This window comes from Pseudomonas sp. UBA7530 (assembly GCF_002479365.1).
GTDB lineage: Bacteria > Pseudomonadota > Gammaproteobacteria > Pseudomonadales > Pseudomonadaceae > Aquipseudomonas.
The window spans coordinates 804,669-861,290 of the sequence record NZ_DLMS01000001.1; the positions used below are offsets into that span (position 1 = coordinate 804,669).

The following is a 56,622-nucleotide window of genomic DNA, read 5'->3' on the forward strand; positions in this document are numbered from 1 at the left end:
GATTGCGTCCGGGGCAAGGGGCAGGGAACCCCCGGTTTGATCCGAGCGACGAAACTGTGGGAGCGGCCTTGGCCGCGATGTTTCTTCTCCACCCCATTCGCGGACAAGTCCGCTCCCACACGAGCCCCGTCGTTACTCGGCCGGCAGGAAAAATCGGCCACGGATTACATCCGGGCTACGCCAGGCCGGCACCGTCGGCGGGGACGATCAGGATGGCGGCGCGCAGGCCGTTCTTGACCTTGGGGTTGGGAAAGATGATACGCGCGCCCTGCTCTTCGACGATCCAGCGGGTATCGGCGATATCCTCGGCGAGCAGATAGCCAGGCTCCAGCTCAGTGAAGTTTTCGATATCCGTCGGCAGGTGCAGCTGAAAACTGTCGCTGTGCTTGATGACCTCGCGCGATACCGCGAACAGTTGCATACCATCGAGCGTCGGCTCGCCGCTGATCACCTCGCGACCTTCGATCAGCGCATGCAGGGCGTTCTCCAGCAGGTCGAGGTTGACCAGCTCGTTCTGTCCGAAGGCACGGGCCTTGCCCAGCTCCAGGGTAAAGGCTTCGGCACCGAGCTGCGCGTAGGTGTAGGCACTGAATGTGGTCGACGCCTTGTTCTGCAGCAACACCGCCTCAATACCGGCAGCGCGCAGGCGCTCCAGTTCACGACGAGAATGCGCGCGTGCCTCTTGCCACGGATAGAGAGCGAACTGCTCGATCCTGGAGGCGCGGATTGCGGTATGCAGGTCGTAGTGCAGACGCGTGCGGCCGGTGTCCTTGCCGAAGAAATTGACGGCTAGGTGCTCCAGATCGCAGGCGCGGATGGCCTCGAAGCCGCTGGACTGCTCGTGACGCCCGCTGAACAGGCGATTGAGGTCCTGCTCGAGGTAACGCTCGCCACGGCGCATGGCCTCGGGGTTGCCAAACAGAAAGAGGATGCGCGCCGCAGGATGCAGCTCGCCCCGCGCGATGCCGCGCAGCAGACGGTCGAGCAATTCGATCGGCGCGGTTTCGTTGCCGTGGATGCCGGCCGACAGCAGCAGGTCAAGGCCATTGTCGCGCGCCGCAGGCGGGGTCACCTCCAGCGCGCCTTCGTCCAGCCAGCGCAGACGCGTACCATCGGGCGTCAGTTGAATCTTCGCCGACGGCTCATGGCCGGCCAGGGTCAGTTCAAGCAGTTTGCCGAGGGCAAGCATCGGATACTCCTCAGGGCTTAATGATTGCAGTCCGGGCCATGGACATGATCATCGTCGTCATCGGCGAGCGCCGATTCCATCTCCAGTTGCAGGCTGACCAGGTTGGTGGCCTGCGGACGCAGCAGCAGGTTGGCGTACTCGGTATCGCCCTCCTCCACGTCGACACCGATCAGCAACTGATCGCCAACGGCCTGGACCCACAACTCCTTGCCCTGCCATACCACGGCGAAGCGGCTGCAGGAGGTTTCCAGTTGGGTGCCGTCGTTATCTTCAAGAATCAGTTGCAGCGCATCGCTCATAAAATCTCCGGGAGAGTTCTGAGGTGGATGTAACAAGCGACATCCACCCTGTGGGTCAGTTCAGTTGGAAAGGATAGACCGAGCCCAGTATAAGGATCTGCGTCAGTTCATCCAATGCCGTGCGCGATTCGATCAGCAATTGCGGATCGGCCAGGTCGGCTTCGCTCAGGCGGTCGCGGTAGTGCTTGTCGACCCAGGCCACCAGGGTATCGTGCAACGCATCGCTCATCACCACGCCCGGATTGACCGCCGCCAGTTCCTGTTCGTTGAGCGCCACGCGCAGGCGCAGACAGGCCGGGCCGCCACCGTTCTGCATGCTCTGCTTGAGGTCGAATACACGCACCTCGCGGATCGGCCCGCCGCTGGCAGTCAGTTGCTGCAGGTAGCGCCAGACGCTGGCGTTGTTGCGGCACTCTTCCGGCACGATCAGCAGCATGCTGCCGTCGGCTCGGGTCAGCAGCTGGCTGTTGAACAGGTAGGAACGCACCGCATCCTGCACGCTGACGGCAGCACTGGGCACGCACACGGCCTGGAAGTTGCCGCCACGCCGCGCCAGCTTGTCGCCCAGCTCCGCCAGGACCTTGCCGGTATCGAGGAAGGCGTCCTGGTGATAGAACAGCACCTCGCCGTTGCCCACGGCGATCACGTCGTTGTGGAACACACCCTGATCGATCACCGCCGGATTCTGCTGGGCATAGACCACGCCGGCCTCGCTCAGCCCATGCAGGCGCGCCACGGCCTGGCTGGCCTCCAGAGTCTGCCGCGCGGGATAGCGTGCCGGCGCCGGGTAACGGGTATCGAAGGCGCTGCGCCCATAGACGAAGAACTCGACCCCCGCATCGCCATAACCCTTGCAGAAGCGCGTGTGATTGGCCGCGCCCTCGTCGCCGAACTGCGCCACGGCCGGTAGCGCCGGGTGATGGGCAAAATGTGCCTGGTTGGCGAACATCGCCTGCAATACGCGGCTGGTGGTCGGGTGCTCGATGCTGCGGTGGAATTTGCAGTTGAGGTTGGCGGCGGTGAAGTGCACGCGCCCGTCCGCCGTGTCGGCACTGGGGCTGACAGTGCAGGAATTGGCCGTCCACATGCTCGATGCCGAGCAGCTCGCCACCAAAAGGGGCATGGCCTCATGCGCAGCGCGCTGGATCACCTCGACATCGCAGCCGGTGAAGCCCAAACGGCGCAACGCAGCGACATCCGGGCGCTCCTGCGGGGCCAGTACGCCCTGCTTGAAGCCCATGTCCATCAGCGCCTTCATCTTCGCCAGGCCCTGCTTGGCTGCTTCTTGAGGGCTGGACACGACCTGGCTGTTGCTCTGCGAGGCGACGTTGCCGTAGGACAACCCACCGTAGTTGTGCGTCGGCCCGACCAGGCCGTCAAAGTTCATTTCATAGGCGGCCATCACAGGGTCACTCCCGGGGTCAGGGTCGCGGGGAGGGCCAGGCTTTCGCTCTCCAGCCCGGCCACCGGGTAGGCACAATAATCCGCCGCGTAGTAGGCACTGGCGCGATGGTTGCCCGAGGCGCCGATACCGCCGAAGGGTGCAGTGCTGGCGGCCCCGGTGAGCTGCTTGTTCCAGTTGACGATGCCGGCGCGGCTATGCAGCCAGAATTGCTCGAAGCGCGCGCGTGAGTCGGACAGCAGCCCCGCGGCAAGGCCGTAAGCGGTGGCATTGGCTTCGGCGATGGCGGACTCGAAGCTTTCGTAGCGGATCACCTGCAGCAGCGGCCCGAAGAGCTCCTCGTCAGCACGCTCGGCAACCGCCGTGACATCGAGGATGCCGGGCGTAAGCAACGCGGCGCCCGATTGCGGTTGGGTCATCGCCAGCAGCGCCGTGGCGCCACCAGCCAGCAGGTTCTGCTGCGCCTGCATCAGCTGCGCGGCGGCCTGCAGGGAAATCACCGAGCCCATGAACGGCGCTGGCTGCTCGTCGAAGCGACCCACCTTGATCTGCGCGGCAACCTGCACCAGGCGCGCCAGCAGGGCGTCACCCCACTCGCCTTGCGGCACCAGCAGACGACGCGCGCAGGTGCAGCGTTGGCCGGCAGAAATGAATGCAGACTGCACGATGGTGTAGACCGCGGCGTCGACATCGGCCACCTCATCGACGATCAGCGGGTTGTTGCCGCCCATCTCCAACGCCAGGATCTTGTCCGGACGGCCGGCGAACTGCGCATGCAGCAGGTTGCCGGTGCGGCTGGAGCCGGTGAAGAACAGCCCGTCGATACCGGAGTGACCGGCCAGGGCCACGCCGGTATCGCGGCCACCCTGCAGCAGGCTGAGCACGCCTTCGGGCAGCCCGGCCTCGATCCAGCATTGCACGGTCAGCTCGGCCACCTTGGGCGTCAGCTCGCTGGGTTTGAACAGCACGCAGTTACCGGCCAGCAGGGCCGGTACGATATGCCCGTTGGGCAGGTGACCGGGGAAGTTGTAGGGACCGAACACCGCCACCACGCCATGTGGTTTATGCCGCAGCACGGCGGTGGCGTCGCCCAGCGGGCCGCTCTTCTCGCCGGTGCGCTCGCGGTAGCTCTGGATGGAAATGGCGACCTTGCCCACCATGCTGTTCACTTCGGTGGCAGCTTCCCACAGTGGTTTGCCGGTCTCTTCACCGATCGCCCGCGCCACTTCGTCGGCACGCGTTTTCAGGCAGGCGGCGAAGCGCTCCAGCACGGCGATGCGGCCGTCCAGCGAATGCGCTGCCCACAGCGAGAACGCGCCGCGCGCAGCAGCAACGGCAGCGTCGACCTGCGCAGCAGTGGCGCCCTGGCCCTGCCAGAGCACGGCTTGGCTGACCGGATCGAGCGATTGCAGCGGCTCGCCCTGACCGGACTGCCACTGACCTGCGATGTAATGAGTGTTCATCTTGTTCTACCACTCCCAGCATTTTCCAGCGGCCTGCGTGGGCCGCCGCACAAACCCATAACTCAGCCGTGTGCCGCCAGCGGCACCGCGCGCACCTGATCACCTGCCCAAAGGCGCAGACGCTTGGCGGTCAGCGGATCGACCACCAGGGTGCCGGCCGCCAGGCGCGCCGGCGCGGCGGTAATGCGGCAGTCCTGACGCTTGCGGTTGTGCACCAGGAACTGCTCGGCGTCGTCGCCTGGCGTGCCGATGGCCAGGACCAGGTTCTGGCTGTCACGCACGGCACGGATCTTCGCGGTTTGCGCCTCGATGGCCGGGCCCGCGTCGAAGATATCGACGTAGCCCTGATAACTGAAACCCTCGGCCTTGAGCATGGCCAGTGCTGGCTCGGTATCCGGGTGCACACGACCGATCACGGCCCGCGCATCTTCGGAGAGAAAGCAGGTGTAAAGCGGAAACTTGGGCATCAGCTCGGCGATGAAGGCCTTGTTGCCAACACCAGTGAGGTAGTCGGCCTGAGAGAATTCCATCTTGAAGAAATGCCGGCCGAGGCTCTCCCAGAACGGCGAACTCCCACGCTCGTCCGACATGCCGCGCATCTCGGCGATGACCTTGTCGCCGAACAGCTCGCGAAACTCGGCGATGAACAGAAGGCGCGCCTTCGACAGCAATCGACCATTGAGGCCGCTGCGGTGATCGGCGTGCAGGAACAGCGAGCACAACTCGGAATTGCCGGTCAGGTCGTTGGCCATGAACAGCGTCGGCACCTGGCGATGGATGTTCAGTTCCTGCGAAGCACTGACGGTCAGGCCGACGCGGTAGTTGTACCAGGGCTCACGCAGACCGACGGCACCGGCCACCGCAGAAATGCCCACTACCTTGCCGGCATCGTCCTCGAGTACGAACAGGTAGTCGGCATCGGCACGCTCGGCCTCGCCGCGAAAGGCCTTTTCCGCCCAGCCGACCCGATGCGCCAGGCGCTCCTCGTTGGCCGGCAGCGTGGTCAGGCCGGCGCCGGTACTGCGAGCCAGGTCGATCAGGGCCGGCAAGTCGGCGCTGCGCACGGGACGAACAATCATTGGATCCTCCGGATCAGCTATTGGCTTCAAGCGCCAAGCTACAAGTCAGAAGCCAGGCTGGCTTACAGCCTGGGACTGCCGCTTCGATTCAAACCGCCACCAGGCGAACACTGCCGCCCTCGCCCACGCCGAGCACTTCGGCGGTCGCTGCGTTCAGGGTGACAGGCTTGCCCGGCACCCAGTCGAGGTCGGCGACGACGGCGCGGAAGTCCTGCAGCTGGCCGTTGCTGACCAGATACTGGCGACCACCGGCCTCGGCCTCGCCGATTTTCACCGGCACCAGGCGGCTCTGCGCAATGCTGCGAATGCCCGAGGTGCGCGCATGCAGGGTCGGGCCACCGTCGAAGATATCGATGTAGTGATCGGTCTCGAAGCCTTCGCGCATGAGGATGTCGAAGGTGATCTGCGCCCGCGGATGCACCTGCCCCATGGCCTCCTGCGCCTCGTCGGAGAGCAGCGGCACGTAGATCGGGTAATGCGGCATCAGCTCGGCAAGGAAGGTGCGGCTCTTGAGGCCGCACAGGCGCTCTGCCTCGGCGTAGGTCATGTCGAAGAAGTTGCGCCCCACCGAATCCCAGAATGGTGAATCGCCGCTCTCGTCGCTGTGGCCGACGATCTCCACCACCACCGCATCGGCAAAACGCTCCGGATGCCCGGCCATGAACAGCAGGCGTCCGCGAGAATTGAGTTCGGCGAATACGCTGCTGACCAGCGGGCGCTCGACGTAAAAACTGGTGAGCAGGCTGTTGCCGGTCAGGTCGTGACATAGCGACAGCACGTGAATCTTGTTGTGGATCTTCAGCTCGCGCGAGTTGTGCACGAAGGTTTCGTTGCGAAAGCTGTAGAAGGGCTCGGAATAGCCAGCCGAGGCGACGATGCCGGAACAGCCGACCAGTCGACCGCTGTCGGTGTCCTCGAGGACGAAGAAGTAGCTTTCCTCACCATTGAAACTGACTTCGGCGGCGAAGGATGCCTCCGATGCGGCGATCTTGTCGCCCAACCGGCCTGCATCGTCCGGCAATGAAGTGACCCCCACCGGACTGTCGGCAGCCAGTCGCTGCACATCCGCCAGGTCCGCCATTTGCGCAGGGCGCATCACCAGCATGGGTCACTCCTTCTAAACACGGAAGCTGCAAGATTCGTAGTCAGGGTCGGGCGGACAGCCGCGGGAAACGCTTCAGCGGCGATTGTCGCGGCTAAAGCCCCTCCCAAAGCATGTCAACGAAGACTCAGGCCGTCGTCAGTTTGCCCAGCGCACGCTCGAAACGGGCCAGGCCCTCTTCGATATCGGCCTCGTCGACCACCAGGCTCGGGGCGAAACGCACCACGTCCGGGCCGGCCTGCAGAATCATCAGGCCTTCGGCCGTGGCCGCATCGAGCACCTGCTTGGCCTTGCCCACCCACTCGGCATTGAGCACGCAGCCGAGCAGCAGGCCCATGCCACGCACCTGCTCGAACAGGCCGTACTGCTTGCCCAGCGCCAGCAGACGTGTCTTGAACTGTTCGCTCCTGGCCTTGACGCCATCCAGCGTCTGACGGGTGTTGACGATGTCCAGCACCGCCTCACCGACCGCGCAGGCCAGCGGGTTGCCGCCATAAGTGGTGCCGTGGGTGCCCGGCGCGAAATGCTTGGCCAGCTCGGTGGTGGTGAGCATCGCCGCGATGGGGAAACCGCCGCCCAGGCTCTTGGCGCTGGAGAGAATGTCCGGCACCACGCCGTAGTTCATATAGGCGAACAGCTCGCCGGTACGGCCCATGCCGCTCTGCACCTCGTCGAACACCAGCAGCGCGTTGTGCGCATTGCACAGCTCGCGAGCGCCTTCCAGGTAGGCCTTGTCCGCCGGCAGCACACCGCCCTCGCCCTGAATCGGCTCCAGCACCACGGCGCAGGTCTTGTCGGAAATGGCCGCTTTCAGCGCTTCCAGATCGTTGTACGGCACGTGGGTGATGCCCTGGATCTTCGGCCCGAAACCGTCGGAGTACTTCGGCTGGCCACCGACGCTGACGGTGAACAGGGTGCGACCGTGGAAGCTGTTGGTGGCTGCGATGATCTCATGCTTCTCCGCGCCGAAACGGTCATGGGCGACGCGACGCGCCAGCTTGAACGCGGCCTCGTTGGCCTCGGCGCCAGAGTTGCAGAAGAACACGCGCTCGGCGAAGGTCGCCTCGACCAGCTTCTTGCCCAGGCGCAGGGTCGGCTCGTTGGTGAAGACGTTGGAGATGTGCCACAGGGTATTGGCCTGCTCGGTCAGCGCCGCAACCAGCGCCGGGTGGCAGTGGCCCAGCACGTTGACGGCGATGCCGCCGGCGAAGTCGATCAGCTCTCGGCCGCTCTGATCCCAGACTCGCGAACCCAGGCCGCGCACAGGGACGAAGGCAGCAGGGGCGTAGTTGGGGACCATGAACTGGTCGAAGTCGGCGCGTTGCACCGCATCGTGCTGAACGGACATCAAAGCTCTCCTGATGAGAAATACCGGTCGCAGGCAGGCGGCGAAACGCCCGAAACGACTGGGAATGCAAGGATTGTAGGGACTGAATCAGGGCCGGCATTGTCGCCATGCGACAACTTCTTACAGCGCCACCCCAGGTTTTCCGCGGGTTTTCGTCCAAGCGACAGAAAGCGTCGGAAAGGCGCAGTTTAATCGCAGATCAGCGCCCGGAACACGCCGCAGGGAAAAATCTCCGCAGCTTGACCGGTCGGTATCGAAACGCTCGCTTGCGTAGCCCGGATGAAATCCGGGATCGACGTCAGATATCCCGGATTTCATCCGGGCTACAGCTCGCTCCTACGAGACGAATCAACCGCGCTCGACGGGGCTGGAGGTCAGCTCGAAGGGGCTGTTGCTGCGGCGCTGATTGCGGTCATCGCGCGGCGTGGCGCCGAAGAAGTTGCGGTAGGCGCTGGAGAAGTGCGGCCCCGAGGAGAACCCGCAGGACAGGCCAATCTGGATGATCGACTTGCTGGTCTGCATCAGCAATTGGCGCGCCTTGTTCAGGCGCAGCTCTAGGTAGTACTGGCTGGGCACACGATTGAGATACTGCTTGAAGATGCGCTCCAGCTGCCGACGCGACACGCACACGTGCTGGGCGATCTCGTCGGTGGTCAGCGGCTCCTCGATATTGGCCTCCATCAGCAGCACGGCCTGGGTCAGCTTCGGGTGGCTGGAGCCCAGGCGATTCTGCAACGGAATGCGCTGACGCTCACCGCCCTCGCGAATGCGTTCGACCACCAGTTCCTCGCTCACCGCACCAGCCAGTTCGGCACCGTGGTCGCGCGCCAGCAGCGCCAGCAGCAGATCGAGCACGGCCATGCCGCCGCAGGCGGTCAGGCGATCACGATCCCAGTCGAACAGATGGCTGGTGGCGATGACCTTGGGGAAGCGCTCGGAGAAATCATCCTGCCAACGCCAGTGCACCGCGGCGCGATAGCCATCGAGCAAACCAAGCTGGGCCAGCGGATAGACCCCGGCAGACAGCCCGCCAATCACGCAACCGCTACGCACCTGCTGCTTGAGTGCAGCCGCGAGGCCGGCGGACACCTGCGCTGGTGGCGCATCGGCAAGCAGGAACAGCTTGTCCAGCCCGTCCAGATGCCCGGCCCAGGGCTCGCCCGGCAGACGCCAGTCACCGGCCGCCAGCGGCTCGGCCTGAAGAAACACCAGCTCGTACACCACTTCCGGATGCACCCGCTGGGCGACGCGCAGGGCCTCCTCCGCCAGAGACAGAGTCAAAGCCTTGGTGCCAGGCCAGTACAAAAAGCCAATTCGATGGGGGGTCATTAGTGTCTGTTCAAGGTCCGCTGTGCACCGGTTCAGTGCGCAGTCTAGCTTCTTATTATTTGAGACTACCGGAAAGGAACTGCTTGAGCCGCTCGGATTGCGGATTGGCCAGCACTTCCTTCGGGCAACCGCGCTCTTCCACCAACCCCTTGTGCAGGAACACCAGCTGATTCGACACCTCGCGGGCAAACCCCATCTCGTGGGTCACCACCACCATGGTGCGGCCTTCGGTGGCCAGGTCCTGCATCACCTTGAGCACTTCTCCGACCAACTCCGGGTCGAGTGCCGAAGTCGGCTCGTCGAACAGCATCACCTCCGGCTCCATCGCCAGAGCACGGGCAATGGCCACGCGCTGCTGCTCGCCACCGCTCATGTGCGCCGGGTAGGCATCCTTGCGATGCGCCACGCCAACCTTGGCCAGGTAGTGCTCGGCCTTGTCGCGGGCCTCGGCCTTGCTCACGCCGAGCACATGCACCGGCGCCTCCATGACATTCTCCAGAGCGCTCATGTGCGACCACAGGTTGAAGTGCTGGAACACCATGGCCAGGCGCGAGCGCATGCGCTGCAACTGCCTGGCATCGGCGGCGCGCAACGAATCGTCCTTGGCCGGCACCAGCTTCAGCTCTTCACCGTTGAGCAGAATCTTGCCCGCATGCGGCTGCTCCAGCAGGTTCAGGCAGCGCAGGAAGGTGCTCTTGCCCGAGCCACTGGAGCCGATGATGCTGATCACGTCGCCGGCCTTGGCCGCCATCGACACGCCCTTGATCACCTCATGGCTGCCGTAGCGCTTGTGCAGGTCCTGAACTTCGAGTTTGTACATGTTCGGGTTCTCTTGAATCGTCATGGCGTCAGGCCTTGCGCGGCGCCAGGTAGGCCAGCCAGCGGCGTTCGGCCAGCTTGAACAGGCGCACCAGGATGAAGGTCAGCGCCAGGTAGAACAGGCCGGCAGTGAGGTAGGCTTCGAATGGCAGGTAGTACTGCGAGCTGACGGTCTTGGCAGCGCCGGTGATGTCGATGAGGGTCACCACCGAGGCCAGACTCGTGGTGTGCAGCATCATGATCACCTCGTTGCTGTATTGCGGCAGCGCACGGCGCAACGCCGACGGCAGCAGGATGCGCCGATACAGCTTGCTGCGCGACATGCCCATGGCCTTGGCCGCCTCGATCTCGCCGTGCGGCGTGGACTTGAGACTGCCCGCTAGGATCTCAGCCGTGTAGGCACTGGTATTGATGGCGAAGGCCAGACAGGCGCAGAAGGTGGCGCTGGACAGGTAAGGCCACATGAAACTCTCGCGCACGCTTTCGAACTGGGCCAGGCCGTAGTACAGCAGGTACAACTGCACCAGCATCGGCGTGCCACGGATCACATAGGTGTAGAGCCACGCCGGGAAGTTGATCAGTTTCTGCGTGGACACCCGCATGATCGCCAGCGGCACTGCCAGCAACAGGCCCACGGCCAGCGCAATGAGCAACAGCTTGAGGGTCACCAGCACGCCACCGAAATACAGCGGCAGGCTGTCGAGTACCACGTTGTAATCGAAAAGCATGGTCACTCCCTCAGAGCTCGGCGGCTTTCACGCCGACCGAATAGCGGCGCTCGAGATAGCGCAACACCAGTAGCGACACACTGGTGATCGCCAGGTACACGGCCGCCGCCAGGAGGATGTAGGTGAATGGCTCGCGCGTCGCATCGCCTGCACTCTTGGCGCGGGCCATCATGTCCTGCAGGCCGACCAGGGAGATCAGCGCGGTGGCCTTGACCAGCACCAGCCAGTTGTTGGTCAGGCCGGGAATCGCCAGGCGGATCATCTGCGGCACGAGGATGCGCAAGAACACCCGCAGCGGGCTCATGCCATACGCCATGCCTGCCTCGCCCTGCCCCTTGGGGATGGCCATGAAGGCGCCGCGGAAGGTTTCCGACAGATAGGCACCGTAGATGAAGCCCAACGTGCCAACGCCTGCAACGAATGGATTGATATCGATGTAATCCTCATGCCCCAGCAACGGGGCGATGCGGTTCACCAGGTCCTGACCGCCGAAGAAAATCAGCAGAATCAGCACCAGTTCGGGAATACCGCGAATCACCGTGGCGTAGGTCTCGCCCATCAGGGCCAGCCATTTCACCGGTGACAGACGAAAAGCCGCACCGAGCAGGCCAAGCGCGACGGCGACCGCCATCGACAGCAGCGCCAACTGCACGGTAAGCCAGGCACCATCGAGAATGGTCGAGCCGTAGCCTTGAAGCATGCGCCAATACCTCTCAGGCACCAGGATGGCGCCGTATCGCACAAAGAAAATGGATGTCGCCGGGGCGACGACACACCTGAATGCCAGCACAGGCGAACAGGCAGCGATCGAGAATGAACCAAGAAAAAAGTGGCACAACCTCGGCAAAGGTTAGTGCCACTTCAATCTGCCTCGGAGCGTTTACTCGCCGTAAACGTCGAAGTCGAAGTACTTGTCCTGCACTTCCTTGTACTTGCCGTTGGCGCGAATGGCCAGGATGGCGGCGCTAATCTTGTCGGCCAGTGCCTTGTCGCCCTTGCGCACGGCAATGCCCTGGCCTTCGCCGAAGTACTTCACGTCGGTGAAGTCCGGACCTACGAAGGCGAAGCCCTTGCCACCGTCGGTCTTGAGGAAACCGTCATCGATGTTCACCGAGTCGGCCAGGGTGGCGTCGAGGCGGCCGGACTGCATGTCCAGGAACACTTCGTTCTGCGAGCTGTAGCGCACGATTTCGGCACCGGCCGGAGCGAAAATGTCGGTGGCGTAACGGTCATACACGGACGAGCGCTGCACACCGATCTTCTTGCCTTTCAGGTCGACCAGCGGGTCCTTGAGCTCGGTACCGGCTTTCATCGCCAGCTTGGCCGGGGTGGCGTAGTACTTGCCGGTGAAGTCCACGGACTTCTTGCGATCTTCGGTGATCGACATGGACGACAGCACGGCGTCGAACTTGCGCACCTTCAGCGCCGGGATCAGACCGTCGAACTCCTGCTCGATCCACTTGCACTCGACCTTCATTTCTTCGCACAGGGCGTTGCCGATGTCGTAGTCGAAGCCGGCGATCTGACCATCGGGAGTCTTGAATGCGAAGGGTGGATAGGCCGCCTCGATGCCAATGCGCAGCGGCTTCTCGGCCAGCGCCAGGGGCGACATCAGGGACAGCGCCAGGGCGCCGAGCAGTGCGATCTTCTTCATTCTTTGCTCCTTCGAATTGGGTATGACATCGATGGCAGTGAGGGGCCCGGGCCTTTTATGGATTGTAGAAGGCGGTGCTGCGCTGTCGTGGTGGACAAGCGGCAAAGGGCCTTGGCTGGGTGAGCGGCATTCTAGCGGCAGGCAATGAGGCGATATTTCCTCAATGCGACAACTAATTACAGAAGCACTGGCTGCGCCGAGGGCAGATATTGACAGCTAGCAAAAGGAGTGATCAAGCAGAAAAAGTTAAACGGATATCTACAGCAATACTCAGGCCATAAATTACGAAACCGCCACAGCATGGGCGCTAGGGCCGTTTCGCAGTTTCATTGAAAGTCATCATTGGCACCTTATCGGGGCGTCGACGTTCCCTAACCGCCCAATCGGGTGCGCGTTGTTACCGCCTAGGCCGTCGGCTGTAGGGTGAGCCATGCGCAGAGAACAGGCCGTGCAACAGCCGTCGTCATTCCACGACAACCCTCATTCCCGCGCAGGTGGGAACCCAAGTGGCCCACACTTGGACTCCCGCCTTTGCAAGAGTGGCGGGAATGCTTGCCAACAGATGTACCGGATCACTCGCCAGCACGCAGGCTCAGGCGCGCGATGACGCGGTTCTCCTCGGCGCGATCCAGCCCGGCTTCCTCGACGCGTATGCCCTGCCCCTCCAGCGCCTCGATCCAGCGCAACAACTGGGCGAACGCCACCGGCTGCAGGTTGACCTGCACGGCGCCAAAGCCTTCGGTATCCAGGCGCTCGATTACCAGCCCCTGCTCGGCCGCGGTGGCTGTGACCACACCCTGCAGGCGCGCGGGGTCAAGGCTGGGGCGTGGCTGCAGGTCACGGCCCTGTACCTGCGGCGCACGGCTTTGCAGGTACGCATACAGGGCGCGCTGCTCCTCGAACGCGGCGCGTGCCTCATCTGCGTGGCGCTGCGCCGGTTGCCACAACGCCAGATAGAACAGCACCAGCAGCAGAAAGACGCTCAGCGCCATCAGCGCCAGACGATCACGAGCCGGCAGCCCCTGCCAGCGCAGCGCCAATGGTGAGCGCTGCCATTGCTGTTGCAGGCTTTCGCTCAGGCCCATCTTCGACATGCCGGTCATCCTCCTATCACCACGCGCGCGCTGACACCCTCGGCATCGCGGCTGGCCGAGCCCATCTGCACGGACAGCCCTGCATCCTCCAGGCGCTCGCGCAAGCGTTCCAACTCGGCGAACCCAGGCGCCTGCAACTGCAGCGACAGATCAGCGCGAATCGCGCTGTAGTCGAGCTGGTTGACCTGCACCTGTGCAGCGCCATCGGCATTCAAAGCGGCAGCCACTTCGGCAAGCAATCCGAGTAGCGGGCTGTCGCTGCCGGCAGACTGCGCCAGGTGCTGATCGAACTGCGCACGCAGGTTGATCAGCTTGTTGTCCTGCGGAAACAGCTCGCGATACAGCGCCTCACTGGAGGCAGCGTAGGCATCGGCTTCGCGCTGCAGATACCAGCCCTGCGCCAGATTGAAGCCCCACTGCAAGACCAGACACAGCGCCAGCACCCCGCCCAGCGGGCGCCAGCGCAGCCAACCCTCGCCGCTCTGGCGCAGGGCGAACGCGCCCTGTGCCAGGTCGACGCCACCGCCCTGTTGCACCAGCCATTGATGCGCATCCGCCACTTGTAGCCGTTCATCGACCGGCTCGGGCAGCGCCTGGCTGGCCGGCGCTCGCGCGACGCAGGGTGGCGTGCAACGTCCTGCCAGCGCCGGCCAGTCCTCACCTTGCAGGGCCAGACGCCAGGGCGCCTCGCCCCCCAGCAACCAACGCGAGTGCAGCCAGAGCAGTTGGCTGCCGTGGCGCGGCAGCAGGTCAGCGTCGACGCGGATGGCCTGAGGTGGCTGCGCGGCGAACAGCGCCAGGCATTCACGTAGCCAGGCGACGCGCATGGCATAGACCCGATGCCGGCCATCGCCCAGGCGCTCGCCCAGGGCCAAATGCATCAGTTCGACATCCTCGGCCAGCAGTTCCTCCACCGCGAACGGCAGCGCCTGGCGCATCCAGCGCGCCTTCTGCGTCGGCAAGTGCACGGCGCATGCAGTCACGGCCTCCACCGGTAGCACCAGTTCCCAGTGCACGGGCAAATCCGCCAGGGCATCGGACAGGCTCAAGGAGCGGCTGCCGTCTGCCGTGACCCACTGCACGGGAAGATTCGCGGACAGTTCGTGGCACGCCTCGGGCGGCAGGAAAATCCATAGGGGTGTCATTCTTGTTCTTCCTCAATCGGCGCTGGCGGCAGCCCGCCCTGCCCCAGGTCACGCGCCAGGACACTGACCCGGCCATCATTGCTGCGCTGCAACAGGCTGCGCAATACCACCCGGCGTTCACCCAGGCTCACTTCGCTGAACACCTCGAAATACTGGCTGCCAACCGCCAGCCCCTGCACCACCTGTTCCCCCAACCCGGCCAGCGCAGGCTGCGCGGCAAAGGCTGCCGGGCTGGCGTAGCCATCGGCGCCACGCGCGGCGATCAGCGCCAGCGCCGCATCCGGCGTCAAACCATCGGACAAGCTGGAGAGCACCATGGCGCTGGCCGTATTGACGTTGAGCAACGCCTCGCCGGGCAACGCACTGACGAAGGGCAGCAAACGTCGATAGTCGGCCTCCTCCATCTCCAGCAACAGGCGCAACTCGGAAACATCGGTGATCTCACGGTTAGCCGTACGATAAGGCGGCGTCGCCAGCAGGTACTGGCTGTCCTCGGCGCCCCTGCCACCCTGCGGCTCGCTGTCGTTGTCCAGCCAGTCCAGCAGACGCTCGGCGTAGGGTTTATCCATGCCCAGGCGCTGCAACAGACGGCGCAGACGCAATACCGCCAACTCGTTAGGCCGGCCCTGGCGCACCAGGCTGTTGAGATTGAAGCGCCCGCTGGGGTCGACGATACGCACGCGCAGCTCGCCGCCCTCATCCAGCGGGAACTTCAACGGCCTGGCCCAGGCTTCCAGTGGATGGTCCACGGGCTGGCGCGGATCGCCCTGGCGCAGATCACGTTGTAGAACCGCCTTGGCCAAGGTCTCGCCACCCAGCGCGTATTGCCAGGCCTGCGTCACGTGCAACTGGTTGGCACTGCTGCGTATCGACAGCTGCTGCCGGGCGATCAGCCCGGCGCAGACCACCGTGACCACGGCAACCACCAGCAATACGGTGATCAGGGCCACCCCGTTCTGGCGCCTCATGACTGTGGCGCCTCGGCCGGATCGCCCGCACCGCTACGGTTCTGCACCGGCAGATCAGGCAGGCGGAGTAGGCGACGCAGCTCGCCATAGCGACGATGCTGCAGGCGCAGCTCCACCGCACGCGGCAGTTCGGTAAGCAGGCCATCGCCGGTCGCATTGGCCGGGGGCCAGTCGGGCTGCCACTGCCCGTCCTTGTCCAGGTAGCTCAGGCTCAGCGACTCGACGCCATCAAGCGCCTGCTGGATTTGCGGTGCGCTGTCCTGCGCGCGGTCCAGCACACGCCAATAACGCCGCTGCCATTGCTCGCCACTGAGCTGCCAGCGCACACGCTGCACCTCGGCTCGCGACTGGCCGAGCGGGTTGCGCCAGCCAGCACGGCTCAGCTCCAACGCCGTGGCATCGGCCAGATCGCTGTGCAATGCCGGCTGGGCATCGCCGAAACCATCGCGAATCGGCCGCACCGTCACCTGGCGCAGATCGCGCTCGAAAGCGGACAACGCACGAGTCAGCTCACGCAACTGGCGCTCGTGCTCACGGGTAACGGCATCAGCGCTGAGCACGCTGTCGAGCATGCGGTAGGTGGCCAGCCCAAGCAGGGCGAAGATGGCGATAGCGATCAGCAGCTCCAGCAGGGTGAAGCCGCGCTGACGTGATTTTGTAGGAGCGAGCTCTGCTCGCGAACCCGCATCCATGCCTTTTCGCGAGCAGAGCTCGCTCCAACAGGGCAGACGAATCACTGCGGCGCCCCCAGAAACCCGCTGAGGCTGACCAGTGCCCGCTCACGCAGATCGCCGCTAGCGCCGCGCGCCTCAGCGGCGACCCAAAGCGTCACCCGACGCATGGCCGGCTCGCTGGTCGCCTGGATCTCGCTCTGCCAGAGCCAGCGACGCCCGGCGAATTCCACCTGCCCTTGGTCGCGGCCATCGGCTGGCGGCGTGTCGGCCAGTTGCAACTCGGTCAGACGATTGTCGGCCACCCACATGGCCAGGGTCTTGTCCTCCAGCTGACTGGCGGTACGCACGCTACGCGCACTGGCGGTCAGCACGCTGGCGGCGACCAGGGCGAAGATGGCCAGGGCCACCAGCACTTCGAGCAGCGTAAAACCGCGCGCGCCCTTCATCCAGCGCGCCCCGCACCCAGCTCCTCGACACGCGGCAGGCCAAAGCCGTCGCTGGACAATTGCAGGCGCAAGCCATCGCGCCGCCGTTCGCCCAGACGCAGGCGAAACGGGGTCACCTCGCCGCTGGAGAGAATCAGCAGCTGCGGCGCGCCCGTACTGCTCGTTGCCGGCAGGGCGAGCGCCTCGCCCTCGACCTCGAACGACAACTCGGCCCACTCCGGCAAACGGTGTGTCTGCCGATCCAGCGCCTGCCACTCGGCGCGCAGCGGGTCGTAACGCATCACCCGGTAGCCCTCACGGGTGAAGCTCAGCCCGTATTCGCGGTTGTCCAGCACCGCTTCGTCGACCAGCACGCCGATCAGCCCGCTGAGCCGCTCGGCCTCGCTACGCAACTCGCGCGACGGCCCGGCGATGCCGGTGCTGAACACCGCCAGGCCGATCAGGCTGCCGAGGATGACCAGCACCACCAGCAGCTCGATCAGGGTAAAGCCGCGCTGACCAGGGTTTGTAGGAGCGAGCTCTGCTCGCGAACATGGGCGTTGTCGAACGCTTCGCTCGCAACACTCGCTCCTACGGGCGAACGACGGCATGGTCGGGTCAGAGATCCCAGTTGCCGATATCGGCGTTCAGGTCGCTGCCGCCCTGCTTGCCATCGGCGCCGAGCGAATAGAGATCGAAGGCACCCTTGGTGCCAGGCGCCAGGTATTGATAGGGATTGCCCCAGGGGTCGATCGGTAGGCGCTTGAGGTAGCCGTCCTTGTTCCAGTTCTTCGCCGGCGGGTTGCCGCTCGGCCTGTTCACCAGCGCCTCCAGCCCCTGCTGGGTGCTGGGGTAGTTGTGGTTGTCGAGCTTGTACATGTCCAGCGCCGCACCGATGGCGCGGATGTCGTTCTGCGCGGCGGTGACCTTGGCTTGATCCGGCCGGCTCATCACCTGTGGCACCACCAGTGCGGCGAGAATCCCGAGAATGACGACAACCACCATGATTTCGATAAGCGTGAAACCTGTCTGAGCTTTTCTCACCTGCTACCCCACCATTTGGTTCAACGAAAGAATCGGCAGCAGGATGGCCAGCACGATCACCAGCACCACTGCCCCCATGAAAACCAGCATGAACGGCTCGAACAATCCGACCAGCAAGGCGATCTGCGCGCTGAGGTCGTTTTCCTGGTTCTTCGCCGTGCGCGCCAACATCTGATCCAGCTCGCCGGAGCGTTCTCCGCTGGCGATCATGTGCAGCATCATCGGCGGGAACTGCCCGGTGGCCTCCAGCGACCGAGTCAGGCTGCCGCCCTCGCGCACTTTCTGCGCGGCCACCAGCACCTCGCCACGAATCACCCGGTTGCCGATCACCTCGCCGGCGATTGCCAACGCCTCGACCAGCGGCACGCCACTGCGGGTAAGGATCGCCAGGGTCGAGGCGAAGCGCGCGCAATCGGTGGCGCGCCCCAGCCGGCCGATCAGCGGCAGGCGCAGCAGCAAGCGGTGCCAGCGCAGGCGGAAGCCCTCATCACGCAGCGCGGCACGCAAGGCGACCACCGCCAATATCAGCACGACCAGCGCAGCCAGCCCCCAGGCCTTGACCCAATCACTCAGGGCGATCAAGCCACGCGTCAGCGCTGGTAATGTCTGCCCGGAATCGACGAACACCTTGACCACATCCGGCACCACATAACCCAGCAGGAAGCCGACGATCAGCAACGAGGCGCACATCAGAATCACCGGATAAAGCAGCGCCAGTTGCACCTTCTGCCTCGATTGCTGACGCTGCTCGGTGTAATCGGCCAACTGCTCCAGCACCGGGCCGAGATGCCCGGCGTGCTCACCAGCCGCCACGGTGGCGCGGTACAGCTCGGGGAAGGCGGCCGGAAATTCCTTGAGGCTGCCGGCCAGGCTATGGCCTTCCAGCACGCGAGCGCGCACCGCCAGCAACATGCCCTGGATACGCGAACTGGTGGATTGCGCCGCTGCTGCGCGCAGTGCTTCCTCGATGGGCAGCGCCGCCTGGATCAGCGTCGCCAATTGGCGGGTGACCAGCGCCAGATCAGGTGCCGACAGACCCCGGGCAAAGCCCAGGCGCGCCCCGCCACTGTTCTGCTCGCGGCTGCGCGTGGCCTTGACCTCCAGCGGTGCCAACTGCCGCTCGCGCAACAGTTGGCGCACCTGACGCGCGCTGTCGGCTTCCAGCACGCCCTTCTGCTGGCGGCCGCGCCCATCCAGGGCGATGTATTCAAAGGCGGCCATGGCTAGCTCGTATATCCGTTGAACGTGACCAAATCGACCGTGGGTCGACAATTCGCGGTCAAGACCGCTCCCACAGAGGGCACTGCAGACGCAAAACCGGTGATCCTCATCATTCTTCCCGCGTCACGCGCAGCACTTCCTCGACCGTGGTCACCCCTTCCAGCACCTTGCGCCGGCCATCGTCACGGATGCTCGGCCCCAAAGTGCGGGCATGACGAGTCATGTCCTGCTCGGAAGCGCGGCTGTGCACCAGAGTGCGCATGGTCTCGTCGAACACCACCAGCTCGTAGATGCCGGTACGCCCGCGATAGCCCTGTTGATGGCAATGGGCGCAGCCGCGGGCGTGATACAGGGTCGGCGGCGGGCTGGCCGGCACGCCGAGCAACGCGCATTCGGCCGCATCGGCCGGGTAAGGTTCCTTGCATGCTGGGCACAGCACGCGCACCAGACGCTGGGCCAGTACGCCGAGCAAGGAGGACGACAGTAGGAAGGGCTCCACGCCCATGTCCACCAGTCGGGTAATGGCGCCGATGGCGCTGTTGGTATGCAGGGTCGACAGCACCAGATGGCCGGTCAGCGAGGCCTGCACGGCGATCTCGGCGGTTTCCTTATCGCGGATCTCTCCGACCATCACCACGTCCGGGTCCTGGCGCAGGATGGCGCGCAGGCCACGGGCAAAGGTCATATCCACCTTGGTGTTGACCTGAGTCTGGCCGATGCCTTCGAGGTGATATTCGATCGGGTCTTCAACGGTGAGGATATTGCGCGTGTGGTCGTTGAGGCTGACCAGGCTGGCATACAGCGTGGTGGTCTTGCCCGAACCGGTGGGCCCGGTGACCAACAGGATGCCGTGCGGCTTGCGCACGGTCTGCTCCATTAGCGCGCGATCCTCGCCGCGCATGCCCAGATGCTGCAACGACAGGCGCCCGGCCTGCTTGTCGAGCAGGCGCAACACCACCCGCTCGCCATTGGCCGACGGCAGCGTGGAGACGCGAATATCCACCTCGCGTCCGCCGACCTTGAGCGAGATGCGCCCGTCCTGCGGCACGCGCTTCTCGGCGATATCCAGGCGCGCCATGACCTTGACCCGCGACACCAGCAACGCGGCCAGCTCGCGCTTGGGTTCGAGCACCTCGCGCAGGATGCCGTCGACGCGAAAGCGCACCACTAGGCGCTTCTCGAAAGTTTCCAGATGAATATCTGAGGCGTTTTCCTTGATCGCCTCGCCAAGGATGGCGTTGATCAGACGGATGATCGGCGCGTCGTCTTCCTGCTCCAGCAGGTCTTCGGTTTCCGGCACCTGATCGGCCAGCGAGGCCAGGTCGAGGCTGCCGCCGATATCCTCGGCCAGCTGCATGGAAGCGGAATCGTGCTGATAGGCCGCGCCCAGCGCCTGGGCGAATTCGTGAGTGCCGAGCACCTGCAGCGGTAGACAGCGCCCGGCAAAACGCTGGGCTTCGGCCAACGCGACCAGGTCGCAGTCGGCGCGATGAGTCAGGCTGGCGCGGCCGTCATGCATGACGAACACCACGCCATGACGCTTGGCGAAGCTGAAGGGCAGGCGGCGCAGCGGAGTTTCGAGCAACGAAGCGTTCATGCGTGACCTTAGAGCAGAACCTTGTCCCGGTAGTACAGCCTAATCTGACTGCCTGGCCCAATGGGCCACCTCTGAGACGGTCTTGTATGTTTTATTCGATTATCTTTAGCACATTGCCTGGAACTGCACACCCAACCTATTCTGAGGATGCCAAGCTTGCCCAGGCTGCTATGATCAGCGCGCGACGCCCCGGACCATAAGAAGAATTAAATCGTCGTTTGCGGAGTAACGCCTTTGCCCATCCCGGCCCTTTCCCAGCGCCTCAAGGACAATGCCCCAAGCCTGATCGGCATGCTCGTGCTGATCGCCCTGAGCGTCAGCCTGGCCTGGCAGAGCGCCGAATTGCTGCGCCTGGTGCGCGCCCCCGATCAGCCGCCCACCGCTCAGAGCGCACCCACACCCGAACAACGCGCCCAGGCGCCCATCGCCCAGTTGTTCGGCACCCCACGCCAGGCCGACAGCGGCCCGCCACCGGCCACCAACCTGCAACTGACCCTGCTCGGCAGCTTCGTTCACAGTGACCCGCAGCGCTCCAGCGCGCTGATCCAGCGCCACGGCCAGAGCGCGCAGCGCTATAGCGTCGGCATGGATGTGGACAGCGGCGTGCGCCTGGACGCCGTGTATGCCGATCGCGTCGAGTTGCTGCGCAACGGCCGCCGTGAAAGCCTCACCTTCCCGCGCCAGCAAAGCGGCCAGTACAGCTATACGCCACCGGTCGAAACCAGCCCCGACGACTCGCTGCAACAGCTCGATCAACTCGACCAGGACAACCTCGAACAACTGCGCCAGCGCATGCAAGAGCTGCGCGAACAGATGGAAGCCTCTGGCACCGCGCCTGAGGAAACGCCCGCCGAACAGCCCATGGAAAGCGACTGACCCGATGCATGTTCTCCGAAGCCGACTGACCCTTGCCCTCCTCGCCACCGGCCTGGCCACTGCTCCCCTGCCCCTGCTCGCGCAGATCGAACAGGTTCCGGCCAGTGCCAATCAGCAGGAGGAAAGCTGGACCATCAACCTCAAAGGCGCCGACATTCGCGAATTCATCGACCAGATCGCCAGCATCACCGGGCAGACCTTCGTCGTCGATCCGCGCGTGAAGGGCCAGGTCAATGTGGTATCGAGCACGCCGCTGGGGCTGTCCGAGGTCTATCAGCTGTTCCTCTCGGTGATGGCCACCCATGGCTTCAGCGTGCTGACCCAGGGCGACCAGGCGCGCATCGTGCCCAACGCCGAAGCCAAGGCCGAAGCCGATGCCGGCCGCCCGGCGCCGGATCGCCTGGAAACCCGGCTGATTCAGGTGCAGCACGCACCGGTGGCCGAGCTGATCCCGCTGATCCGCCCGCTGGTGCCGCAGTATGGCCACCTGGCCGCCGTCACCTCGTCCAATGCGCTGATCATCAGCGACCGCAGCGCCAACATCGCACGCATCGAAGACCTGATGCGCCAGCTCGACCAAAGCGGCGCACAGGACTTCAGCGTGGTTACCCTGCAGCACGCCTGGGTGATGGACGCCGCCGAGGTGCTAAACGCCTCCATCGCCCGCGGCCAGGCCAAGGGCACCAGCGCCACGCAGGTGGTGGCCGATGCCCGCACCAACCGCCTGATTCTGCTCGGCCCACCGGAGGCCCGCAGCAAACTGGCCGACCTCGCCCGTTCGCTGGACAGCCCCAGCAGCCGCTCGGCCAATACGCGAGTGATTCGCCTGCGCCACAACGACGCCAAATCCCTGGCCGAAACCCTCGGGGAGATTTCCGAAGGGCTCAAGACTCAGGAAGGCAGCGAAACTACGGGTCGACAGTCGAATATCCTCATCCGCGCCGACGAGAGCCTCAACGCCCTGGTGCTGCTGGCCGAGCCCGACCTGGTCGCCACCCTCGAAGACATCGTGCGTCAGCTTGACGTGCCGCGCGCGCAGGTAATGGTCGAGGCCGCCATCGTCGAGGTCTCCGGCGACATCACCGATGCCCTCGGCGTGCAGTGGGCGGTGGACGCCCGCGGCCGGACAGGTGGCCTGGGCGGGGTGAATTTCGGCGGTACCGGCCTGTCGGTCGGCACCGTGCTGCAGATTCTGCAGAGCGGCGAGATACCGGAAAACACCACCCTTCCCGACGGTGCCATTATCGGTATCGGCAGTGACAGTTTCGGCGCACTGATCACAGCGCTGTCGGCCAACAGCAAGAGCAACCTGCTGTCCACGCCTAGCCTGCTGACCCTGGACAACCAGAAGGCAGAGATTCTGGTGGGGCAAAACGTACCCTTCCAGACCGGCTCCTACACCACCGATGCCTCGGGCGCCGGCAACCCCTTCACCACCATCGAACGCAAGGACATCGGCGTGACCCTCAAGGTCACCCCGCATATCAACGAGGGCGCCACCCTGCGCCTGGAGATCGAGCAGGAAATCTCCTCCATCGCCCCCAGCACCGGGCTCAACGCCCAGGCGGTCGACCTGGTGACCAACAAGCGCTCGATCAAGAGCACCATCCTCGCCGACGACGGCCAGGTGATCGTGCTTGGCGGCCTGATTCAGGACGACGTCACCCAGGCCATCTCCAAGGTGCCGCTACTGGGCGATATCCCTCTGCTCGGCGGTCTGTTCCGCTCGACTCGCGACTCGCATATCAAGCGCAACCTGATGGTCTTCCTGCGGCCCACGGTAGTGCGTGATGGCGCCGGCCTGGCGGCGCTTTCCGGCAAGAAGTACAGCGATATCCGCATCATCGGCAATGGCGGCACCAACGACGGCCGCCCAAGCATCCTGCCCAGTCAGCCGAGCCAGCTGTTCGACGGCCAGGGCGTCCCGGCGGTGGATTTGCGGCGGTAGGGAACGAGTGAATCGTAGGGCGGGTGTAACCCGCCATTGCTGCCGTGGCGGGTTGCACCCGCCCTACGTATCGGATCGTGGAACGCCACGGACCGTGGGAGGCGCTTTAGCGGCGACAAGCTCTACAACAGTCGCGGCTAAAGCCGCTCCTACAAGGCAGTCAGCGGCTGGTCGCTGTTCTTCTGTAGGGCGGGTGAAACCCGCCAGAATGGCGCGTTGCGCACGCCCTACGTATCGGATCTTGGAGCGCCACGGAGCGTGGGAGGCGCTTTAGCGGCGACAAGCTCTACAGCAATCGCGGCTAAAGCCCCTCCCATAAGGTAGTCAGCGGCTGGTCGCTGTTTTTCTGTAGGAGCGAGCTCTGCTCGCGAAAAGCGCTTCGCGAGCAAAGCTCGCTCCTACACGACAGAGGTTTGATCAACCCAACGGAGGCGTACGCGGCGGCACCTGGCGCTTGTTGCCGGTCGACTCATAAGCCGCCGCCAGTTGCAGCAGCGCATTGTCGTCGTAGGCTCGACCGGCGAAGGTCAGGCCCACCGGCATGCCGATATCGGCCATCACGCCCATCGGCACGGTGACGGTCGGTACGCCCTGGTGACGGATCGCCAGGTTGCCATTGGCGACCCACACGCCATTGCTCCAGGCAATATCGGCGGAAGCCGGGTTGACGTCGGCATCGGCCGGGCCCACATCGGCCACAGTGGGAAACAGCACCGCATCCAGCCCCAGTTGATCCATCCAGTCCTCCAGATCGACCTTGCGAATCTGCTCCAGGCCGCGCAGGCCATCGGGCAGCGTGGCGATCTGATCCCAGGGCTTGATGCCGCGCTTGGCCATGTTGACGTACTCGTCCATGCCCGCCGCCAGGTCGCCCTCGCGGTTCGGCAGCGTACCGGGGTCATGGGGGAAGATCTGCGGGCCATCCACATCGGCCAGGCGGTTGAGTTTCGGATCGCCATTGGCGCGCAGGAAATCGTCGAAGGCCCAGCCGCTCAGCTCCCACAGCTCGTCATGCAGAAACTCCGGGGTGACGATGCCGCGATTGAACACGGTCGGCGCGCCGGGGCGGTCGCCCTCGCAGTTGGATACCAGCGGGAAATCCACCTCCACCACCTCGGCGCCCGCCGCTTCCAGTGCCTGACGCGCGGCTTCCCACAGGGCGATCACCGTCGGCCGGGTGTGGATACGCTGGCCAGTCGGCCCGCCGATACCGGGCGACTCGCTGGTGCCGGCCAACTCGTCCTTGTTGATGAACATCTTCGGCACGCCCAGGCGTTTGCCCTTGAGCGCGTCGGCCTTGGCGGCAAGCGCCAGGTAGGAATCGGGGCGCACATCGGAAGCCTTGGGGATCGGCACCCAGGGCTGCAGACGCCAGAGGTCGCCGCGCGTATCCGGGTCATCAGCCACCACCACGTCGAGCACCTCGAGCAGATCGGCCATGGTGCGGGCATAGGGCACCACCACGTCCATGGTCGGCGTCAGCGGCCAGTTGCCGCGCACCGAGATCACCCCACGCGACGGCGTATAGGCACACAGGCCGTTGTTCGAGGCCGGCCCGCGCCCGCTGGACCAGGTTTCCTCGGCGAGGCCGAAGGCCGAAAAACTGGCCGCGGTGGCCGTGCCGGCGCCGTTGGACGAGCCGGAGGCGAAGGGGGCAGTCAGGTAATCGGCGCTGTAAGGGCTTTCAGCGCGGCCATACACGCCACGCTGCATGCCGCCATTGGCCATCGGCGGCATGTTGGTCTTGCCCAGGCAGATGGCGCCAGCGGCGCGCAGGCGCTCGATGGTGAAGGCGTCGCGCTGGGCCACCAGATCCTTGAATGCCGGGCTGCCGGAAGCCGCTGTCAGGCCCTTGACCAGGTAGCTGTCCTTGGCGGTGTAAGGGATGCCATCGAGCGGACCGAGGGTTTCGCCACGGGCGCGGCGTGCATCGGAAGCCTCGGCTTCCTTCAGTGCCTCGGGATTGCGCACCACCACCGCATTGAGTTTGGTTGGCGTGTCCGGGCCATCGTAGGCATCGATACGCGCCAGGTAGGCCTTGACCAACTCGACCGCCGTGGTGCGGCCGGACTCCAGCGCGGCACGCAGCTCGGCGATGGAAACTTCGGTTACCTCGATCATGGTGTCATCACTCGCAGAGGACGGGCCGGCCTTCACCGGCCCCAAATACAAAAGCTGTACGTTTGCGCCCGACGCCCACAGGCAGATCGAGCCGCGCAACTATGCGCCCGATGATACATGCCGCCGCGCCTTAGCAGCAGCCCGCCGCCGATGGTTAGGCGGCGCACGACCCTATACAGTCTCGGCACAGCGCTACAGGTACTCGAAGGCTCATGACTCGCGAAGAACGCATCCAGCTGTGGGCGGTGTTGTCGGAGGTATTCGTCGACAGCGAAATCGACTACGCCTGGATCGCTCGTCAGTTGCAAGGCTATGACCGCGCCATAGCGCAAGCGGCCTTCTACGAGGATGTCGCGCCCGCGTGCTACTCCAACCTGCTTGCGCCCATCCCACCGATCTGGACCGGCTTCGACAGTACCTGGCTCAGCGAAACCATCGACAGCGCCCGCGCCGCTCGCGATAACTCGGCGCTGCGCCATCTGCGTGACCGGCTCTTTGTCGCTTACTTGCGCCTGGCACTGAAGTCGGAATGGACGAACATCGAGCAAGAGCTGGATCGCCTCTAGCCCTCCCGCCATCGCCTGCTATGTTTTCAGCTCCTGCATGCCAACCTCAGGAGGACGAGCATATGGATCGTTTCAGCGGCGGCTGCCTTTGCGGCCAGGTACGTTTCGAAACCAGAGGCCAGCCTTATCGGGTCGGCGTCTGTCACTGCATGGATTGCCGCAAGCACCATGGCGCCCTCTTCCATACCTCGGCGATATTCCCGCAGGACGCGGTGAAGATAGAGGGCGAAACCGGCCAGTACGCTGGCCGCCACTTCTGTCCGCGCTGCGGCTCATCGGTGTTCGGGCGCTCGGCGGGTGAAATCGAAGTGAATGTAGGCTCGCTGGATGAGCCGGACCGCTTCACCCCCACCTACGAACTCTGGACCATCCGCCGCGAGGCCTGGCTACCGCCCTTCCCCTTCGACCGCCGCTACCCGCGCGACCGCGAGGGCAGCACGCGCCATGAATGACCGCGCAGGCCTTATGCGTTCGCCGCGCGCCGGCAAATCCAGCCGTGCATCAGCCCGGCTTGGAAGAACGGCGTCGGCGCCGTAAAACCGCCTGCCTGGATGATGCCGGCCACCTGCGGCGCCGGCAGCACCGCCACGTCGCGCGCATAGGCCGCACGCGCCCGCTCCAGCATCTGCGCGTCGACGCCGGCCGATGACATCAGCGTCATCCAGCCAGGCAGCAGCACCTCGTAGGCTGCTGAGTGGATGTCCGATGCCAGGTCGGCGTTGGCCAGCAGCCCGCCCGGCTTCAGGCGCTGGGCGATCTGGCCGAAGAAACCGGTACGCGCCTGCGCGTCGGTGAAGAACTGCGACACCAGAAAGCAGGTGGCAGCATCATAGGCCTGACCTGCCGCCAGGGTTTCCAGATACCCCTCGTGAAAGTCGCAACGATGGGCAAAGCCGCCGCGCTCCGCACGCTGACGGCACACCTGCAGCATCGCCCCGGACGGGTCGAGCGCGGTGAAGCGCCAACCGGGAAAACGCTCGGCCAGATGAGCGATCTCCGCACCGGTGCCGGTGCCCACGCAGAGAATCCGTGCGTCGGCCGGCAGAGCAACGAACAACGCATCGAGCAGCAAGTACAGCGCTTCGCGAATCGGCACCATTCCTGCCCATTGCTGGTCGTAACCTGCCGCCTGCAGGTCGAACAGTGCCTTGATTTCCTCATCACGCATGGCAAACCCTCCGTCGAATGATCGTCCTTACGCTCTCCAGTATCCCAGAGCTGTCAAGCCCTCCCCAACGGCCTGAAATGGAATCAGCCACAACGCGGGAATGAGCGATCTGCCAATGACGAATTCGTGGGCACTTTGCCAGAGCTTCGGGGGACTAACGGGCATGCCCACTCCCAGCGGACCCGATATGCAGAACCCGACCTTCGAACAGAAAGCTTTCATCCTGCTGCTCGTGCTGGTGACCGTCGCCTTCTTCTGGATCCTGCTGCCCTTCTATGGCGCGGTGTTCTGGGGCATGGTCCTGGCCGTGGTGTTCGCCCCGCTGCAGGAGCGCCTGATCCGCCGCACGGGTGGGCGCAGCAACCTGGCTGCCCTGCTGACATCGATCATCTGCCTGCTGGTGGCGATTCTGCCGGTGATCTTCATCACCTCAGCCGTGGTCGCCGAAGGCGCGTCTCTCTATCAAAAGCTGGAGTCCGGCGAACTGGACATCGGCAGCTACGTCACCAGCGCCATCCAGATGTTGCCGCCGTCGATACAGGAACAGCTCGACCGCGTCGGGGTGAGCGACCTGGACGGCCTGCGCGAAAAGATCTCCGATGGCGCCTTGGTCGGCAGCCAGTATCTGGCGACCAAGGTTTTCGCGATCGGCCAGGGCACGTTCGAGTTCTTCATCGACTTCTTCGTCATGCTGTACCTGCTGTTCTTCCTGCTGCGCGACGGCAAGCAGTTGGTCCGCAAAATTCGCACCGCTATTCCTTTAGCTGATACGACCAAACGCCGCCTGCAGATCAAATTCACCCGCGTGGTGCGTGCCACGGTCAAGGGCAACGTGGTGGTCGCCGCGATACAGGGCGCACTCGGTGGCTTGATCTTCTGGGTGCTGGGCATCTACAGCCCGCTGCTGTGGGGCGTGCTGATGGCCTTCCTGTCGCTGCTGCCGGCAGCCGGGGCCGGCATCATCTGGGCGCCGGTGGCCATTTACCTGATGTTCAGCGGCAGCCTGTTGCAAGGCGTTGTCCTTACCCTATTCGGCGTGCTGGTAATCGGCCTGGTGGACAACATCCTTCGCCCCATCCTGGTCGGCAAGGACACCCGTATGCCCGACTACCTGATCCTTATTTCCACCCTCGGTGGCCTGGCCCTGCTGGGCCTCAACGGCTTCGTGATCGGTCCGCTGGTGGCGGCTTTGTTCGTGTCGAGCTGGAATCTGTTCAGCGCGAAGAAAAAGGTCAGGTTGCCGGACTGAGGCAAACTGAAACCACCGAGGAACAGCCCTGCGCACGATCTTCCGAGGGGCGTGCGCTGCGCCAGCAGGAGAGCAGGCGCAGCGCATGCCCGCTGGCTGGTCAGCCAGCCGTCACGGTCATGCCGCCATCGACCATGACCACGGCGCCAACCATGAAACTCGCCCGTTCTGACGCCAGGAAGGCAACCACTTCGGCAATTTCCTGCGGCTGAGCCGCACGACCGATCGGCGCGTTCTCGCCGTGCTGGGCCAGAAACGCCGGACCGTCTTCCACCACATCGTTGAGGATGTTGGTCACAACGTCCCCCGAGCCGACGGCATTCACCCGAATGCCATGCTCAATGGCCTCGAGCGCCAGCGTGCGAGTCAGCTGGGCCAGCGCCCCCTTCGAAGCGGCATAGGCAGCGATGGTGGGAAAGGCGAAGTAAGAGGCATAGGAGGCGATATTGACGATGGCGCCTGCCTTGTTCGGCATCATCACTTTCATCGCCTCGCGGCAATGCAGAAAGGCGGCGGTGGCGTTGACGGCCTGAATGCGCTCCCAATCCTGTCGGGTCATTTCCACCAGCGCCTTGTTGATGATGATGCCCGCATTGTTCACCAGGATATCGAGCCGACCGAAGCGCTCGACCGCCAGCGTCACCGCACGCTCGGCGGCGCCGTCCTCGGTGATGTCCGCCACCAGCGGCACCAGCCCCGGCTGGGCCAGTTCTTCCACGGCAGGATCGATATCCTCCGCGATGACCCTGGCTCCGCGAGCATGCAGCAAAAGCGCGGTAACCCTGCCGATACCGCTGGCAGCGCCTGTGATCAGGGCGACTTTACCCTCGACTTCCTGGGTGGTGATGTTCTTGATGTCAGCCATGGTGATTCCTCCTCATTCGGCGAAACGAGAGTTTCGCCAGCGAGCACACAGGGTGCGTTAGAAGACGGTTTCATCCTCTCCCGATTGGCCATGGCAGGCTTTTGCCGCTTTGCGCGGGCTGTCGCGATCTTGCGCGCAATCCGTATGAGTAGCCGCTGAGGCATACACGGCTGGCAGCCCGGCGCCCGTGCGCTAACCTGTCCAGCGCCGCCCTGACATCGGGCCCCATCGATGGACGCGTTACTGGTGAGCCAATCCGAACCTGCCGCCTCCTGTTCCGACGCCCTGCGGATCACGGCCGAGACCATGTGGGAATACCTGCCGAGCGACGCCCCCGCGCCGCCACAGCCACATGCCCTGCAGGACGTGGTGTTGCACCTGTTCACCCACCGCAGCATCGCCGAACCGATCATGGTACCTGCGGTGGCCGAACCGCTGCTGGTGATGGTGCTGGCGGGATCGGCGATCGTCGAAGAACGTGCAGCGGGCAGCGAATGGGAAAAGAGCGAGGTACGCATCGGCGACTTCTTTCTGACCAACACCACGCAGCCCTACGAAATGCGCTGGCAGACCATGGGCGGCGACAGTTTCGAAGTGATGCATCTTTATCTCGCCCCCGCGCTGATCGAGCAGGCTGCGCGCGACCTTGGGCTCCGAGCGGCCGGCCCGGTAAATTTCGTCGACGTATCCGGCGGTCGTGACGACTGGGTTCGCCTGCTGCTCGAACAGCTGCGCTCGGAGCTTGTCGACAGCCGTATGCCCAGCCGCCTGCTGGTGCACAGCCTGGCACAAGCCCTGGCGATTCACCTCGTGCGTACCTATCGCGCCCCGCTGCCCACCGGCAGGCGCAGCAATGCCTTGCAAGCCTACAAATTAAGACGCGTCCTCGACCTGATGAACCAGCGCCTGGCGCAAGACCTCTCCCTGGCCACCCTGGCGCAGGCCGCGCAACTGAGCGAGTACCACTTCAGCCGCCTGTTCAAACGCGCTACCGGCTTATCGCCGTCGCACTATTTCATTGGCCTGCGCATGGCTCGCGCCCGGCAACTGCTGCTGGAAACCGAGCGCAGCGTGATCGATATTGGGCTGGAAGTGGGTTACTCGAGCGCCAGCCATTTCTCGCAAGTCTTTCGCCGGGAAGTGGGCGTAACGCCGAGCGCCTACCGCAATCCGGGATAGGATTGGAGGAGTAATCGTTCCAATACCTTCGGCTTCTCGCAAAGGATGGTCAGATAGGCGATTTGAATACGCCTGCACCCGTCAGCAACTGCACGAGGTTTTCTGGCCATAGCGCCTTCGCCTGCGAGGCACATGTCTGCCTGTGGCACGGCACAGAGGATAACTGGTCGCCTTTCGCCATGTCGGAACATCTGGCCGAACGCTTCCCACAGGACGCTCGCATCGAGCTACTGGATCAGCTTTCTCACTATTCATGCCTATACGCTGCGGCCCCTCGGATCTGTACGCAGCTCGCCAGCGACCGATATTGAGCCCCGAGCTCTACGAGAAAAACCCCGCCCCCTGCGCCTCTACAGTTGCTGATCGGGCTTTTTTCGGCCATTTCAGGCTACCGCACGCGCGGCCCCTCGCTACTCGAGCGTGCCTGGGTCGGAGGACGGGTCGGTAGGGCCGCCGGGTGAGGAATGCTCGCCGGAATCATCGCGATCGCCATCATTCTGCATATTGCCGTCGCGCGTGTTCACCTTATGCCCCTCTTCTGTCCGTAACTGGCCATTCTCGCGATGAACGTCCAGCTCATGTTGAGGCGCCGGCGTGCCGCTCGGGCTTGGCGCCGAGCCTCGGCCGGCGTCGGGGCTTCCTGCCGGCGCCTGGGCCAGAGCGGTGGTGGCGAATAGTAAAGTTGCGGTAGCAATGATGCCGGACATGGATTTCATGGGTGCGCTCTCAAGTTCGTGCATGACTCCTGTTTGGGTCACGAGGCCCATGCGCAGGTTCGCCTCGCACGATCAACGGTAGCCAAACCGAGTCGGCGAGCCCTGGCGCCAGCGTTGCGCAGGCGGCGGAGCAAGCAGCGGATCACCGAGGAAAAATCCGGACGCAGCAAAACCGGAGCCTTTGCGAGCTCCGGTTCGGTTTCAGGCTTGGATCACTTGCCAGCGGTCAGCGCGTTGTAGCTGGTCATCAGGTTGCGGTAGTCCGGGATGTGATCGGTGCAGATCTTGGCCAGGCCTTCCACGTCGTTGCGCCAGTCGCGGTGCAGCTCGCAGGCCACGGCGAACCAGTTCATCAGTTGCGCGCCGGCCTGGGTCATACGCTGCCACGCCGAGTCACGGGTGATCTGGTTGAAGGTGCCGGAAGCATCGGTGACCACGAACACGTCGAAGCCTTCCTCGATGGCTGACAGCGCCGGGAACGCCACGCAGACTTCGGTCACCACACCGGCGATGATCAGCTGCTTCTTGCCGGTGGCCTTGATCGCCTTGACGAAATCTTCGTTGTCCCAGGCGTTGATCTGGCCAGGGCGGGCGATGTACGGCGCGTCCGGGAACATTTCCTTCAGCTCGGGAACCAGCGGGCCGTTGGGGCCGGTTTCAAAGCTGGTGGTGAGGATGGTCGGCAGGTTGAAGAACTTGGCCAGATCAGCCAGCGCCAGCACGTTGTTCTTGAATTTGTCCGGCTCGATGTCACGAACCAGCGAGAGCAGACCGGCCTGGTGATCGACCAGCAGTACGACGGCGTTGTCTTTGTCCAGGCGATTATAGGTGGCGTTGGTCATGATGAAGTCCTCGAATTGTTTTCAATGTGCCGGCTGCGCCGGTGAGTGGGTTTTCGTTCAGCAGTGCGTCACTGCATGGAAGAAAGATTAAATTCGAGACCCTTTTCCGACTAGACTGCGAAAATTGCCTCTAGCGTTCCATTTTGTGAACGATCAACAAGAACCCAGCTGCAATGACTTCACCCAAGTGATGGGGCGAGGCGGTTTCATCGCGGCGGCGCGCTGAATAAATCCTGCCAGGGCTCGGCCCGTGCCCCACTACTACGCATGGGCTTGCACCATGGGTGCTCCGCCGCGGACCACCGTGAGCACTGCTTATGGCTGGGCCGCAAGGTCGCCCAGCTGCTGCGCGAGAAAATCCAGGAACGCCCGGGTTTTGAGCGGCACACGCCGTGCGGATGGGTACACCGCGTTGATGGAGATGGGGGGCGCCTGCCAGTCGCACATCACCGCGACCAAGCGATCTTCCCGAAGCGCTTTTTCCACGATGAATGTCGGCAGTAGGGCAATGCCCATCCCCGCTTCGGCAGCCTGGGCCAGCAGGTCACCGTTATTGGCATGCAAGGGCCCCGTTACCAGAACGCTCTGCGTCTCTCGACCATTGCTCAGCTGCAGGCTGACGCCGCCCTGCAGATAGCCGTAGTTCAAGCACTGGTGAGCGGCCAGGTCGCGCGGCACCTGGGGCGTGCCATGAGCTTCGAGATAATCCGCTGAGGCGACCAGCACGCGCGGTGCGGGAGCCAGGTGCCGGGCCACGAGCGACGAGTCCGCCAGACTGGCGATGCGGATAGTCACGTCGAAGCCGCCCTTCACCGGATCGACCTGTTCATCACTGAACACCAATTGCAGTTCCACTTTCGGATGCAGCTGGTGGAACTTGGGAATCAATGGTCCCAGCCGGCATAAACCGAACGACATGGGCGCGTTGATCCTCAATACGCCCTGGATTTCAGCCATTCCGCTACGCGCCCGCTGCTCGGCTTCGTCCAGCGAGGCGAGCAACTCGCGGCATGCCTCGTAGTAATCACTGCCGGCTTCGGTCAGGTGCAGGCTGCGGGTGGTACGTAGCAATAATTGCACACCGAGGCTTTCCTCAAGCTCCTGGATCTGCTTGCTGACTTTCGAACGCGGCACCGCCAGCACTCGCGCGGCGGCGGCAAAGCCATTGGCATTGACCGTGGCAACAAAGGTGCGCATGCACTCTATACGATCCAATACTGTCCCCAATTTGGAATCAATGAATCCCTATTCTAGGTAATTGTCCCCGCTCAAGGCCATATCTAAAGTAGCGTCCATACCGCCGATACGGACCGAAAGCCAGGCGGCAACTTTGCACTTCCAACTAAAAACATAAGGATCTTGCTATGAACGCCTTGAAAAACACCCTCACCGCCCTGGCACTCGCCGTTTCCGTTGGCGGCGCGTACGCTGCCGAACCGGTCGCAGAGCACCGCACTCAGAATTTCCTGAATGCGCTGAACAGTGGCGGCGGCAAGCCAATCGAGCAGATGAGCCCCAGCGAGGCGCGCGCCGTTCTGACCGGCGCACAGGCGTCGGTCAAGGTAGACCTGTCCGGGACCGAGGTCAGCGAGCGCACCATCACTGCCGACGGCCAGACGATCAAACTGACCATCGTGCGCCCGGAAAAACAGGCCGGCGATCTGCCTGTCTTCATGTACTTCCACGGCGGTGGCTGGGTACTGGGTGACTACCCGACCCATGCGCGCCTGATTCGTGACCTGGTAGTTGGCTCGGGCGCAGTGGCGGTTTACGTCGACTACACGCCGTCGCCAGAAGCGCAGTACCCGACGGCCATCAACCAGGCCTACGCAGCGACTCGCTGGGTCGCGGAAAACGGCAAGAGCATCGGTGTCGATGGCAGCCGCCTGGCAGTTGCAGGCAACAGCGTGGGCGGCAACATGGCCGCGGTGGTCAGCCTGATGGCCAAGGAGCGCAAAGCTCCCGCGCTGCGCTTCCAACTGCTGCTGTGGCCGGTGACGGACGCCAACTTCGAGACGGCCTCGTATCGCCAGTACAGTGAGGGACACTTCCTCACCACGGGCATGATGAAGTGGTTCTGGGATAACTACACCACCGATCCCAAGCAACGCGCCGACATCCATGCCTCACCGCTGCGTGCGACCGCCGAACAGTTGAAAGGTCTGCCACCCGCCCTGATTCAGACCGCCGGCCTCGACGTGCTGCGCGACGAAGGCGAAGCCTATGCGCAAAAGCTGGATGCGGCAGGCGTCGATGTAACCGCCGTACGCTACAACGGCATGATTCATGACTACGGGCTGCTCAACCCCTTGCACGACATACCCGAGGTCAAGGCGGCGATGCGCCAGGCTGCCGGCGAATTGAAAGCTCACCTGAACTGACGGGCCGGCAACGTCCCCATCAGCGGCCTCGCCCGCTGATGGGGAGCGACGCAGTATCGACACCGCCAACCCGGCATCGCCTGGGTTGGCGTTTTTTTGCACATTTGACCTCCCCCCAGTCGACCTCCCGCTCGACAAAAACACTGAATGACTGCAGCCCCCGCAGTCTAACGTCCAGTTGCCCAGCTATATCTCGCCACGCGGCGAAGCCCAACCGACAATCGAGCCATGTCGATGAAAACCTCAAGAATCATTACCTCCGACACCCATGACACGCAGCGTGAGAAACAGGCGGAATTGCTGATTTTCGGCACGCCAAAGGAGCGGCTCGATTTCTATCGGCGGGAGATTCAGTACGAAACCAGCCTGCTCGCCGGGCGCACCAATTCCTATCTGACGGCGCAGTCGTTTCTGGTGATCGCCTACGCCTCGTCCATGGCCAACCTGAACGAGAACTGGGGTGCGGTGTTCACCCTGGTGGTTCCGGCACTGTTCACCTTGCTGGGCATCATCAGCTCACTGCACGCCTGGCCGGGAATCAGGGCCTCCGCGACGATCATCGAGCACTGGCACTACAAGCAGGAGCAGTTGCTGCGCAGCGAGCCCGAGTTCGGCCATGCCTATGACGACTCACCACTGTTCAGCGAACAGGAGGCAAGCCGGGAGAGCACCTACAAGTCATTGCTGTTCTTTCTGCGCTCGCCCTGGCTGTTCATCGTTTTCTGGAGTGTGCTGGGTGCCTTCTCCCTCTGGCTGCAGTTGCCCTCGGCGAATCTTTGAGCGGCTCTTCGCTGCCGCCAATGCAGGGTGAAAATAGACTGAACATAAGCGGCGGTATTTTCTCCATTGTTTAACCAGGCAGCCCGGGAAGGCTGCCTCAACACGATTCACCCGACTCGCCCTTCGCTGCTCGCGGGACGACGTGACGTGTGCAGTCACGCAGACAATTTTCGAGAATCACCGATGGGTAAAGCTAACAAGGTACGCGCTACTGTCATTTGCCGACGTGGCGACAAGTTTCTGTTGGTGCGCAAGGCCGAGGCGAAGTGGAACCTGCCCGGTGGCAGGATCGAAGCAAACGAGAGCGCCGACGCCGCCGCGCTGCGCGAACTCGACGAGGAAACCGGGCTGTCCTTCGCCAGCCTCAACTACCTGGCAAGCCATGAGTTTGGCGCGGGCATCCATCACGTCTTTCATCAATCGGTCACCGACACGCAGACGCCACGACCGCAGAACGAGATAGCGGATTGCGGCTGGTTCGCCCTGGAAGAGCTGGGCGAAATGCCGGTCAAGCGTCCGAGCAAGAAGCTGCTACGCCGCTATTGCCAAGCGGGCTGAGCCACTGCGAGCGTGCTGGGTGAAGGCCCTGTCGAGGCATCCGAGAACGGCCACAAGACGGGCCAGCGCCGCTGCCTTCATCGGAACCGGCAGGATCTTCGAGGAAACCGGCATGAACCCGACTACTCGGGGCAAGCCAACTCGCATCAACCGCACTGATCGGGGGGGCGGGAAGTGAGCGTCTGCTGTTGGCCGTACCGGTGGCATCAGCGGTCAGCCGTCAAACCAGCGATCAGGAAGTGGTCGAGCTGCTGAAAAAGGCTCGCGGGCAGTTCGGCCGCTCATGAGACACACGCTGAGCGGTAAAACAGCATGAACTCCCTCTGATACGCGCCAGTCCCCTTCTTAGGGGCGACGACATTGCCACAGGACAGATGAAACGCTTAGGCAACAGTCGCCATAAATCGTCCGATTCACGGCAGGAGAGAACGATGACTAAAGCTCGATTGAATAACGCGCTGGTGGTGATCACAGGCGCGTCGAGCGGCATTGGCCGCTGCGCCGCCCATGAGTTCGCCCGACATGGGGCGCGCCTGGTGCTTGCCGCACGCGACGACGAGGCGCTGGCTTGCGTTGTCGATGAATGCCAGCGACTCGGGGCACGCGCCTTGGCCGTGCCCACCGACGTCACCCGCAACGAGGCGATGGAGAACCTGGCCGAACAAGCCGCGGCTTTCGGCAATGGACGCATCGACATCTGGGTGAACAACGCAGGCGTTGGTGCGGTGGGCTGCTTCGAGGACACCCCGCTGGCCGCGCATGAGCAAGTGGTGCAGACCGACCTGCTCGGTTACCTGCGTGGCGCCTACGTGGTGATGCCTTATTTCAAGGCCCAGTCCTCGGGCGTGCTGATCAACACGCTGTCGCTCGGCAGCTGGGTCGCCCAGCCCTACGCAGCAGCCTACTCCGCTGCCAAGTATGGTCTGCGTGGTCTCACCGAGGCGCTGCGTGGCGAGTTGGTGCAATGGCCGGACATTCATGTCTGTGACATCTATCCGGCGGTAATGGACACGCCCGGTTTCCGTGACGGAGGCAACTTTACCGGCCATCAACTCAGCCCGCCGCCACCCCGCTACGATCCACGTCGTGTCGCCGAAGCCATGGTCGAGATGGCACTGGCGCCACGTGCAACCCGGACAGTCGGTAGCGCGGCCACCCTGCTGCGCCTCGGTCATTTTCTGCTACCTGGCTTCGCCCAGATTTCCGGCCTCGTGGTCGGCCGTGCGCTCAAGCGCGGGCAACCCACGCAACGCTCCACTGGCAACCTGTTCCAACCGCCATCAGGAGAACGGCGGATCGACGGCGGCTGGCGCACCCCAGCTGAGGGCGTAAGGCGGCCCGTCGTGCTGGTGGGTACGGCAGCTATCGTGCTGCTCGGCTGGGGCTTGCTACGTCTGCGTAACGGCTCGCGCTGACCGATCCGGATATTTCCTTAGCGGGGCGACTGGCAATCTCGTGCCGCGTTCTCACGCGGCGCGGGTCATGGCACAAGGCGCCACCGGGTCATTCGTGCATGCCTGTCCGCGCAGGCTCGCCATCGAGCAATCAGTTCGAACTTCTGCTGCTAACGCCTTTCAATCCTGATACATGCCGCGTTGACCAACGCGACCACTCACTGCGCCGTATGCGGCGCATCAGCGGAGGTATCGATCATGAGTTCGAATCTGCAAGGCAAGAAGGTACTGTTCATCACCGCCAACACGGGCATCGAGCGCGACGAGTTGCTCAAACCAATGCAGGCACTGAAGGATCAGGGCGCGAGCGTCACCCATGCCAGCGTCAAGGGTGGCGAGGCCGAGACCTGGCTGAAGGACAGCGAGAAGGACGTCAGCGTGCAGTCCGACACTCAGCTCAAGGGGCTGAGCGCCACGGAGTACGACCTGCTGGTAATTCCTGGCGGTACGGTGAATGCCGACACCCTGCGCCAGGACGAAGACGCGCAGCGCCTGGTGCAGGAGTTTCGCGATGCCGGCAAGACGGTCGCGGCGATCTGCCACGGCCCCTGGCTGCTGATCGATGCCGGCGTGGTGCCGGGCAAGGTGATGACGTCGTATTCCAGCGTGCGCCTGGACCTGGCCAACGCCGGCGCCAGCTGGGTGGACGCCGAAGTGCAGGTATGTCCGGGGCAGAACTGGACGCTGATCACCTCTCGCAACCCGGACGACATTCCCGCGTTCAACGATGCGATCAGCCACGCACTGCGGGCCGCCTGAGCGAACCTGCAATCAATGTTGCTGGATGCGATTTCGCCCGCCGCGCTTGGCGCAGTAAAGGGCGATATCGCTGCGCGACAAGGCGGCCCTGACGCTGGCATCGCCGGCATTGAGCGTTGAGATGCCGACGCTGACGTAGGTGAAGGTCGACTCGCCGTCCGCTTGCCTGCGCAACTGGAAGACCATGCCGGGAATTTCGTTGGTCAAATCGGTCATCACCGCCGCCGTTTGCTGCACCTGCTCGGACAGCCGGCGCATGGCGGTGATGTCGATGGTGGTGCCGATCATCCGTAGCGGCTTGCCATGCTCGTCGCGCTCGACCACCTTGCCGCGGCTGCACACCCATTTGTACTGGCCATCGCGGCAACGCAGGCGGTACTCGACTTCATAGGTCGTGCTGCGCTGATCCCGATGCGCCTGAATAGTGGCACGAACCTAGTCGAGGTCGGCCGGGTGCACGCGGGTGTAACTCTCTTCGATGCGATTGCCGACTTCATGCTCGGCATAACCGAGCAATGCCTTCCAGCTGCTGGAGTAGTGAATCTCCCCAATGGCGACGTTGCGGTCCCAGATACCGGCGCCACTGCCGGCGATGGCCAGCGCAATGCGCCGCGCACCTTCAACGACGCAGGTGAGCACGGCGACCACGCCGAAGAGCCGGCCAAGCAGGCGCACCAAACGGTCCAGACGCTCATCGCTGGCACTGCCAGGCACGCTGATCGAATCCAGGGACTGTATGGTGATCTTGCCTGGGGAAAGATGCGAAAGACGCTTGATGTTGATACGCCATTAGCAGGCTGGCGTCTAATCGTTCCTGGCACCGCAGCCAGTGTTGACGGGCCTTTGCACAGGCTGCAAGGCCACCAACCGCTCTAGACAGGGCGCTCATGGGCACCAATCCGCTGTCTTCGGGCTGACCGAACAGCACAAAATTGTTATGATATAACGTCTTTATCGAATACCTGGATTTTCAGCACGCCGGTCACAACCGCACAGCTCGCTATGGACCGCCACCAATCCGAGCTGTTGCAGGCCTACGCAACGACCTCCCAATACATAGAAAACGCAACGCTAGGAATACCCATGAAAGCCACTTCGGCCTCACTCGCCGTCATGACCGCATTGGTCACGTCTCAGCTTCACGCAGCCTCATCCGGCAACTCCACCGTTTCGCTCGGCGAGGTCTATGTCACGCCCGAGGCCAGCAGCACGCTGCGCACTGACAGCATTCTGACCTCGGTCGACATCATGGGCAGCGACATGATCGAGGACAAGAACGTGATGAACAGCTGGCAATTGCTGGGACAGATGCCCGGCATCCAGCTCACCGAAACCGGCATGGGTGCCGAGTCCGGCAAGGCCACCTTCCGTGCCTTCAACGGCGAGGGTTATATCAACGGCATCAAGGTGCTGATCGACGGTATTCCGAGCAACGTCAACAGCGGCAACCAGCGCTTCGTCGACATGATCTTTCCGCTGGACATCGACTACATCGAGGTGGTCCGCGGCACCAACGATCCGCGCTACGGCCTGCATAACATCGGCGGCAACATCAACTACGCAACCCGCCAAGGCGGCAACTATGCCGATAGCCGCCTGACCTACGGCAGCTTCAATACCCGTGAGATGCAGTTGGCGATCGGCCATGAAGAAGGCAATTTCGCGCAGAACTACTTGCTGGCCAAACAGGACTCCGACGGTTTCCGTGACCATAGCAACTCCAACAAATACTCACTGGGCGGCAAGTGGTTCCTCAGCAATGACGAACAGACCTTGCGCGTCGGCGCAATCGCCCGCCTGTACCATCACCAGGCGGACGAAGGCGGCTTCTTGACCCGTGAAGAGTTGCGCGCCAGCCGTACCGATTCGCCGGCCAAGAATGGCAACGACCGCAGTGACCGCGACATGAAGCACCTGAGCCTGCACATGGACTGGCAGCTCAACGACGACCTGAACCTGAGCAACAAGCTGTACTACAACAGCTACAACGATGACCGCTCAATCACCTTCACCAGCTACGAACCCGGCAACGGGCCGCGTCAGCGCCGCTTCTGGGACGAACAGCAGCGCGGCATGCTGAGCAATCTGACCTGGCGAGCCAACGATCTCCTGACCCTCGATGGCGGCATCAACTATGAAGAACAGCACAACGCCTACGAGCGTCGGCGCTTTACATTCAGCGTTCCCACTGATTTCGATGTCGCCCCGGCGCGCATTCAGAACAACGATCACTACACCCTGCGCAACCTGGGCGGGTATGTTCAAGCCGTCATCCAACCCACCGAGTCACTGAAGATCATCCCCGCCATACGCGTGGACAAATTCACCGGCAACACCAACATATCCAGTACCAACAACGGCGTCACGACGACCGGCAAAGGTCCGCTGCAGGACTATGGCTGGATCGAGCAGCCCAAGCTCAGCGTGGTCTACAGCGTCAATGACGATATCGATGTCTACGCCAACTGGGGCCGCACTTTCCAGATACTGACCGGTAACGCCAACCCGGGCTACCTCGTCAATGGAGCAGGCAGCTACGACCCGTCGATCAACACCGGCAAGGAAGTGGGGATGAAATTCCGGCCCTTCGCTGGCACCGAAACCCGTATTGCCGTGTGGCAGCAGGATGCCACCGATGAAGTCGCGAACATGCCGGCCATCGACGCCACCGTGGGCCTGGGAGAAACCCGTCGTCGCGGCATCGACATGCAGTTCACCTCTCAACTGAACCAGCAATGGACGGTATGGGGCTCCCACGCCATCCAGGAAGCCAAGGTCGTCAAAGGCCTCGATGGCGACAACAACTCGCTCAAAGGCAAGGAGGTGTTCTCCACCCCGCGCTACATCAGCAACCTGGGGCTGGATTATCGCTACAACGATGACTGGCGCTTCGGCCTGCAGGCCCGCGCCCAGGGCGACTACTACATCGAAGAGAAGAACGAAGCCGGCAAATACGGCGGCTTCGCGGTATTGGATGCCAGTGTCAGCTACCAGTTGAGCGCCTCTACCAGCGTCGATCTGCAGGTCAAGAACCTGACTGACCGCGAATACGAATACGTCTGGTACGACAACGTCTGGTGGGGCCCAGGCCAGGAACAGCCCATGTACTCCCCGGCACCCGGCCGCTCGGCCTACCTGTCGATGAACATAAAGCTGTAATACCGGATTACTCGGCCGCGTAAACCCAACGGGCTCTACGCGCAAAGGAAACGGCCAGGGTTTGACCCTGGCCTTTTTTCATCTGCTGATCAGAAGTACTTCAACCAGCGAATGTCCCGCCGCCGCGCCTTGAGCCTCGCGAACCATTGGGTTGGCGGGAACAGCAACATGGCCAGCACCACTGTCGCGGCCCAGACCCAGGCCATCGAGGCGAAGCCGAAGTAATGCCCCTGGTTTGCACCCCAGACGGCGAACGCGGCGATGTAGAGGAGCTTCAGTACATACAGGTGCAATAGATAAAAGAACATCGGCGCACTGCCGAATACCGCCAGCACGCGTACCACGCGCCCCTCGTTGCGGCGCTCGAAGGCAGCCAGCAGTAGCAGGCCAATACCCAGCGTCAGCGCCAGGAACAGCAGCGACGGCGGGTATTTGGTGATGTTGAGCAGGCTCATCAACGTCTGCAGCCCGCTCTCCCCGACCGCCCAGGGTTTCTCGCCATAGCCGTTGACCAGGCGCAGCGCCACGAACAGCGCCAGCGCGCCGCAACCGCCCCATTGCAGCGCCCGCATGCGCTGCGTTGGCTCGCTCGCTCCGCGGAACCAGGGGCCGATCACATAGCCCAGGGCGATCACACCGATCCACGGCAGCAGCGGATAGGAGGTGCGCAGACGCAGGTTATCGGAGAGCTCGATCCAGCCGCGGTCATGCAGCACCGCCCAGGGGATATGCATGGCTGACTCCACGCCGAAGTGCAGCCCGTCGAGCAGGTTGTGCCCGGTCACCAGCAGCAGGCCCAGCACGGCCAGCAATGCGCGCGGCAGCCATAGCAGCAGGGACAGCGCCAGCATGCTCAGGCCGATGGCCCAGATCACCTGCAGGTAGATCACCGCAGGCGGAAATTGGAAGGTCCAGGCGAAGTTGACCAGGGTGAACTCCAGCACCACGAGAAACAGCCCGCGCTTGAACAGAAACGCACTGGTCGCCGCCCGGCTCATCTGTTTTTCCCCGAAGAGAAAGGCCGAAAGCCCGGTTAGCAGGATGAATACCGGCGCGCACAGATGGGCCAGGGTGCGGCTGAAGAACAGTGCCGGCTCGGTGGTGGTCACGTCCATCGGATCACCGACCTGCTGATGCAGGTAGAAGGTTTCGCGAACGTGATCGAGCAGCATGAAGAGGATGACCAAGCCGCGCAGGGCATCGATCGAAAGCAGACGATTGGAGGGCATGGAAGGCTTCGAGTAAGGCGTGAAGGAAACGTAATACTATAACCAATCGAGGCGGCGGTGACGCCACTGTCATGCGTGCTCACAATGACCGCAGCTCACACCCAAGCTGAACGAAGCCTGCCAAACAAAGTCGGAAAAGCACCACATCCGCCACGGAGGCCCATCCCATGTTGCCCACCCGCGCTCTGCTGTCAGCCTTGGTCATGGTCGTGATAAGCCCGCTTGCCGATGCGCAGGAGGCCTTGCGCATCCAGAGTCTGCAACGCTGTGGCGACCTGCTTGGCGGCGAGAAGCAGGAATGGTGCATGCAGGTACGCGGCCTTGGCGAAGCGATACCCGAGCTGCACCTCGGCGACGACACCCTGCCCGCCTCGGCGGTGCAGCGCAGTGGCGACAGTCTGCGCCTGCAGCTCGACAGCAACGAACATCGCAGCGCGCCGTTGTGGCTGGAAGACGGCTCGCGCGAGAGCAACCCGGTATGGCTGTCATTGCATCGCAGCCATGTGCTGGCCGCCGGCCCGGATGAAGTGGCGAAGAACATGGACGGCCTGACCACCTACGTCGATCTGGTCAGCCTGTTGATCGAGGAGAGCCACGACGGCCTCGATGAGGCCAAGCGTCTGGCGAAGAAATACGATGCCAAGGTGGTCGGTGCCATCCCACCGCTGAACGTCTACCAGCTGCGCCTGCCAGTGAAAGATCTTACCGAGCGCGATGCGCTGGTACTGCGTATCGGCAGCGAAACCAGCGTTGATGCGGTGGTCGTGGAGGAAAGCGCTCCCGAGCGCGGCGAAGAGAGCGAAGCCGCGCGCAAGCCGGCGCATAAACCGAAGAAGAATTCCGAGGAATGGGCCGCCAACCGTTTCATGGATGCGGTGAACTACTACCAGCGGCGCATTCCCGCGGGCGACTCGCCCATCGACGCCGAGCGCATCCGCGTGGGTGTGATCGAGCGTAACGTCGACTTCGACGCGCCTGATTTTGCCGACTACCTGGGCGCCTGCCCTGACGGCAAGTCACGCACATGCGTCTACGCGCGCGACGCCGACGAGCCGGACAACCATGGCAGTACCGTCGCCGGCATTCTCGCCGCGCATTGGGACAAGGGTGGCAACACCGGCTTCCTGCGCGGGATGGACAAGGCCAGCAACGGCTTCGATGTCATAGTCGAGCGCAATTCGGATGCCGGCATCACGGCCAATATCGCCGCGTCGGTCAATCTGGTGGAAGACGGCGTGCGCGTGCTCAACTGGAGCTGGGGTATTCACCGCGTCGGTACACGCAACGTCGAAGGCGACCAGATCGACTCGCTGGTGCGTTCGGGCATCGCCATGAGCGGCTACGAAGAGTTGCTCGAGGAATTCTTCCTGTGGCTGCGCGAAGAACACCCGGACGTGCTGGTGATCAACTCTGCCGGCAACGGCTCTTCCTATTCCGGCCGGGACGAGTACCGTCTGCCCTCCTCCTTCATCACCGAACAACTGCTGGTGGTCGGCGGGCACCAGCGCAGCAAGAAGGACGAGGTTGAAATCGACGACCCGAGCTACGTGGTCAAACGCAACTCGTCGAACGTCGACATGCGCGTCGACATCACCGCGGCTGCCTGTACCCAGGCTTCGACCCACGAAGTCGACGCCACCGGCGACGTGCATTGCGGCACGTCCTACGCAACGCCGCTGGTGACCGGCGTGGTCGCGGCCATGCTGTCGATCAACCCGGATCTGCAACCGGAACAGGTACGCATGCTGCTGAGGCGCAGCGCCATGACCATCGGCGGCGAGTACGACTTCGAACCGGTGGACGCCGAGGACCTGACCGCGCCCATCCTGCCGTCCGAGCGCAACTATCAGCTGAGCGACAAGGACGTCGGCCGCTCCGCACGGCTGGATATGCAAAAGGCGCTGGACCTGGCGGTACAGAGTCGCGACCGGGTGCGCTGACGAGCGTGCCGCTCACTCGCTGCAAACGCGCTCGTACAACTCGACCGGCTCGACCTTGCCCTGGCTGCCACACGCGCTGTGCCCCAGCCCCAGATGGCGAAATCCGGCCTTGAACAACACACGCCCGGACTGCGGATTGCGCGCCAGGTGGCTGGCGTGCAGACGACGCAAGTGCAACTGGCGGAAGGAAAACTCCACCAGCGCATTGCAGGCCTCGCTGGCGTAGCCACGGTTCCAGTACGGCACGCCGATCCAGTAGCCCACCTCGGCCTCGCCGCGGCCGATATCCTTCAGCGCAATGCTGCCGACCAATTGGCCGCTGCCGGACTCGGTGATGATGAAGTTGGCCGCAGCGCCACCGGCCCACTCCTGCATGCAGCGTTCGATCCACCGCTGCGCCAGTTCTGGCGGATAAGGGTGGGGAATGCTGCTGGTGACATCGGCGATACGGAAGTCGCCGGCCAGGCGCTGCACCTGATCGGCATCCTGCAGCTGCGGCGGGCGCAGCCGCAGCCGTTCGGTTTCAATGTATTGCTGGTCCATTTGCGTCTCCCTCGCTACCTCAGTTTGCGTCGCGCACACCGCGCCTGGACCAATCGACTCAGGCCGGAGACGGCCCGATGGGATAGAACTGCCCGCTGCCCCAAACGCCCAGCCAGGTTTCTCCGTCGATCTCGCGCTCTACCGCCAGCTCTACCAGTTGGTAGAACACGTTGCGGTGAATCAGCGCCTCGAGGTTACGCCGCACCAGAATGTAGGGCGAGGGTTCGAGTGTCGCAGGATCGATGTGCACACGGATCGGGTGCTCGGCGCCGGCCACGACTTCGTCCTCGACGTTGGTGGTGAAGCGCAGGACCTGCGCCTCGCCCTCGCCTTCCACCTGTAGGGTCACGGCCACGAAAGGGGCATCTTCGACCTGAATGCCGACCTTCTCTACCGGTGTGATCAGGAAGTAGTCGTCGCCGTCGCGGCGGATGATGGTGGAAAACAGCCGCACCATGGGTTTGCGGCCGATGGGCGTACCCAGGTAATACCAGGTGCCGTCGCGGGCGATACGCATGTCGATATCGCCACAAAAATCGGGATTCCACAGGTGTACGGGTGGCAGGCTCTTGCCTTCACCCTTGGGAATCTGCGCCAGCAGGTCACCTGCCTTGCCTGGATCGCTCATCGTCTTTCCTCGTCCGTAGTGTCGCGAACTGACGAGGATACACCGTGCCACCTGTCGCGGCTAAAGCCCCTCCCACAAGTTCGGCGCGCCGATTGCCCCTATTCTTAGCGCCCAACGCCCATCAGGCTGCGCGCATAGTCATGCAGCGGCGGGCCGATCAGGTCCTGGGGTTTGGCATCGTAAAACGTCAGGAATCCGCCACGGCTGCGAATGCGCGCCGTGTCTACCAGATAGCGGGTATTGGTCTCGATCAGCATCAACTGGATCGAGGCGCGGTCGGTGCCGAGGCGATCCACTGCTTCCTGATCCTCCCACTCCTCCATCGTGCCGATGCGGTCATCGCTGTAGGCGAAACGCGCGTACAGCAGGTAGTGCGCGCCGGCACTACGCGCTTCAGCCATGGCTTCATCCAGGCCTGCAGGTTGACGTGCCCGGCGCACCAACGGGAAGTATTCGACGAAGCCCTTGAAAGCTTCCTCGGCCACCACGTTGGGCCGCGGATAACCGTGGCCAGGCGGCACGAAATGACCCTGGGCGATGTAGATGAACGAGTCCTGCTGCAGGCGCCGCGACGCCATGCGCTCGGTGCGGCCGTGGTCGAGAAAACCGGCATCACGCAGGTGGTACTCGGCGCCACTGGCCAGATCGCTGACCTTCATGCAGCCAGCCAGCCCCAGCAGCGCCACCAGTAGAAGCAGGTTACGCATGAATCAATCCTCCTCGTGCCGGCGACGGAAAACCGGCGAATGAGGCGTAGATGCAGATTTTGCGCCAGCCTTGTTAAAGCCCGCGCTGCCACTCCTGACGCAGGTTCGCCTGCTGCGGTCGCTCGATGGCGCTGCGCACCTGGGCCAAAAGACGTTCCTTATCGCGCCCCAGGTTGCCCTTGAGCACCAGATAGTTGGAGGCATGGTCGCTGCGAAACACCGTCTGTTGCAGATCGAGCCCCTGCAGCAGGCGCTCGACTTCAGTGAACAGCTGCAACTGCGTCAGCGGCTGATAATCGGCGAACTGTTGGCGAAAACGCGCCTCGCCCATGGGGAAACTGACCACCAGTGTAGATAGATATTCCGGCTGGCCTCATTCATCAGTCGCGCCGAATTGTCCGCATGCTGAGCGCTAAGTGCCTGGCCCCCAAGCCCGTTGAGAATCATCACCGAACGGGTGATACCGGCCTGGCCGAGCTTTTCCAGGGCACTGAGGCTGGAGGCATAGGTTTCCCCCTTGCTGACCGCGCCAGCACCTCGTCATCGCCCGACTCGCAGCCGACATAGGCCATTTTCAAGCCGGCATCGGCCAGCTCCCTGAGCTCCTCCACTGATTTCTTGCGCAGATTGCGTGGCAGGCAGTAACTGGAAACTCGGCGGACCTCGGGCATGTGCTCGCGGATGGCTTGCAGGATGGCCAGCAAACGTCGAGTCGGCAGCACCAGGGCATCGCCATCGGCGAGAAACACCCGATTGACGATCAGTTGCTCGCCAGCACGACGAATCTCCTCCAGCACCTGCGCTTCTTCACGGGCACGGAATTTCTTCTGTGGGGCGGTGTACATCTCGCAGAAGGTGCACTGGTTCCAGGAGCAACCATTGGTGACCGGCAGAATCAGCGATTGGGCTTCGCTCGGCGGGCGAAACACCGGTTCGATGTAGTCGATGGGAAAACGGGCAGACATTCGCAGCACTCGCAAAGAGAAAGCCCGCACAGTCTATCCGGCCGTGGTGTGACTGCCGAGCCACACGGCGATGACTCAGCCGCCGATGATCTTCATCACCGTCACACCACCGGAGAATGCCAGGTCCTGCTTGTCGCCCAGTGCCTTGATCAGCAGACGCTGCAGCGCCGGCAAGGCCTGGTGGCGCGGCTTGTCCAGCAGGTCGCCGATGAAGTGGCGATTGCTCGACGACAGGCAACCATGCAGCCAACCGGTGGAGGACAGGCGCAGGCGCGAGCAGGTACGACAGAACGGCACGCTTTCATTGGCAATCACGCCGAAATGCCCGACACCCGGGATGGCGTAGCGCATCGCAGTGGCATCTACAGGGGCGCTGGCCTGTGCGTACTGGTGCCGAGTGCCGATCAATTCGAGCAGCTCCGGCAGACCGACGAACTGCTGGTTGAAGGCATTGGGTTCACGCGCCAGATGGCCCATGCGCATCAGCTCGATGAAGCGCAGCTCGAAGCCACGCTCCAGACAATAGTCCAGTAGTGGCAGCACCTGATCGAGATTCTGCCCGCGCAGCGGCACCATGTTGACCTTGATTTTCATCCCGGCTTCACGCGCCGCTTCCATCCCGGCCAGCACGGTGGCCAGGTCGCCACCACGGGCGATGCCGCGAAAAGCCTCGGCATCGAGGGTATCGAGGGAAACGTTCAAACGGCGGATACCGCATTCAACCAGCAGCGCCAGCTTACGTTCGAGCAACTGGCCGTTGGTGGTAAGGCTGATGTCATCGAGGCCGAGCTGGCTGACCTGATGCAGGAAAGGCTCCAGACGCGTACTGAGCAGCGGCTCGCCACCGGTGATGCGCAGGCGTTCGATGCCGGCCGCTTCGATCAGGTAGGCAACACCGCGTGCCATGGCGTCGGCGGAGAGCTCGTCCTGAGCGGCGACCAGGCGCTTGCCGTTCGGCACGCAGTAGGTGCAGGCGTAGTTGCAGGCGGCGGTCAGGCTGACGCGAAGGTTGCGAAAGCGTCTGCCCTGGCGATCAACGATCATGGCGTACTCCGTGATGGATGACCGGAGTATATCGCCGTAACCGGCCAGGACGCATGGACCATCGGCCAGCTGAATGAGCGGGGTCGCATTTGCCGCGGGTGGGTGTCGCCCCGGCAACGAACCCGCCGGGGGTCAGTCGCGCTTGCGCTTGTTGCCCATGCGCACGCCAATGTCCATGAGGAACTGGAAGAACCCTTCCTGATCCTCGAGCACATTGCTCCAGAACGGCGAGTGGTAAAGCGCCACGGCACCATGCACCAGCGCCCAGGCGGCGCAGTAATGGAAGTATGGCGGCACGTCTTCCAGCTTGCCTTCGGCGATACGGTCCTTGATCAGCTGGGTCAGGCGCTCGAAATTGGACGCACGGATCTTGTGCAGCTGCTCGACCATTTCCGGCACCTGGTTGCCCTTGACCACCTTCTCTTCCAGGCGGTCGAACAGGCGATAGCGCTGCGGATCGCGCATGCGGAATTCGAAGTAGGCACGCGACAGCGCTTCCTTGTCCCGGTCCACATCGGCCGAATGCAGCAGCTCGTTGAGATCGCGCTCGTAGTCGAGCATCAGGCGCAAATAGATTTCCGCCTTGGACTTGAAGTGCTTGTAGATGGTGCCTTTGCCGATACCGACCGCATCAGCGATCATTTCGACGGTGACGCTGTCTTCTCCTTGTTCGAGGAAGAGTTTCAGCGCGGTGTCGAGAATCTCTTGCTCGCGGCGACGGAATTCGCGGACCTTACGGGGTTCTTTCTGCATAAAGGGACTGCGGGGTCAAAAATCGAAGCCGACTATTATGCCCAAATGCGGCCAAATTGCACGGATCATCCGACCATGTACGTGTTTCATGATGAGTTTCCCCTGGAAAATGGACTGCGTTATCTGAACCACGCAGCGGTCGCTCCCTGGCCGAAACGCAGTGCTGAAGCGGTGCGGAGGTTCTCGGAAGCGAACATGACCAGCGGCGCACGTGACTATCCCGACTGGCTGAAACTGGAGCGTAGCCTACGTGAACGCCTGGTGCGCCTGATGAACGCACCGAGCACCGGCGATATCGCACTGGTCAAGAACACCTCCGAAGCGCTCTCCTTCGTGGCCTTCGGCCTGGACTGGCGGGCAGGTGACCAGGTGATCATCAGCGACGAGGAATTTCCCTCCAACCGCATCGTCTGGCTGGCGCTGGCAGCCCAGGGCGTGGAGGTGATCGAAGTCAGTCTCAAGGGTGATGACCCGGAAGCAGCCCTGCTCGCAGCCTTCACCCCGCGCACTCGCCTACTGTCGGTCAGCGCCGTGCAATTTGCCAGCGGCCTGCGCCTGGATCTGCCGCGCCTCGGTCGCAGCTGCCGCCAGCATGGCGTGTTGTACTGCATCGACGCCATCCAGCAGTTGGGCGCCCTGCCCTTCGACGTGCAGGCCTACAACTGCGACTTCGCGATGGCCGACGGTCACAAATGGATGCTCGGCCCGGAGGGGCTAGGGGTCTTCTATTGCCGCACGGCGGTGCGTGATCAGCTGCAGCTGCACGAGTACGGCTGGCACATGCTGGAGCATGCCGGCGACTACACGCGCCAGGACTGGCAACCGGCACGCAGTGCCCGGCGCTTCGAATGCGGCAGCCCGAACATGCTTGGCGCCTTCGCCCTGGAGGCGAGCCTGTCGTTGCTGGAGGAAGTCGGCATGGAAACCGTCGGCGCATTGCTGGCAGAACGGGTGCAGCGCCTGAACGACGGCATTCGTGGATTGCCCGGTGCGGTCATCCATAGCCCACTCGCGCCTGCGCGCCGCGCCGGCATCTTCAACTTCAGCCTGGCGGGCTGGGACAACGCGGCGTTGTACCAGCGCCTGCGCGATGAACAGGTGATCTGCGTGCAGCGTGGCCCGGGGGTGCGCCTGTCGCCGCATTTCTACACCAGCGAGCAGGTGATCGAAGAAACCTTGAGCCTCCTAACCCAGTTGGCAAGAGGGTGAGGACTCAGCAGCAGCCGCGGTATTCCAAATCTGTTTAAAAAACGTTCAATCCGGCCTGGACGCTGGCCACCGATGGCCAATACTGGAACTACTGGTGTGCGGCATCTCCCCCCAAGTGCCCCGCCAGCCAAGGTACCGTGGACCGCGTACCTTGATTTACTCCTAATGGTCTTGACCCGGATTCATCCCCCAGAATCCGGGTTTTTTTTGCCTGGCCTACGACCAGAAGCGCGAACCGTAACCCGGATTCAGGCGACGCTGGCCAACGGGAACAGGCGCTTGAAGTTGCTCGAGGTCTGCTCGGCCAGCGCCTCGTAACTGACGCCGCGCAGTACCGCCAGGTACTCGGCCACTTCGCGGACGTATTGCGGCAGGTTGGGCTTGCCGCGATGCGGCACGGGCGCCAGGTAAGGCGAGTCGGTTTCCACCAGCAGGCGGTCGGCCGGCACTTGGCGGGCAACCTCGCGCAGCGCCTCGGCGTTGCGGAAGGTGACGATGCCCGACAGTGAGATATAAAAACCGATATCCAGCGCCGCCTTGGCCATCTCCCAATCTTCCGTGAAGCAATGCAGCACACCGGCTTGCGGTAGCGCCGCCTCGCGCAGCAGCGCCAGGGTATCGGCGCGAGCCTCGCGGGTATGCACGATCACCGGCTTGCCGGTGATGCGTGCCGCTTCCAGATGCAGGCGGAAGGACGCCTGCTGCAGCGCAGCAGACTCCGGCTCGTAGTGGTAATCCAGGCCGGTTTCACCAATGGCGACCACCTTAGGATGCGCCAGCTCCCCCAGTAACCAGTCCAGCGCCGGCTCCGCGCCAGGCTCGAGATCCAGCGGATGCACGCCCACCGAGCAGTCGACATCGGCGTAGCGCTCAGCCAGGCCCTTGACCGTAGCAGCGTTGTCAGCGCTTACGCCGATGCACAGGAAGTGGCCAACGCCAGCGGTACGCGCTGCCTCCAAGGCAGCATCCAGCGAACCGCCATGGGCAGCGAGGTCGAGACGATCAAGGTGGCAATGGGAGTCGATCAGCACAGCGGGAGAACTCGGGCAAAAGGAAAGCCCGAATTGTAATCGAAAGCGGCAGGTGCCTGGTCGTGGGAGGGGCTTTAGCCGCGACGATTGGAGTTCGCGGCCAAAAAGTTACATCGTATGGGTCGGGCGGTCGGATTTCAGCGCGCCGGCCAGATAGGTCTCGATCTTGTTGCGCGCGGTGTTGTCACCGTCGTTGAACTGCACGCCAACACCGGCGGCGCGGTTGCCCTGGGCACCCTTTGGGGTGATCCACACTACCTTGCCGGCTACCGGAATCTTCTCCGGCTCGTCCATCAGGTTGAGCAGCATGAACACTTCGTCGCCGAGCTTGTAGCTCTTGTTGGTGGGAATGAACAGCCCGCCGTTCTTGATGAAAGGCATGTAGGCCGCGTACAGCACGGACTTGTCCTTGATGGTCAGGGACAGAATTCCGTTACGGGGCCCCAGATTGGGTGGCAGGCTCATCAGCACATTCCTGGCGTTTATTGCTTAATGCTTGATTCTAGGGCCTGTTCATACTCCGGCGCAAACCACCGGGTGGCGCGCAGCCAGCAGAATGTGACGCCCTGCCGAATCCGGTCAGCCGAGGTTCAGCTGCGCTGCTGCGCAGGCAGAGCAACCCATTGCCCCAGCAAGGTTTCCAGCAGCAGCACACGGTTGAGGTTGGCCTTGCCGATCACCTTCTGCCTTTGGCCAAGCAGCCATTCCTGAATTGCCAGCACCTTGGCCTGCGGCGTTTTGTCTGCCAGATACTGCACTACCTTGCGCATATCGGCCTGGCCCAGGCCCTCCTCGTCCCTGGTCAGCTGATAACGCAGAATCAGCTGCGCCCAATCGCAGAACCAGTCGAACAGCAGATTCAGCGGCAGTGCGTTCCAGCTTTCCGCCAACTGGCTCGGCGAAACCTGCTGCTTGAGCAGCTTCTTCACCCCCTCCACGGCCTGCGCACGCTGCTCGCGCACACCTTGCGCCTGCAGGCGCACGGCCGCCAGTGGCGAACCCGCCGCGAGTGTCAGCAGATCGCGGCGCTCATCGTCTCCCAGCTCAGGCAGCGCCTGGGCCAGCCAGGCCAGGCTCATCGCCTCGTTCGGCAATGGGCAGGCCTGCTGCACGCAGCGGCTCTTGATGGTCGGCAACAGGCGGCTGGGCTGGTGGCTGATAAGCAGCAGCACGGTATTGCCAGACGGCTCCTCCAGACTTTTCAGCAGCGCGTTGGCGGCATTGAGATTCATCGCCTCGGCCGGCTCCAGCAGCACCACCTTGCGTCCACCGAGCTGAGCGGTCTGCACCACGAAATCGACCAGCTCACGCACCTGATCGACCTTGATCGGCTTTTCTACCTCCTCGGGTTCGAGGACGAAATTGTCCGGATGGGTACCGGCGGCCAGCAAGTGACAGGATTTGCAGCTGCCGCAGGCGTCCAGGCCGCTCGGGCTCTGGCAGAGAAGATACGCCATCAGGCGCTCGGCCAGCGCGCGCTTACCGATCCCGGCCGGGCCATGCAGCAGGTAAGCATGGGCATGCTGGCTGCGGCCGGCCAGTTGCTGCCAGAGCGTTTGTTGCCAGGGATAGACCTCAGCCACGGCAGGCCTCCAACAGGCTCGGCAGCAAGGCGTCGATATCGGCCTGCACCTGCGCCAGGGCCTGTCCGGCGTCCAGCACGCGATAGCGCTGCGGCGCCTGCGCGGCGCGCTGCAGGTAGGCCTGGCGTACGGCCTCGAAGAAACCACGGCCTTCCTGCTCGAAGCGATCCAGACGCCCGCGAGCCGCGGCGCGCGCCAGACCGATCTCAACCGGCAGATCGAAAATCAGCGTCAGGTCGGGGCGCAGCTCGGCCTGGACGAACTGCTCCAGCTGCGCAATGCGCTCGATCGACAGTCCGCGCCCGCCACCCTGATAGGCATAGGTGGCGTCGGTGAAGCGGTCGCACAGCACCACGCTGCCCCTGGCCAAGGCCGGGCGAATGACCTGTTGCAGGTGCTGGGCACGGGCAGCGAATACCAGCAGCAGCTCGGTATCGGCCGCCATCGGTTCGTCGCTGGGTTCCAGCAGCAGCTCGCGAATCCGCTCGGCAAGCGGCGTGCCGCCGGGTTCGCGGGTCAACAGTACGTCGATGCCCCGCTCGCGCAGGCGCTCGGCCAGATACTCGCGATTGGTGCTTTTGCCAGCGCCTTCCGGGCCTTCCAGGGTAATAAACAGACCGGTCACGGATTGCCCTTATTCAGTTTCGGCCGCCGCGCGGGGCGCGGGGCTGGAGCGATAGTCGGCGCGACGCTTGAGCTGGTATTCGCGCACGGCGCGATTGTGCTCGGCCAGGGTGTTGGAGAACACGTGGCTGCCGTCGCCTCGCGCGACGAAATACAAGGTGGTGCCATCGAGCGGGTTGAGCGCGGCATTGATCGCCTCGCGGCCGACCATGGCGATCGGCGTCGGCGGCATGCCGTCGATGGTGTAGGTGTTATAGGGGGTAGGAGTGCGCAGGTCTGCACGGGTGATACGACCGTTATAGCGCTCGCCCATGCCGTAGATCACCGTAGGGTCGGTCTGCAGACGCATGCCCATGCGCAACCGACGGACGAACACGCCGGCGATCTCGCCGCGCTCTTCGGGCACACCGGTTTCCTTCTCGATCATCGAGGCCATGATCAGCGCGTCATAGGGCTCGCGGTAGGGCAAACCCTCGGCACGCTTCTGCCACTCTTCGGCCAGCACGGCTTCAAGGCGTGCATTGGCCTGCTTGAGCAGGTCTTCGTCGCTCATGCCGCGCACGTAGCGATAGGTATCGGGAAAGAAGCGCCCTTCGGGGTTCTGCCCGGCCAGGCCCAGACGCTCCATCAACTGGGCATCGCTAAGATCGGCCAGGCGCTGCTCCAGGCGCTCCTGACGCCCCAGGGCGGCACGCACCTGGCGGAAGTTCCAGCCTTCAACCAGGGTCAGGCTGTACTGCACCACTTCGCCGCGCTGCCACAGGCCGAGCATGTCCCGCGCGCTGTGCTCGGGCAGCAGGCGGTATTCGCCGCTGTGCATGGCCGGAGCACGCAGATTGAAACGCCAGTAAAGGCGCAGCCAGAGCGCGTTGTCGATCACACCCTCGGCTTCCAGACGGTTGAGCAGGCCGCTCGGGGTGGCGCCGGATGGCACCTCCAGGAGCATTTCTTCAGTCAGATGCAGAGGCTGTTCCAGCGCTCTGTGCTGCTGCCAGGCGGCACCGACAACCAGCAGCGCAGCCAGCAACACGCCGCACTCCAGCAGCACCAAGATCTTGCGTAGCACCAGTTATTTACTCAGTAGGTCGCAGACGATGGCCTGCAGTTTACGGGTGAGCGGCCCGACCGACCAGTGTCGCTCTTGCAGCGCCCGTACAGGCCAGATGCCGTAAAGGCTGTTGCAGAGAAAGACTTCATCGGCACTCAGCAGTTCTTCGAAGGAAATATCGCGTAACTCGATGGCCAGTCCGAGCATTTGCGCCTGCTGCAGGAGCTCTGCGCGCATCACCCCGGCCACGCCGCAGCGCGACAGATCGGCCGTCACCAGCCCGCCTTCGATGACCAGAAACAGGTTGCTGTAAACGCCTTCGATGACCCGGCCATGGCTGTCGCGCATCAGACCCTCGGCGCACTCGGCGTCCTGCCATTCGGCACGCGCCAGCACCTGCTCCAGGCGATTGAGATGTTTGAGACCGGCCAGCAAGGGTTGCTCGGCCAGACGCGTCTCGCAGGGAAACAGACGCACGCCCTGCTCGGCATGCACAGCGGGATACTGCGGCAGCGGCGCCGCCTGCAGGATGCGCAGCGGCTGACAGGGTTGTGGCGGCGCATAACCGCGCTGCCCCTCGCCACGGGTGACGACGAGCTTAGCAACACCATCGCCCAGTTGCCCGGCAAAGGCCTGCAACTCGCTTTCCATCTGCGGCAGATCGAGAGGAATGGACAGACGCCGACAGCCATCGGCCAGGCGCGCCATATGCCGCGCCAGCAACGGGATACGCCCGCCACGCACGGCGATGGTCTCGAACAGACCATCGCCGTAAGCCAGGCCACGGTCGCGAACCGACAACTGCTCGCCGGGCGCGCCGTTGACCCAGCCCTGCATCAGCCGTGGTACCGGCGGAACAGCAGCGAGCCGTTGGTGCCGCCGAAGCCGAAGGAGTTCGACAGGGCGATCTCGATTGGCATGGCCTTGGCCTGGTGCGCGACGAAGTCCAGGTCGCAGCCTTCGTCCGGCTCGTCCAGGTTGATGGTCGGCGGCGCGACCTGGTCGCGAATCGCCAACACGCTGAAGATCGCCTCGACCGCGCCCGCAGCGCCGAGCAGGTGACCGGTCATGGACTTGGTCGAACTGACCGCCAGCTTGTAGGCGTGATCGCCGAACACGTTCTTCACCGCCGCGGCTTCGGCGATGTCGCCAGCCGGGGTCGAAGTGCCGTGCGCGTTGATGTACTGCACCTGGTCGGCGTTGATGCCGGCATCACGCAGAGCTGCCGCCATGCAGCGCGCCGCACCGGCGCCATCCTCGGGCGGCGAAGTCATGTGGAAGGCGTCGCCGCTCATGCCGAAGCCGATCAGCTCGGCATAGATGGTGGCGCCACGCGCCTTGGCGTGTTCCAGCTCTTCCAGCACCAGGGCGCCGGAGCCGTCGGACAGGACGAAACCGTCACGGCCCTTGTCCCACGGACGGCTGGCCTTGGTCGGCTCGTCGTTGCGCGTCGACAGCGCGCGCGCCGCGCCGAAGCCGCCCATGCCCAGGCCGCAGGCTGCCATCTCGGCGCCGCCGGCTACCATGACGTCAGCTTCGCCATAGGCGATATTGCGCGCGGCCATGCCGATACAATGGGTGCCGGTGGTGCACGCCGTGGCGATGGCGTAGTTCGGCCCCTGCAGCCCCAGGTGGATCGACAGGAAGCCGGAAATCATGTTGATGATCGAGCCCGGGACGAAGAACGGCGAAATGCGCCGCGGCCCCTGCTCGTGCAGCGATTTGCAGTTGTTCTCGATATTGGTCAGGCCGCCAATACCGGAGCCCATGGCCACACCGATACGCTCACGATTGGCGTCGGTGATTTCCAGCCCGGAATCACGCACGGCCTGGAAGCAGGCAGCGAGACCGTACTGGATGAACAGGTCGAGCTTGCGCGCCTCCTTGGCGGACAGGTACTCCTCGACGTTGAAGCCCTTGAGCGACCCGCCAAAACGGGTGGAGTAGGCCGACAGGTCCATATGCTCGATCAGACCGATGCCACTGCGCCCGGCCAATATGCCCTGCCAGCTGCTCGGCACATCGTTACCCAGCGGCGACAGCATGCCCATACCGGTAACCACGACGCGTCTACGCGACACAGCAATCTCCTCTTGTTCTACTCAGGCGCCACATGC

The 56,622-nt window shown here is 63.5% G+C and carries 53 protein-coding genes and 3 pseudogenes; 14 read left to right on the forward strand and 42 right to left on the reverse strand.

Annotated elements, in window-relative coordinates:
• Positions 1-175: 175 nt before the first annotated feature.
• From astE to gspE, 21 genes and pseudogenes are all read right to left on the reverse strand, one after another.
• On the reverse strand, positions 176-1,189 hold the full coding sequence (gene astE / locus B2U07_RS03820; protein ID WP_275544643.1) for a succinylglutamate desuccinylase: 1,014 nt from the start codon (positions 1,187-1,189) through the stop codon (positions 176-178).
• Between the two features lie 17 nt (positions 1,190-1,206).
• Complete coding sequence (locus B2U07_RS03825; protein ID WP_197855862.1) at positions 1,207-1,488, reverse strand: topoisomerase II; 282 nt, start codon at positions 1,486-1,488, stop codon at positions 1,207-1,209.
• Between the two features lie 55 nt (positions 1,489-1,543).
• A complete protein-coding gene (gene astB / locus B2U07_RS03830; protein WP_275544642.1) occupies positions 1,544-2,890 on the reverse strand; it encodes an N-succinylarginine dihydrolase in 1,347 nt (448 codons plus the stop codon).
• Complete coding sequence (gene astD / locus B2U07_RS03835; RefSeq protein WP_275544641.1) at positions 2,890-4,353, reverse strand: succinylglutamate-semialdehyde dehydrogenase; 1,464 nt, start codon at positions 4,351-4,353, stop codon at positions 2,890-2,892. Before astD ends, astB begins: the two co-directional genes overlap by 1 nt.
• A 62-nt stretch (positions 4,354-4,415) precedes the next feature.
• Positions 4,416-5,432, reverse strand: coding sequence for an arginine N-succinyltransferase (gene astA / locus B2U07_RS03840; protein WP_275544640.1), 1,017 nt, complete (start codon positions 5,430-5,432; stop codon positions 4,416-4,418).
• An 88-nt stretch (positions 5,433-5,520) separates the two neighbouring features.
• Positions 5,521-6,537, reverse strand: a complete 1,017-nt coding sequence (gene aruF, locus B2U07_RS03845) for an arginine/ornithine succinyltransferase subunit alpha (RefSeq protein ID WP_296275935.1) — start codon at positions 6,535-6,537, stop codon at positions 5,521-5,523.
• A 124-nt stretch (positions 6,538-6,661) separates the two neighbouring features.
• Positions 6,662-7,882, reverse strand: coding sequence for an aspartate aminotransferase family protein (locus tag B2U07_RS03850; RefSeq protein ID WP_275544639.1), 1,221 nt, complete (start codon positions 7,880-7,882; stop codon positions 6,662-6,664).
• Between the two features lie 348 nt (positions 7,883-8,230).
• Positions 8,231-9,211, reverse strand: a complete 981-nt coding sequence (gene argR, locus B2U07_RS03855) for a transcriptional regulator ArgR (protein WP_197855868.1) — start codon at positions 9,209-9,211, stop codon at positions 8,231-8,233.
• A 55-nt stretch (positions 9,212-9,266) separates the two neighbouring features.
• On the reverse strand, positions 9,267-10,031 hold the full coding sequence (locus tag B2U07_RS03860) for an ABC transporter ATP-binding protein (RefSeq protein WP_275545328.1): 765 nt from the start codon (positions 10,029-10,031) through the stop codon (positions 9,267-9,269).
• Positions 10,032-10,059: 28 nt separating this feature from the next.
• Complete coding sequence (locus B2U07_RS03865) at positions 10,060-10,758, reverse strand: ABC transporter permease (RefSeq protein WP_197855870.1); 699 nt, start codon at positions 10,756-10,758, stop codon at positions 10,060-10,062.
• Positions 10,759-10,768: 10 nt separating this feature from the next.
• Entirely contained in the window at positions 10,769-11,458 is a 690-nt protein-coding gene (locus tag B2U07_RS03870; protein ID WP_197855871.1) for an ABC transporter permease, read from the reverse strand.
• A 180-nt stretch (positions 11,459-11,638) separates the two neighbouring features.
• Complete coding sequence (locus B2U07_RS03875; protein WP_197855872.1) at positions 11,639-12,412, reverse strand: ABC transporter substrate-binding protein; 774 nt, start codon at positions 12,410-12,412, stop codon at positions 11,639-11,641.
• Positions 12,413-12,984: 572 nt separating this feature from the next.
• The gene (locus B2U07_RS03880) at positions 12,985-13,506 is read right to left on the reverse strand and encodes a type II secretion system protein M (protein ID WP_419096309.1); all 522 of its coding nucleotides are present in this window, start codon (positions 13,504-13,506) and stop codon (positions 12,985-12,987) included.
• Between the two features lie 5 nt (positions 13,507-13,511).
• Positions 13,512-14,651 (reverse strand): type II secretion system protein GspL, encoded by a 1,140-nt coding sequence (gene gspL, locus B2U07_RS03885; RefSeq protein WP_275544637.1) that lies wholly within the window; start codon positions 14,649-14,651, stop codon positions 13,512-13,514.
• Positions 14,648-15,619, reverse strand: coding sequence for a type II secretion system minor pseudopilin GspK (gene gspK, locus B2U07_RS03890; protein WP_275544636.1), 972 nt, complete (start codon positions 15,617-15,619; stop codon positions 14,648-14,650). The genes gspL and gspK overlap by 4 nt, the downstream gene beginning before the upstream one ends.
• Positions 15,616-16,311, reverse strand: coding sequence for a type II secretion system minor pseudopilin GspJ (gspJ, locus tag B2U07_RS03895; RefSeq protein ID WP_275544635.1), 696 nt, complete (start codon positions 16,309-16,311; stop codon positions 15,616-15,618). The genes gspK and gspJ overlap by 4 nt, the downstream gene beginning before the upstream one ends.
• A 41-nt stretch (positions 16,312-16,352) precedes the next feature.
• A complete protein-coding gene (gspI, locus tag B2U07_RS03900; protein WP_275544634.1) occupies positions 16,353-16,739 on the reverse strand; it encodes a type II secretion system minor pseudopilin GspI in 387 nt (128 codons plus the stop codon).
• Positions 16,736-17,233: pseudogene (gene gspH / locus B2U07_RS03905) on the reverse strand (type II secretion system minor pseudopilin GspH); the annotation flags it as partial. The gene gspI and the pseudogene gspH, both read right to left, overlap by 4 nt.
• Positions 17,234-17,336: 103 nt before the next feature.
• Positions 17,337-17,762 (reverse strand): type II secretion system major pseudopilin GspG, encoded by a 426-nt coding sequence (gene gspG, locus B2U07_RS03910; protein ID WP_197855879.1) that lies wholly within the window; start codon positions 17,760-17,762, stop codon positions 17,337-17,339.
• A gap of 3 nt (positions 17,763-17,765) precedes the next feature.
• Positions 17,766-18,983, reverse strand: a complete 1,218-nt coding sequence (gene xcpS / locus B2U07_RS03915) for a GspF family T2SS innner membrane protein variant XcpS (protein WP_275544633.1) — start codon at positions 18,981-18,983, stop codon at positions 17,766-17,768.
• Positions 18,984-19,092: 109 nt separating this feature from the next.
• The gene (gene gspE / locus B2U07_RS03920) at positions 19,093-20,580 is read right to left on the reverse strand and encodes a type II secretion system ATPase GspE (protein WP_275544632.1); all 1,488 of its coding nucleotides are present in this window, start codon (positions 20,578-20,580) and stop codon (positions 19,093-19,095) included.
• Positions 20,581-20,814: 234 nt separating this feature from the next.
• On the opposite strand from gspE, the gene B2U07_RS03925 reads away from it, so the two are divergent.
• Positions 20,815-21,456: a type II secretion system protein N gene (locus B2U07_RS03925; RefSeq protein ID WP_275544631.1), complete on the forward strand. Its 642-nt coding sequence runs from the start codon at positions 20,815-20,817 to the stop codon at positions 21,454-21,456.
• A gap of 4 nt (positions 21,457-21,460) precedes the next feature.
• Positions 21,461-23,404: a type II secretion system secretin GspD gene (gene gspD / locus B2U07_RS03930; protein ID WP_296275943.1), complete on the forward strand. Its 1,944-nt coding sequence runs from the start codon at positions 21,461-21,463 to the stop codon at positions 23,402-23,404.
• 417 nt (positions 23,405-23,821) lie between these two features.
• On the opposite strand, the gene B2U07_RS03935 is transcribed toward gspD, so the two are convergent.
• A complete protein-coding gene (locus B2U07_RS03935; RefSeq protein WP_275544629.1) occupies positions 23,822-25,525 on the reverse strand; it encodes an amidase in 1,704 nt (567 codons plus the stop codon).
• Between the two features lie 212 nt (positions 25,526-25,737).
• Between B2U07_RS03935 and B2U07_RS03940 the strand changes: the two genes are divergently transcribed.
• Complete coding sequence (locus B2U07_RS03940) at positions 25,738-26,091, forward strand: DUF7079 family protein (protein WP_275544628.1); 354 nt, start codon at positions 25,738-25,740, stop codon at positions 26,089-26,091.
• 62 nt (positions 26,092-26,153) lie between these two features.
• On the forward strand, positions 26,154-26,543 hold the full coding sequence (locus B2U07_RS03945) for a GFA family protein (RefSeq protein WP_275544627.1): 390 nt from the start codon (positions 26,154-26,156) through the stop codon (positions 26,541-26,543).
• An 11-nt stretch (positions 26,544-26,554) separates the two neighbouring features.
• On the opposite strand, the gene B2U07_RS03950 is transcribed toward B2U07_RS03945, so the two are convergent.
• Positions 26,555-27,259: a class I SAM-dependent methyltransferase gene (locus B2U07_RS03950; protein ID WP_275544626.1), complete on the reverse strand. Its 705-nt coding sequence runs from the start codon at positions 27,257-27,259 to the stop codon at positions 26,555-26,557.
• A gap of 187 nt (positions 27,260-27,446) precedes the next feature.
• Between B2U07_RS03950 and B2U07_RS03955 the strand changes: the two genes are divergently transcribed.
• A complete protein-coding gene (locus tag B2U07_RS03955; RefSeq protein WP_275545327.1) occupies positions 27,447-28,508 on the forward strand; it encodes an AI-2E family transporter in 1,062 nt (353 codons plus the stop codon).
• 100 nt (positions 28,509-28,608) lie between these two features.
• Here B2U07_RS03955 and B2U07_RS03960 read toward each other — a convergent pair whose 3' ends face one another.
• Entirely contained in the window at positions 28,609-29,373 is a 765-nt protein-coding gene (locus B2U07_RS03960; RefSeq protein ID WP_275544625.1) for an SDR family NAD(P)-dependent oxidoreductase, read from the reverse strand.
• A gap of 231 nt (positions 29,374-29,604) precedes the next feature.
• Between B2U07_RS03960 and B2U07_RS03965 the strand changes: the two genes are divergently transcribed.
• Positions 29,605-30,552 carry a helix-turn-helix domain-containing protein gene (locus tag B2U07_RS03965; protein WP_275544624.1) on the forward strand — a complete coding sequence of 316 codons (948 nt, stop codon included), beginning with the start codon at positions 29,605-29,607 and terminating at the stop codon, positions 30,550-30,552.
• A gap of 410 nt (positions 30,553-30,962) precedes the next feature.
• On the opposite strand, the gene B2U07_RS03970 is transcribed toward B2U07_RS03965, so the two are convergent.
• From B2U07_RS03970 to B2U07_RS03980, 3 genes are all read right to left on the reverse strand, one after another.
• A complete protein-coding gene (locus B2U07_RS03970; RefSeq protein ID WP_296275947.1) occupies positions 30,963-31,319 on the reverse strand; it encodes a hypothetical protein in 357 nt (118 codons plus the stop codon).
• 161 nt (positions 31,320-31,480) lie between these two features.
• Complete coding sequence (gene ycaC, locus B2U07_RS03975; protein ID WP_183892921.1) at positions 31,481-32,110, reverse strand: isochorismate family cysteine hydrolase YcaC; 630 nt, start codon at positions 32,108-32,110, stop codon at positions 31,481-31,483.
• A 315-nt stretch (positions 32,111-32,425) separates the two neighbouring features.
• On the reverse strand, positions 32,426-33,325 hold the full coding sequence (locus tag B2U07_RS03980) for a LysR family transcriptional regulator (protein WP_296276275.1): 900 nt from the start codon (positions 33,323-33,325) through the stop codon (positions 32,426-32,428).
• Between the two features lie 149 nt (positions 33,326-33,474).
• Here B2U07_RS03980 and B2U07_RS03985 point away from each other — a divergent pair, with 149 nt between their 5' ends.
• The 5 genes from B2U07_RS03985 (at position 33,475) to B2U07_RS04005 (ending at position 38,042) form a co-directional block, all read left to right on the forward strand.
• Positions 33,475-34,491, forward strand: a complete 1,017-nt coding sequence (locus B2U07_RS03985) for an alpha/beta hydrolase (RefSeq protein ID WP_275544622.1) — start codon at positions 33,475-33,477, stop codon at positions 34,489-34,491.
• A gap of 234 nt (positions 34,492-34,725) precedes the next feature.
• Positions 34,726-35,271 (forward strand): hypothetical protein, encoded by a 546-nt coding sequence (locus B2U07_RS03990; protein ID WP_275544621.1) that lies wholly within the window; start codon positions 34,726-34,728, stop codon positions 35,269-35,271.
• A 183-nt stretch (positions 35,272-35,454) separates the two neighbouring features.
• Positions 35,455-35,829, forward strand: coding sequence for an NUDIX hydrolase (locus B2U07_RS03995; RefSeq protein ID WP_197855894.1), 375 nt, complete (start codon positions 35,455-35,457; stop codon positions 35,827-35,829).
• Positions 35,830-36,260: 431 nt separating this feature from the next.
• Complete coding sequence (locus B2U07_RS04000) at positions 36,261-37,244, forward strand: SDR family oxidoreductase (RefSeq protein WP_275544620.1); 984 nt, start codon at positions 36,261-36,263, stop codon at positions 37,242-37,244.
• 237 nt (positions 37,245-37,481) lie between these two features.
• On the forward strand, positions 37,482-38,042 hold the full coding sequence (locus tag B2U07_RS04005) for a type 1 glutamine amidotransferase domain-containing protein (protein ID WP_197855896.1): 561 nt from the start codon (positions 37,482-37,484) through the stop codon (positions 38,040-38,042).
• A 111-nt stretch (positions 38,043-38,153) separates the two neighbouring features.
• Here B2U07_RS04005 and B2U07_RS22925 read toward each other — a convergent pair.
• Positions 38,154-38,720, reverse strand: a pseudogene (locus tag B2U07_RS22925) (PAS domain-containing protein); the annotation flags it as partial.
• 405 nt (positions 38,721-39,125) lie between these two features.
• Between B2U07_RS22925 and B2U07_RS04020 the strand changes: the two are divergent.
• Positions 39,126-41,201, forward strand: coding sequence for a TonB-dependent receptor (locus B2U07_RS04020; protein WP_275544618.1), 2,076 nt, complete (start codon positions 39,126-39,128; stop codon positions 41,199-41,201).
• Positions 41,202-41,290: 89 nt separating this feature from the next.
• Here the strand turns inward: B2U07_RS04020 and B2U07_RS04025 are convergent, their stop codons facing one another.
• A complete protein-coding gene (locus B2U07_RS04025; protein WP_275544617.1) occupies positions 41,291-42,430 on the reverse strand; it encodes a DUF1624 domain-containing protein in 1,140 nt (379 codons plus the stop codon).
• A gap of 170 nt (positions 42,431-42,600) precedes the next feature.
• Between B2U07_RS04025 and B2U07_RS04030 the strand changes: the two genes are divergently transcribed.
• Positions 42,601-44,370 (forward strand): S8/S53 family peptidase, encoded by a 1,770-nt coding sequence (locus tag B2U07_RS04030; RefSeq protein WP_275545324.1) that lies wholly within the window; start codon positions 42,601-42,603, stop codon positions 44,368-44,370.
• A 12-nt stretch (positions 44,371-44,382) separates the two neighbouring features.
• On the opposite strand, the gene B2U07_RS04035 is transcribed toward B2U07_RS04030, so the two are convergent.
• From B2U07_RS04035 to B2U07_RS04060, 6 genes and pseudogenes are all read right to left on the reverse strand, one after another.
• On the reverse strand, positions 44,383-44,913 hold the full coding sequence (locus B2U07_RS04035; protein WP_275544616.1) for a GNAT family N-acetyltransferase: 531 nt from the start codon (positions 44,911-44,913) through the stop codon (positions 44,383-44,385).
• Positions 44,914-44,971: 58 nt separating this feature from the next.
• Positions 44,972-45,541, reverse strand: coding sequence for a DUF1285 domain-containing protein (locus B2U07_RS04040; protein WP_275544615.1), 570 nt, complete (start codon positions 45,539-45,541; stop codon positions 44,972-44,974).
• Positions 45,542-45,645: 104 nt separating this feature from the next.
• On the reverse strand, positions 45,646-46,248 hold the full coding sequence (locus tag B2U07_RS04045) for a DUF4823 domain-containing protein (RefSeq protein WP_197855901.1): 603 nt from the start codon (positions 46,246-46,248) through the stop codon (positions 45,646-45,648).
• A 73-nt stretch (positions 46,249-46,321) separates the two neighbouring features.
• A pseudogene (locus tag B2U07_RS04050) lies at positions 46,322-47,213 on the reverse strand (radical SAM protein).
• A 75-nt stretch (positions 47,214-47,288) separates the two neighbouring features.
• Positions 47,289-48,257 carry a GTP 3',8-cyclase MoaA gene (locus tag B2U07_RS04055; RefSeq protein ID WP_275544614.1) on the reverse strand — a complete coding sequence of 323 codons (969 nt, stop codon included), beginning with the start codon at positions 48,255-48,257 and terminating at the stop codon, positions 47,289-47,291.
• A gap of 132 nt (positions 48,258-48,389) precedes the next feature.
• Complete coding sequence (locus B2U07_RS04060) at positions 48,390-49,010, reverse strand: TetR/AcrR family transcriptional regulator (protein WP_197855904.1); 621 nt, start codon at positions 49,008-49,010, stop codon at positions 48,390-48,392.
• 75 nt (positions 49,011-49,085) lie between these two features.
• Here B2U07_RS04060 and B2U07_RS04065 point away from each other — a divergent pair, with 75 nt between their 5' ends.
• Positions 49,086-50,219, forward strand: coding sequence for an aminotransferase class V-fold PLP-dependent enzyme (locus tag B2U07_RS04065; RefSeq protein ID WP_275544612.1), 1,134 nt, complete (start codon positions 49,086-49,088; stop codon positions 50,217-50,219).
• Positions 50,220-50,467: 248 nt separating this feature from the next.
• Here B2U07_RS04065 and B2U07_RS04070 read toward each other — a convergent pair whose 3' ends face one another.
• The 7 genes from B2U07_RS04070 to fabF form a co-directional block, all read right to left on the reverse strand.
• On the reverse strand, positions 50,468-51,250 hold the full coding sequence (locus B2U07_RS04070) for a TatD family hydrolase (protein WP_296275955.1): 783 nt from the start codon (positions 51,248-51,250) through the stop codon (positions 50,468-50,470).
• A 108-nt stretch (positions 51,251-51,358) separates the two neighbouring features.
• Complete coding sequence (locus B2U07_RS04075) at positions 51,359-51,715, reverse strand: PilZ domain-containing protein (protein ID WP_003245164.1); 357 nt, start codon at positions 51,713-51,715, stop codon at positions 51,359-51,361.
• A 125-nt stretch (positions 51,716-51,840) separates the two neighbouring features.
• Positions 51,841-52,833, reverse strand: a complete 993-nt coding sequence (locus B2U07_RS04080; protein WP_275544610.1) for a DNA polymerase III subunit delta' — start codon at positions 52,831-52,833, stop codon at positions 51,841-51,843.
• Complete coding sequence (gene tmk / locus B2U07_RS04085; protein WP_275544609.1) at positions 52,826-53,458, reverse strand: dTMP kinase; 633 nt, start codon at positions 53,456-53,458, stop codon at positions 52,826-52,828. The genes B2U07_RS04080 and tmk overlap by 8 nt, the downstream gene beginning before the upstream one ends.
• A 9-nt stretch (positions 53,459-53,467) precedes the next feature.
• A complete protein-coding gene (gene mltG, locus B2U07_RS04090) occupies positions 53,468-54,523 on the reverse strand; it encodes an endolytic transglycosylase MltG (protein ID WP_275544608.1) in 1,056 nt (351 codons plus the stop codon).
• Between the two features lie 3 nt (positions 54,524-54,526).
• Positions 54,527-55,342 (reverse strand): aminodeoxychorismate lyase, encoded by an 816-nt coding sequence (gene pabC / locus B2U07_RS04095; protein ID WP_275544607.1) that lies wholly within the window; start codon positions 55,340-55,342, stop codon positions 54,527-54,529.
• Positions 55,342-56,586 carry a beta-ketoacyl-ACP synthase II gene (gene fabF, locus B2U07_RS04100; RefSeq protein ID WP_197855911.1) on the reverse strand — a complete coding sequence of 415 codons (1,245 nt, stop codon included), beginning with the start codon at positions 56,584-56,586 and terminating at the stop codon, positions 55,342-55,344. The genes pabC and fabF overlap by 1 nt, the downstream gene beginning before the upstream one ends.
• Positions 56,587-56,622 lie beyond the last annotated feature (36 nt).

What these genes read in the sequence shown, in the direction of transcription:
- astE (WP_275544643.1), bottom strand. Translation starts at nt 1,189, where the DNA reads ATGCTTGCCCTCGGCAAACTGCTTGAACTGACCCTGGCCGGCCATGAG.
- B2U07_RS03825 (WP_197855862.1), bottom strand. Translation starts at nt 1,488, where the DNA reads ATGAGCGATGCGCTGCAACTGATTCTTGAAGATAACGACGGCACCCAA.
- astB (WP_275544642.1), bottom strand. Translation starts at nt 2,890, where the DNA reads ATGGCCGCCTATGAAATGAACTTTGACGGCCTGGTCGGGCCGACGCAC.
- astD (WP_275544641.1), bottom strand. Translation starts at nt 4,353, where the DNA reads ATGAACACTCATTACATCGCAGGTCAGTGGCAGTCCGGTCAGGGCGAG.
- astA (WP_275544640.1), bottom strand. Translation starts at nt 5,432, where the DNA reads ATGATTGTTCGTCCCGTGCGCAGCGCCGACTTGCCGGCCCTGATCGAC.
- aruF (WP_296275935.1), bottom strand. Translation starts at nt 6,537, where the DNA reads ATGCTGGTGATGCGCCCTGCGCAAATGGCGGACCTGGCGGATGTGCAG.
- B2U07_RS03850 (WP_275544639.1), bottom strand. Translation starts at nt 7,882, where the DNA reads ATGTCCGTTCAGCACGATGCGGTGCAACGCGCCGACTTCGACCAGTTC.
- argR (WP_197855868.1), bottom strand. Translation starts at nt 9,211, where the DNA reads ATGACCCCCCATCGAATTGGCTTTTTGTACTGGCCTGGCACCAAGGCT.
- B2U07_RS03860 (WP_275545328.1), bottom strand. Translation starts at nt 10,031, where the DNA reads ATGTACAAACTCGAAGTTCAGGACCTGCACAAGCGCTACGGCAGCCAT.
- B2U07_RS03865 (WP_197855870.1), bottom strand. Translation starts at nt 10,758, where the DNA reads ATGCTTTTCGATTACAACGTGGTACTCGACAGCCTGCCGCTGTATTTC.
- B2U07_RS03870 (WP_197855871.1), bottom strand. Translation starts at nt 11,458, where the DNA reads ATGCTTCAAGGCTACGGCTCGACCATTCTCGATGGTGCCTGGCTTACC.
- B2U07_RS03875 (WP_197855872.1), bottom strand. Translation starts at nt 12,412, where the DNA reads ATGAAGAAGATCGCACTGCTCGGCGCCCTGGCGCTGTCCCTGATGTCG.
- B2U07_RS03880 (WP_419096309.1), bottom strand. Translation starts at nt 13,506, where the DNA reads ATGTCGAAGATGGGCCTGAGCGAAAGCCTGCAACAGCAATGGCAGCGC.
- gspL (WP_275544637.1), bottom strand. Translation starts at nt 14,651, where the DNA reads ATGACACCCCTATGGATTTTCCTGCCGCCCGAGGCGTGCCACGAACTG.
- gspK (WP_275544636.1), bottom strand. Translation starts at nt 15,619, where the DNA reads ATGAGGCGCCAGAACGGGGTGGCCCTGATCACCGTATTGCTGGTGGTT.
- gspJ (WP_275544635.1), bottom strand. Translation starts at nt 16,311, where the DNA reads ATGGATGCGGGTTCGCGAGCAGAGCTCGCTCCTACAAAATCACGTCAG.
- gspI (WP_275544634.1), bottom strand. Translation starts at nt 16,739, where the DNA reads ATGAAGGGCGCGCGCGGTTTTACGCTGCTCGAAGTGCTGGTGGCCCTG.
- xcpS (WP_275544633.1), bottom strand. Translation starts at nt 18,983, where the DNA reads ATGGCCGCCTTTGAATACATCGCCCTGGATGGGCGCGGCCGCCAGCAG.
- gspE (WP_275544632.1), bottom strand. Translation starts at nt 20,580, where the DNA reads ATGAACGCTTCGTTGCTCGAAACTCCGCTGCGCCGCCTGCCCTTCAGC.
- gspD (WP_296275943.1), top strand. Translation starts at nt 21,461, where the DNA reads ATGCATGTTCTCCGAAGCCGACTGACCCTTGCCCTCCTCGCCACCGGC.
- B2U07_RS03935 (WP_275544629.1), bottom strand. Translation starts at nt 25,525, where the DNA reads ATGATCGAGGTAACCGAAGTTTCCATCGCCGAGCTGCGTGCCGCGCTG.
- B2U07_RS03940 (WP_275544628.1), top strand. Translation starts at nt 25,738, where the DNA reads ATGACTCGCGAAGAACGCATCCAGCTGTGGGCGGTGTTGTCGGAGGTA.
- B2U07_RS03945 (WP_275544627.1), top strand. Translation starts at nt 26,154, where the DNA reads ATGGATCGTTTCAGCGGCGGCTGCCTTTGCGGCCAGGTACGTTTCGAA.
- B2U07_RS03950 (WP_275544626.1), bottom strand. Translation starts at nt 27,259, where the DNA reads ATGCGTGATGAGGAAATCAAGGCACTGTTCGACCTGCAGGCGGCAGGT.
- B2U07_RS03955 (WP_275545327.1), top strand. Translation starts at nt 27,447, where the DNA reads ATGCAGAACCCGACCTTCGAACAGAAAGCTTTCATCCTGCTGCTCGTG.
- B2U07_RS03960 (WP_275544625.1), bottom strand. Translation starts at nt 29,373, where the DNA reads ATGGCTGACATCAAGAACATCACCACCCAGGAAGTCGAGGGTAAAGTC.
- B2U07_RS03965 (WP_275544624.1), top strand. Translation starts at nt 29,605, where the DNA reads ATGGACGCGTTACTGGTGAGCCAATCCGAACCTGCCGCCTCCTGTTCC.
- B2U07_RS03970 (WP_296275947.1), bottom strand. Translation starts at nt 31,319, where the DNA reads ATGGGCCTCGTGACCCAAACAGGAGTCATGCACGAACTTGAGAGCGCA.
- ycaC (WP_183892921.1), bottom strand. Translation starts at nt 32,110, where the DNA reads ATGACCAACGCCACCTATAATCGCCTGGACAAAGACAACGCCGTCGTA.
- B2U07_RS03985 (WP_275544622.1), top strand. Translation starts at nt 33,475, where the DNA reads ATGAACGCCTTGAAAAACACCCTCACCGCCCTGGCACTCGCCGTTTCC.
- B2U07_RS03990 (WP_275544621.1), top strand. Translation starts at nt 34,726, where the DNA reads ATGAAAACCTCAAGAATCATTACCTCCGACACCCATGACACGCAGCGT.
- B2U07_RS03995 (WP_197855894.1), top strand. Translation starts at nt 35,455, where the DNA reads ATGGGTAAAGCTAACAAGGTACGCGCTACTGTCATTTGCCGACGTGGC.
- B2U07_RS04000 (WP_275544620.1), top strand. Translation starts at nt 36,261, where the DNA reads ATGACTAAAGCTCGATTGAATAACGCGCTGGTGGTGATCACAGGCGCG.
- B2U07_RS04005 (WP_197855896.1), top strand. Translation starts at nt 37,482, where the DNA reads ATGAGTTCGAATCTGCAAGGCAAGAAGGTACTGTTCATCACCGCCAAC.
- B2U07_RS04020 (WP_275544618.1), top strand. Translation starts at nt 39,126, where the DNA reads ATGAAAGCCACTTCGGCCTCACTCGCCGTCATGACCGCATTGGTCACG.
- B2U07_RS04025 (WP_275544617.1), bottom strand. Translation starts at nt 42,430, where the DNA reads ATGCCCTCCAATCGTCTGCTTTCGATCGATGCCCTGCGCGGCTTGGTC.
- B2U07_RS04035 (WP_275544616.1), bottom strand. Translation starts at nt 44,913, where the DNA reads ATGGACCAGCAATACATTGAAACCGAACGGCTGCGGCTGCGCCCGCCG.
- B2U07_RS04040 (WP_275544615.1), bottom strand. Translation starts at nt 45,541, where the DNA reads ATGAGCGATCCAGGCAAGGCAGGTGACCTGCTGGCGCAGATTCCCAAG.
- B2U07_RS04045 (WP_197855901.1), bottom strand. Translation starts at nt 46,248, where the DNA reads ATGCGTAACCTGCTTCTACTGGTGGCGCTGCTGGGGCTGGCTGGCTGC.
- B2U07_RS04055 (WP_275544614.1), bottom strand. Translation starts at nt 48,257, where the DNA reads ATGATCGTTGATCGCCAGGGCAGACGCTTTCGCAACCTTCGCGTCAGC.
- B2U07_RS04060 (WP_197855904.1), bottom strand. Translation starts at nt 49,010, where the DNA reads ATGCAGAAAGAACCCCGTAAGGTCCGCGAATTCCGTCGCCGCGAGCAA.
- B2U07_RS04065 (WP_275544612.1), top strand. Translation starts at nt 49,086, where the DNA reads ATGTACGTGTTTCATGATGAGTTTCCCCTGGAAAATGGACTGCGTTAT.
- B2U07_RS04075 (WP_003245164.1), bottom strand. Translation starts at nt 51,715, where the DNA reads ATGAGCCTGCCACCCAATCTGGGGCCCCGTAACGGAATTCTGTCCCTG.
- pabC (WP_275544607.1), bottom strand. Translation starts at nt 55,342, where the DNA reads ATGCAGGGCTGGGTCAACGGCGCGCCCGGCGAGCAGTTGTCGGTTCGC.